Source organism: Joostella sp. (assembly GCF_048266025.1).
GTDB classification, from domain to species: Bacteria; Bacteroidota; Bacteroidia; order Flavobacteriales; family Flavobacteriaceae; genus Galbibacter; species Galbibacter atrarenae.
On record NZ_JBLXAF010000001.1, the window covers coordinates 1,297,036 to 1,349,932 of the forward strand.

Here is a 52,897-nt window from a genome sequence, read left to right on the forward strand (position 1 = left end):
ATGTTGAAAAGACTACGTCCTGCACCACAAGGTCGCGCACACAGAATAAGAAAACGTTCAAATCACGTTACAATAGTGGTTGGAGCTAAAAATAATACACAAAGTTAAGATAGAGTATGGGACAGAAAACAAATCCGATCGGAAATCGCCTTGGTATCATTAGAGGATGGGAATCCAACTGGTATGGAGGTAATGACTATGGAGATAAACTTGCTGAAGATGATAAAATCAGAAAGTATATCCATGCTCGTTTATCTAAAGCTAGTGTATCTAGAGTAATTATTGAGCGTACGCTTAAACTTGTAACCGTTACTATCACTACGGCTCGCCCAGGTATCATTATTGGTAAGGGTGGTCAAGAGGTAGACAAGTTAAAAGAAGAGCTTAAGAAAATTACAGACAAAGAGGTTCAAATTAACATCTTTGAGATTAAGAGACCTGAATTAGACGCTAACCTTGTTGCTGCAAGTGTAGCTCGTCAGATTGAGAATAGAATTTCTTACAGACGTGCTATTAAGATGGCTATTGCCGCTGCAATGAGAATGAATGCTGAAGGTATTAAAATTCAAATCTCAGGACGTTTAAACGGGGCAGAGATGGCTCGTTCAGAATCGTATAAAGATGGTAGAATTCCTTTGTCTACATTTAGAGCTGACATTGATTACGCACTACATGAAGCTCATACTACTTATGGTAGATTGGGAATAAAAGTGTGGATCATGAAAGGCGAGGTATATGGTAAAAGAGAACTTTCTCCGCTTGTTGGAATGTCTAAGAAGCAAGGGAAAGGCGGCAATAACAATGCCGGTGGTGGAGCTAGAAAATCTCGTCGTAGAAAGTAATTTTTTAAAGAAAAAGAAAAATGTTACAGCCGAAAAGAACAAAATACCGTAAGCAGCAGAAAGGCCGTATGAAAGGTCTTTCTCAAAGAGGGCATGAACTTTCAAATGGTATGTTTGGTATAAAATCAATGGATTCATCATTTATCACAGCGCGTCAAATTGAAGCTGCTCGTGTTGCTGCCACTCGTTTTATGAAAAGAGAAGGTCAGTTATGGATCAAGATATTTCCAGACAAGCCTATTACAAAGAAACCTCTTGAGGTGCGTATGGGTAAAGGAAAAGGTGCTCCAGAATATTGGGCAGCTGTGGTTAAGCCAGGTAGAATTATGTTTGAAATAGGTGGTGTACCTATGGATGTTGCTAAAGAAGCTTTAAGGCTTGCAGCACAGAAACTACCTGTTAAAACAAAGTTTATTGTAGCTAGAGATTATTCAGCTTAATTAATTAAGAAGATTATGAAACAATCAGAAATTAGAGAATTTTCTACTGCTGAGCTACAAGAACAGCTTGGTATTGTTAAGAAACAATATGCAGATTTAAAATTAGCTCATGCCATTACACCATTGGAAAATCCACTTCAGTTGAGACATACTAGAAGAACGGTGGCTAGAGTGGCGACGGAGCTTACTAAAAGAGAATTACAATAATTCGATTCTGCTAGAAATGGAAAATAGAAATTTAAGAAAAGAGAGAATAGGAGTTGTTACTAGTAACAAAATGCAGAAATCAATTGTGGTTTCTGAGGTAAAACGAGTAAAGCACCCTATGTACGGTAAGTTCGTGTTAAAAACTAAGAAATATGTTGCGCACGACGAAAAAGACGATTGCAATATTGGTGATACAGTAAAGATCATGGAAACAAGACCTTTAAGTAAAACTAAATGTTGGAGATTAGTTGAAATCATTGAAAGAGCTAAGTAATTATGGTACAACAAGAATCAAGATTAAAAGTAGCAGATAACACGGGAGCTAAAGAAGTTTTAACTATCCGTGTACTGGGAGGTACTAAACGAAGATATGCTTCAGTAGGGGACAAAATTGTTGTTACCGTTAAAGATTCTACTCCTAACGGAAACGTTAAGAAGGGTCAGGTATCTACAGCAGTTGTTGTTCGTACTAGAAAAGAAGTAAGAAGACCAGATGGTTCTTACATTCGTTTTGATGATAATGCTTGTGTGCTTCTTAACCCTGCAGGTGAAATGCGCGGAACTCGTGTATTCGGACCAGTAGCAAGAGAATTGCGTGATAAGCAGTTTATGAAAATTGTATCATTAGCTCCAGAGGTGCTTTAATACATTAAGAGATGATAAAACTAAAGATAAAATCAGGAGATACTGTAAGAGTAATAGCTGGAGAACATAAAGGTTCAGAAGGTCAAGTACTTAAAGTAAATCGTGAAAAGAACAAAGCGATAGTTGAGGGAGTTAATCTTGTGTCTAAACATGAGAAGCCAAGTGCTAAAAACCCTCAAGGTGGTATCGTTAAGAAAGAAGCGCTTATTCATATATCTAATTTGTCGTTAATTGATCCTAAATCAGGAGAAACTACAAGAGTAGGTTACGAGGAAAGAGATGGTAAGAAAGTGAGATTTTCGAAAAAATCTAATGAAGTAATTTAATTATGGCTTACATTCCAAGATTAAAACAAGAGTATAAAGAAAGAATAGTTTCTGCTCTTACAGAAGAGTTTAGTTACACTAACATTATGCAAGTGCCTAAACTGGAAAAGATTGTTATTAGCCGTGGAGTTGGTGCAGCTGTTGCAGATAAGAAGCTAATCGACTACGCAGTAGATGAGTTATCTAGAATTTCTGGACAGAAAGCAGTATCAACAATGTCTAAAAAAGATGTCGCGTCTTTTAAATTACGTAAAGGTATGCCAATTGGGGCTAAAGTTACTTTACGTGGAGAAAGAATGTACGAATTCTTAGATAGATTGATTACTTCTGCATTGCCAAGAGTAAGAGATTTTAATGGTATCAAGGCTAATGGTTTTGATGGTCGTGGAAATTATAACCTTGGAGTTACCGAGCAGATTATTTTTCCAGAGATCAATATCGATAAAGTTAACAAAGTAGCAGGTATGGATATTACCTTTGTTACTACTGCTGACACCGATAAGGAAGCAAAATCATTATTAAGCGAATTAGGATTACCTTTTAAAAAGAACTAGTATGGCTAAAGAATCAATGAAAGCCCGTGAGGTGAAAAGACAAAAAATGGTAGATAAGTATGCTGAGAAAAGAAAAGCTTTGAAAGAAGCTGGAGATTACGAAGCACTACAAAAATTACCAAAAAATGCTTCTCCAGTACGTTTACACAATCGTTGTAAATTAACTGGAAGACCTAGAGGGTACATGCGTACTTTTGGGATTTCTCGTGTAACATTCAGAGAAATGGCAAATAACGGTCTGATCCCAGGGGTTAAAAAAGCAAGTTGGTAAAAATTTAACTGGTGATAAGTTCAGTTTTACTGAAAACTATTACCGCAAATAAATATAGATGTATACAGATCCTATAGCAGATTATTTAACAAGAATTAGAAACGCTAACAGCGCTGGTCACAGAGTGGTAGAAATACCTTCTTCTAATTTGAAAAAAGACATGACTAAAATATTATTCGAACAAGGATATATTTTAAGTTATAAATTTGAAGAGAATTCAGTTCAAGGAAGTATTAAGATAGCTTTGAAATATGATAAGCTAACTAAAGAACCTGTGATTAAAAAGCTGAAGCGTGTGAGTACACCCGGATTACGTAAGTATGTCGGTAAAGATGAACTTCCTAGAGTTTTAAACGGACTTGGTATTGCTATTATCTCTACTTCTCACGGAGTTATGACGAGTAAGCAAGCTAAGCTTGAGAGTGTAGGTGGTGAAGTTTTATGTTTCGTTTACTAATTTATAAAGACAAGAAGAAATGTCAAGAATAGGTAATAGTCCAATAGCAATTCCTGAGGGAGTTACTATAGATATAAAAGAAGACGAAGTTACCGTAAAAGGTAAACTTGGAGAATTAAAACAAACTTTTACTTCTGATATAACTATCAAGATAGAAGAAGGAAATGTTATTTTAGAACGTTCTTCAGATTTAAAAAACGTTAAAGCCAAACACGGTCTATATAGATCATTAATCAACAATATGGTTGAGGGTGTTTCAAATGGTTTTACTAAAGAGTTAGAATTAGTTGGAGTTGGATATAGAGCTAGCAACCAAGGTCAGAGATTAGATTTGGCAGTTGGTTTTTCGCATAACATTGTTATCGATTTAGCTCCTGAGGTTAAAGTGGAAACTGTCTCAGAGAAAGGTAAAAATCCAATCGTTAAACTAACATCGTTCGATAAGCAATTAGTTGGTCAAGTAGCAGCTAAGATCCGTTCTTTCCGTAAGCCAGAGCCTTACAAAGGAAAAGGAATCAAGTTTGTTGGAGAGCAATTAAGAAGAAAAGCAGGTAAATCAGCTTAATAATTAGCAGTATGGCATTATCAAAGACTGAAAGAAGACAAAGGATTAAAAACAGAATCCGTAAGGTTGTTTCTGGAACAGAAGCAAGACCTAGATTGGCTGTTTTTAGAAGTAATAAAGAAATTTATGCTCAATTGATAGATGACGTAACAGGGAAAACTTTGTTGGCAGCATCATCAAGAGATAAAGAAATTAGTTCTGCAAAAGGTACTAACACTGAAATAGCTGCTCTTGTAGGGAAAGCTATTGCAGAGAAGGCAAAAAGCGCTGGATTTGAAGCTGTCTCTTTTGATAGAGGTGGTTACTTATATCACGGTAGAGTAAAATCATTAGCAGATGGTGCTAGAGAAGCAGGACTTAAATTCTAAGAAATTATGTATCAAGATTATAAAAACGTAGAATTAGTAAAACCTGGTGGACTTGATTTGAAAGATCGTCTAGTAGGAGTACAAAGAGTTACTAAAGTTACTAAGGGAGGTAGAGCTTTCGGATTTTCTGCAATTGTTGTTGTAGGAGACGAGAATGGTGTTGTAGGTCATGGATTAGGAAAATCTAAAGATGTAGCTAGCGCTATTTCTAAGGCTGTTGAAGATGCTAAGAAAAATCTAGTTCGTATCCCTCTTAACAAAGGTACATTGCCTCATGAGCAAAAAGGGAAATACGGTGGTGCAAGAGTTTACATTCAACCAGCTTCACATGGTACCGGAGTAATTGCAGGTGGTGCATTACGTGCGGTATTAGAGGCAGTTGGAGTACAAGATGTACTATCTAAATCTCAAGGTTCTTCTAACCCTCATAACGTTGTTAAAGCAACTTTCGATGCTTTATTACGTTTAAGAGATGCTAGAACAATCGCAAAGCAAAGAGGAATTTCTTTAGAAAAAGTTTTTAAAGGATAAATCAAGGATATCATGGAAAAAATAAAAGTTACACAAGTAAAGAGCAGCATAAAACGCCCTGAGAGACAAAAAAGAACTTTAACGGCTCTAGGTCTTAAAGGAATTGGTCAAGTAGTGGAACATGATGCGACGCCAAACATCCTTGGTATGGTAAAAAAAGTAGAACACTTAGTTTCTTATGAAGAAGCTTAATAACAATATCGTTATGAATTTAAGTAACTTACAACCAGCTGAAGGTTCAGTACATAGAGACGGAAAAAGAGTAGGACGTGGTCAAGGTTCTGGTAAAGGTGGTACTGCCACTAGAGGACATAAAGGAGCTAAATCCCGTTCAGGATACTCTAAGAAAATTGGTTTCGAAGGGGGGCAAATGCCACTTCAAAGACGTGTACCTAAGTTTGGTTTTACTAACATCAACAGAAAGGAATACACAGGGATCAATTTAAACAAGTTACAGGAGTTGGTTGATAAAGGTGTTATAAAAGACACTGTAGATTTAGAAGTTTTAGTTAGCAACAATGTTGTTAAACCTTCATCATTAGTTAAAATATTAGGTGGTGGAGAACTAAAAGCTAAATTAAAAATATCAGTACATAAATTTACCGCCAGTGCAAAAGCAGCTATCGAAGCAGCAGGAGGTGAAGCAGTAAGTTTATAACCAACAAGTAACCATGAAGAAATTTATTGAGACATTAAGCAATATTTGGAAAATTGAAGAACTAAAGGGTAGGATTTTAATTACCCTTGGTCTTCTATTAGTATACCGTTTCGGTGCACAAGTTGTTTTACCAGGTATTGATACACAACAATTAGCAGAATTATCGTCTAGAACAGATGGTGGAGGACTATTAGGTATCTTAAATGCATTTACTGGAGGAGCGTTTGCTAATGCTTCTTTCTTTGCTTTAGGAATTATGCCTTATATTTCTGCATCTATTGTGGTACAGTTAATGGGATTGGCTATTCCTTACCTTCAGAAATTACAAAAAGAAGGTGAGAGTGGTCGTAAGACATTAAACCAGATTACAAGATGGCTAACAATCGGGATTTGTTTGGTACAAGCACCAGCTTACCTATATTCATTAGGTTCTTTAGGTGTTCCAGACAGTGCTTTTATGTTAGGTAAAGGTCTAGACTTTATGATACCTGCAGTTTTAATCTTAGTTACAGGAACGATTTTCGCAATGTGGCTAGGAGAAAAAATTACAGATAAAGGTATTGGTAACGGTATTTCTCTACTTATTATGGTTGGGATTATCGCTAGAATGCCACAATCATTTGTACAAGAGTTTGTCTCTAGAACAGCAGGTTCGAACGGAGGATTAATGTTGATATTGATTGAATTGATTTTATGGTTTGTTGTAATTCTAGCATGTATCATGTTGGTAATGGCAACTAGACAAATTCCAGTTCAATATGCAAGAAGAACAGCTTCTGGAGGCTATGAAAAGAATGTTTTTGGGTCTAGACAGTACATTCCATTAAAATTAAATGCCTCTGGTGTTATGCCAATTATATTCGCGCAAGCAATTATGTTTGCTCCTGCATATGTAGGTAGAATAGGGGCTTTGAAGGATACTGGTGCTGGTCAATGGTTGCAAACGGAGTTTAGTAATATCTTTGGATTTTGGTACAATTTAGTTTTTGCGCTATTAATCATAATATTTACGTATTTTTACACCGCAATTACAGTACCGACAAATAAAATGGCTGATGATCTAAAGAGAAGTGGTGGATTTATTCCAGGGATTCGTCCAGGAAAAGAAACCTCAGATTATTTAGATAAGATAATGTCTCTAATTACGTTTCCAGGTTCTTTATTCTTAGCAGTAATAGCAGTATTACCAGCTATAGTTGTTAAAGTAATGGGAGTGCAACAAGGTTGGGCATTGTTTTATGGTGGTACATCATTACTAATTTTAGTAGGTGTGGCTATCGATACAATGCAACAAGTTAATTCATACTTGTTGAACAGGCATTATGATGGCTTGATGAAAACAGGTAAAAATAGAAAAGTTGTAGCTTAATTATGGCAAAACAGCCCGCAATAGAACAAGATGGAAGTATAATCGAAGCATTGTCTAATGCAATGTTTCGTGTAGAATTAGAGAATGGTCACGTCGTGACGGCTCATATTTCTGGTAAAATGCGTATGCATTATATTAAGTTGTTACCAGGAGACAAGGTTAAACTTGAGATGAGTCCTTATGACTTAACTAAAGCAAGAATTACTTATAGATATTAAATAGAGATATGAAAGTAAGAGCATCAATAAAAAAGAGAAGTCCCGAGTGCAAGATTGTACGTAGAAAGGGAAGATTGTATGTAATTAATAAAAAGAATCCTAGATTTAAACAAAGACAAGGATAAGTTATGGCTAGAATCGCAGGAGTAGATTTACCAAAGCACAAAAGAGGAGTTATAGGTTTAACTTATATCTTTGGTATTGGGAAAAGTAGAGCTAAAGAGATCTTAGAGAAAGCTCAAGTTAGTGAGGACAAAAAAGTTAACGAGTGGGTTGACGAAGATATCGCTGGAATTAGAGAGGCAATTGCTTCTTATAAAATTGAAGGTGAATTACGCTCAGAAGTTCAGTTGAACATTAAGCGTTTAATGGACATAGGTTGTCAAAGAGGTATTCGTCATAGAGCTGGTCTTCCATTAAGAGGACAACGCACTAAGAACAACTCTAGAACAAGAAAAGGTAAAAGAAAAACTGTTGCTAACAAGAAGAAAGCAACTAAATAATTCGTAGCTTAATTATGGCAAAGTCAAATACAAAAACTGCTAAGAAACGCAAGGTTATAGTAGAATCTGTAGGTGAAGCTCATATCGCTGCATCATTTAATAACGTTATTATTTCCTTGACTAATAAAAAGGGAGATGTTATTTCTTGGTCTTCAGCAGGAAAAATGGGATTCAGAGGTTCTAAGAAAAATACACCTTATGCTGCACAAATCGCAGCAGAAGATTGTGCAAAAGTAGCACAAGAAGCAGGTCTTAGAAAAGTAAAGGTTTACGTTAAAGGTCCAGGATCAGGTAGAGAATCTGCAATCCGTTCTATCCATAATTCAGGGATTGAAGTAACAGAGATTATCGATGTTACTCCATTACCTCACAATGGATGTCGTCCACCAAAAAGAAGAAGAGTTTAATTAATTTTAATGTTTAAACGAGGATTTTTACGATTATCGAAGGATTAGCCTTAATTCATAATCATCCTCAAAATTTAACAACATGGCAAGATATACAGGTCCAAAGACTAAGATAGCCCGTAAATTCGGCGAAGCAATTTTCGGAGACGATAAATCTTTTGAAAAAAGAAATTATCCTCCAGGACAACACGGTAACAACCGTAGAAGAGGTAAGAAATCTGAGTATGCAATCCAGTTAATGGAGAAGCAAAAAGCTAAATATTCTTACGGTATTCTAGAAAAACAATTTAGAAACTTATTTGAAAAAGCTAACCGTAGCAAAGGTGTTACAGGTGAGGTTCTTTTACAACTTTGTGAGTCTCGTTTAGATAACGTAGTTTACAGAATGGGAATTTCTCCTTCTAGAAGAGGAGCAAGACAATTGGTTTCACACCGTCACATTACAGTAAACGGAGAATTAGTAAACATTCCATCTTACCAGTTAAAAGCAGGTGATGTAGTAGGAGTAAGAGAGAAATCAAAATCTTTAGAAGCGATCGCTAGATCACTTTCTAACAATAGTAATGTTTACGAATGGATTACTTGGAATAACGAAACTAAACAAGGAACTTTTGTTACTGTTCCAGAACGTTTACAAATTCCAGAAAATATTAAAGAGCAATTAATCGTCGAGTTATACTCTAAATAATAATTAGACAGCAGTCGTACTATGGCAATACTAAATTTTCAGAAGCCCGATAAAGTTATAATGATCGATTCTACCGATTTCGAAGGTAAGTTTGAATTCAGACCTTTGGAACCAGGATATGGATTGACCGTTGGTAACGCACTACGAAGAGTTCTTTTATCTTCATTAGAAGGTTTTGCAATCACATCAACTAGAATTGATAAAGTAGAACATGAGTTTTCTACTATTGAAGGTGTAGTTGAGGACGTTACAGAAATCATTTTGAGTTTGAAACAAGTTCGTTTCAAAAGACAAATTGAAGACATCGATAACGAAACCGTATCTATTTCAATTTCAGGTAAAGAACAAATCACTGCTGGAGATTTCCAAAAGTTTATATCAGGTTTTCAAGTTCTAAATCCAGATTTAGTTATCTGTAATTTAGATCCTAAGATTACCATAAACATGGAAATTACAATCGAAAAAGGTAGAGGATATGTACCTGCTGAAGAGAACAAGAAAGCTAACGCACCTCTTGGGACAATTTTCACGGATGCAATCTATACACCAATCAAGAATGTTAAGTTTAGCATCGAAAACTTTCGTGTGGAACAAAAAACAGATTACGAGAAACTAGTTTTCGAAATAATCTCAGACGGTTCTATACATCCAAAAGATGCTTTAACTGAAGCTGCTAAAATTCTAATTCACCACTTCATGTTGTTCTCTGATGAGCGCATCACTTTAGAAGCTGATGAAATAGCACAAACAGAAACTTATGATGAGGAATCTCTTCATATGCGTCAATTACTTAAGACCAAATTAGTAGATATGGATCTTTCAGTAAGAGCATTAAACTGTTTGAAAGCTGCTGAAGTAGATACTTTAGGAGACTTAGTTTCTTTTAACAAGAACGATTTGATGAAATTCAGAAACTTTGGTAAAAAATCACTTACTGAGCTTGAAGAACTTGTAAATAACAAGGGATTAAACTTCGGAATGGATTTGTCAAAGTATAAATTAGATAAAGACTAATAATATAAAATCCGCATAATTTGCCCCTCGAAGGAGTAGAGCAAGATGTTGATTAAAACTAAATGTCATGAGACACGGAAAGAAATTTAACCATTTAAGTAGAAAAACAGCTCATAGAAAAGCTATGCTAGCTAATATGGCTTGTTCTTTAATAGAGCACAAGCGTATTAATACAACATTAGCTAAAGCTAAAGCTTTAAAGCAGTTTGTTGAGCCTTTAGTAACAAAATCTAAAGCAGATACTACACATAACAGACGTATTGTTTTTAGTAAACTTAGAGACAAATACGCAGTTACAGAGCTTTTCAGAGATGTAGCGGTTAAGGTTGGTGATAGACCAGGAGGTTACACTAGAATTATTAAACTAGGAAACAGACTTGGAGATAACGCTGATATGGCAATGATAGAATTGGTTGATTACAACGAAATCTACAATGCTGCAGATAAACCAGCTAAGAAGAAATCTACTAGAAGAGGTAAATCTAAGAAGTCTGCTGACGCTGCTGCTACTGAAGCACCAGCTGCAACAGCTACAAAAGAAGGATCTGATAGTGAAAAACCAGAAACTTCACAAGAATAGTGTTTAATGTTATCATAACATATCGAAAAGGATAAACGTTTTAGTTTATCCTTTTTTTTGTGTTATTTTGTAAAAATTTTGCAACGTACAATAATGAAGTATCAATCTAGAAAACAAGCAATGATCTTATTGGCAGACGGAACCATTTTTTATGGTAAAGCCGTTGCAAATAAAGAGGGTAGTGCTTTTGGCGAAGTCTGTTTCAATACTGGAATGACAGGCTATCAAGAAATCTTTACAGATCCATCTTACTTTGGACAATTAATGGTAACAACTAATGCCCATATTGGGAATTATGGTGTTAAGAATGACGAAGAGGAGTCGGATTCAGTAAAAATAGCAGGTCTTATATGTAAGAACTTTAGCTATGTTCCATCGAGAGTTGGTAAAACTGATTCTCTTGAGAATTTTTTAAATGAAAATAATATTATAGCCATCTCTGATGTCGATACAAGAGCTTTAGTTAGCTATATTCGAGATCATGGAGCTATGAATGCGGTAATTTCTACTGAAGTAGATAAGATTGATGAGCTTAAAAAGCAGCTTGCAGAAACACCAGACATGGTTGGTTTAGAGCTTGCTTCAGCTGTATCTACTAAAGAGCCTTATTTTTATGGGGACGAGAATGCTACTTATAAAATTGCAGCATTAGATTTAGGGATAAAGAAAAATATCCTTAGAAATTTAGCTAAAAGAGATTGTTACATCAAAGTATATCCATACAATGCTACCTTCAAAGAAATGGCAGCATTTAATCCAGATGGATATTTCCTATCTAACGGACCTGGAGATCCAGAGCCTTTAGAAGATGTAATAGCATTAGCTAAAGAAATAATAGATAAAGACCTTCCGTTATTTGGAATTTGTTTAGGACATCAAATTATAGCACTTTCACAAGGAGTGTCTACTTTTAAGATGTACAATGGTCATAGAGGGATTAACCATCCGGTTATAAATCATTTAACTGGAAAAGGTGAAATCACTTCTCAAAATCACGGTTTTGCTATCAATAGAAAAGAAGCAGAAAGTAACACGAATGTAGAAATTACACATTCTCATTTAAATGACAATGAAGTAATGGGAATTCGCCTTACTAATAAAAACTGTTTCTCTGTGCAGTATCACCCTGAGGCAGGCCCAGGACCAAATGATGCTACATATTTATTCGATCAATTTATAGATAATATTAAACAACAAAAACTAGAAACAGTATGAGTATAATTATAAGTGTACATGCACGTCAAATATTAGATTCAAGAGGAAACCCAACCGTAGAGGTAGATGTAGTAACAGAAAATGGTATCTTAGGGAGAGCAGCCGTTCCATCGGGAGCATCCACAGGAGAACATGAAGCTGTTGAATTACGTGATGGAGGAGATGCATACATGGGAAAAGGTGTTTCTCAAGCTGTTACTAATGTAAATACTTTAATTGCTGAAGAGCTTTTAGGTACTTCTGTTTTTGAACAAAATTTAATCGATCAAATGATGATCGAATTAGATGGTACTCCAAATAAATCTAAGTTAGGAGCAAATGCAATTTTAGGAGTTTCTCTTGCGGTTGCTAAAGCTGCTGCCAACGAATTAGGGATGCCATTATACCGTTACGTAGGTGGAGTTAGCGCTAATACGCTTCCTGTTCCTATGATGAATATTATAAATGGAGGTTCGCATTCTGATGCTCCTATTGCTTTCCAAGAATTTATGGTAATGCCTGTTAAAGCGAAAAACTTTACACATGCAATGCAAATGGGAACTGAGATTTTCCACAACTTAAAGAAAGTATTACACGATAGAGGTTTAAGTACAGCTGTTGGAGATGAAGGAGGTTTTGCGCCAACTTTAGATGGAACAGAAGATGCGTTAGATACTATTTCTAAAGCAGTCGAAAAAGCTGGATATAAGATGGGAGACGAAGTGATGATCGCTTTGGATTGTGCTGCTGCAGAATTTTATGTTGACGGTAAGTACGACTATACTAAGTTTGAAGGTGATAAAGGAGCTGTTAGAACTTCTGAAGAGCAAGCTCAATACTTGGCCGACCTTTCTGCTAAATATCCAATTATATCTATTGAAGATGGTATGGATGAAAATGACTGGGATGGATGGAAAGCTCTTACTGATAAAGTAGGAGATAAAGTTCAGTTAGTTGGAGATGATTTATTTGTAACTAATGTAGAGCGTCTTTCTAAAGGTATTGAAAATGGTATTGCAAATTCAATCCTTATTAAAGTAAACCAAATTGGTACACTTACAGAAACAATAGCAGCTGTTAATATGGCTAAAAATGCAGGATATACTTCGGTAATGTCTCACCGTTCTGGAGAGACTGAAGATAATACTATTGCAGATTTAGCTGTAGCATTAAATACAGGTCAGATAAAAACAGGTTCTGCTTCTCGTAGTGATCGTATGGCAAAATACAATCAATTACTTCGTATCGAAGAAGAATTAGGAAGTGTAGCTTATTACCCTAAGCAAAATGCTTTCAAAATAAAATAATATTTTTCATATTATATTTAAAAAGCTCCTCATTTTGAGGAGCTTTTTTTGTTTTTACATAATTGTTGCTAATTAACAATGATTTAATGATGATTATTTTCAGTATGTCATTATAATTAATTAATTTAAAGGTAATTATATGACGATAGTAATTTAACCACCAAAATTATTTTGCTTGTGAAAACTAATTTTCTTTTTGTTTGTGCCGAAAATGATGGAATTTATAACTGTAAAGCCGGGGGAATGGGCGATGTTGTTCGAGATGTGCCTAGGCAAATAGCTAGTTATGAAGATACATGCCATGTAATTACACCTTCTTATGGAAGGCTTCATCAGAGCGGTACAAAGATTACTTCATTGGTATTTAACTATCGTGGGCAAAGTGAAGAAGCTAACTTATATGAAGTTCCAGGCAAAAAAGAGAATCCATTTATAAAGCATTATGTTATAGATCATCCGGCAATTACTTCTGGTGATATAGCTCATATTTATTTTAACGATCCTGACCAGCCATTTTATACAGATGCATGCATGTTTTCTTTATTTTGTACAGCAGTAGCTCAGGCAGTAAAGCAAGACTTGTTTGGAGAGCTTCAGGTAATTCATTTGCACGATTGGCATACAAGCCTATTACTGTTTTTAAGAGAGTATCATTCTTCGTTTACGGTGCTCAAGAATAGTAGATTTGTTTATTCGATTCATAATTTGGCTATTCAAGGAATTAGACCGTTTAGAGATAACTATTCATCATTAAAAGCTTTTTATCCTGAAATTATTATAGATGAAGAGCAATTAAAAGATCCTAGATACCACGATTGTATAAATTTAATGACATTGGGAATCCGTTTGGCTGATGCTGTCCATACAGTTTCTCCATCCTATAAAGAAGATATAAAAAGTCCGAGTAGACCTCCTGCATTTATTGGAGGAGAAGGTTTGGAAAACGATTTAATAAAAGCCGATGATGAAGGTCGATTATTTGGGATATTAAATGGTTGCAACTATAAAAATATAAATAAAGCTAAAAGGAATGAGCTTTATAGAAATAGTTTGTACGCTATTTTTAAATGGCTTCAAGAGCCTAATAAAAAGTATAAGTCAGACTTTTTAGCGCATACAGGAAATAAAATATTTAAGCTTTCTGAGAATAAGCCCGATTTTATTTGTGCTAGTGTGGCTAGGCTCACGGAACAGAAGTTTTTCTTCTATAAAAATAATCCTGATATACTGAGAAATTTATTAGATATCTTGGCTGCTAGAAATGGAGTTTATATTGTTTTAGGAACTGGAGCTCCAGAGTATGAAGATGGTTTTAGACAGATTAGCTACGAAAAGGAGAATTTTATTTTTATAAATGGTCAGTCTGAAGAGATTATTGATTCTTTATATTTTGAGTCGAATTTATATTTAATGCCGAGTTTGTTTGAACCATGCGGAATCAGTCAGATGTTAGCTATGAGAAATGGACAGCCTTGTTTGGTTCATGCTACGGGTGGATTAATAGATACCGTTGATCATTTAAAATCTGGCTTTAGTTTTTCTGGAGATACTTTAGAGCAAAAAGGTCAAAACTTTTTACAGGTTTTTGAGAATACCGTAGATCTGTTTTTTGAAGATAAAGAAATATGGAAGCATATTTGTAAAACTGCAAAAGGGAAAAGATTTAGTTGGGAAAAATCTGTAAAAGAGTATTATCAAGATTTATATCTTCAAGAAATTAAGTTAGAAAGTAAGTTTAAACCAAAAAAAAAGGGCAGTAAAAGCGTGTCTGATATTTACAATTATAACAAATAGCAGCAATTTAGAAAAGAACTGATAATTTCGCATTATTTTAACTTCTGAATGCCTTAAAAAGAGCTCGGGTTAGGAGTAAATTAACAGTTTATTTCGTATTTTCGCAAGACTTGAAATAAAATAAAAAATTAAATTATATTATGTCAGATACGGCTACTATTGAGTATAAAGGTAAGAAAATAGAATTTCCAGTTGTTGAAGGTACAGAGAATGAGTTGGCGATAGATATTAAATCGCTACGAGCTTCAGCAGGTATCATTACTTTGGATCCAGGATATAAAAATACAGGTTCTTGTGAGAGTGCAATAACTTATTTAGATGGGGAAAAAGGAATTTTGAGGTACAGAGGATATGCTATTGAAGACCTGGCCGAAAAAGCTGATTTCTTAGAAGTTGCATACTTATTGATCTTTGGAGAACTTCCTAATAAAACGCAATTAGATAAGTTTCATAGCGATATAAAAGCGAACTCTGAAGTAGATGAGGACGTTAAGAAGATTGTAGATAGTTTCCCAAGAACAGCACACCCAATGGGAGTGTTATCTTCATTAACTAGTGCTTTAACAGCTTTTAATCCTTCTTGTGTTGATATAGATTCTGAAGAGGATATGTATCAAGCTATTGTTAAGATAATGGGGAAATTCCCAGTTTTAGCAGCTTGGACTTTACGTAGAAGAAATGCAAAACCTTATGATTACGGTAATGCTTCTCTTGGTTATGTAGAGAACATGTTATATATGATGTTTAAGAAACCAAATGAAGAGTATAAGTTAAATCCAATTGTAGTTGATGCTTTGGATAAGTTATTAATTCTTCATGCAGATCATGAGCAAAACTGTTCTACTTCAACAGTAAGAATTGTAGGTTCTTCTCATGCTGGTTTATTTGCATCTTTATCTGCAGGTGTTTCTGCTCTTTGGGGACCTCTTCATGGAGGAGCTAACCAAGCAGTAATTGAAATGCTTGAAAGTATTAAAGAAGATGGTGGAGACACTGCAAAATATATGGAAAAGGCGAAAGATAAAGAAGATCCTTTCCGTTTAATGGGCTTTGGACATAGAGTTTATAAAAACTTTGATCCACGTGCTAAGATCATTAAAAAATCTGCTGATGAAGTATTAAGTGATTTAGGAGTTGAAGATCCAGTTTTATCTATCGCTACAGGCTTAGAAAAACAAGCATTAGAAGATGATTATTTCGTAAAAAGAAAATTATATCCTAATGTAGATTTTTACTCAGGAATTATATACAGAGCTTTAGGAATTCCTACTGAAATGTTTACAGTAATGTTTGCTTTAGGTAGATTACCAGGTTGGATTGCACAATGGAGAGAAATGAGAATGAAGAAAGAGCCAATCGGTAGACCAAGACAGGTTTATGTTGGTGAGACATTAAGACCTTTTGTTGATGTAAGTAAAAGATAATTATTACGACATATTAAAAACGGGGAATATTATTAATAATGTTCCCCGTTTTTTTATATTTATTTTTAATAAATTGTCATTCAATTATTCAGATTCTATCGATGTTATCAGAATTTGATATTATAAAATCAAGGTATTTCTATGTTGAAATTAAATGTTAATAATGAAACTTCTAAGTTAAAAGCCGTTGTTTTAGGAACAGCAAAAAGTAATGGTCCAACACCTGCAATTGAAGATGCTTACGATCCTAAATCGGCAGAACACATAAAAGCGGGTACTTATCCGAAAGAGGAAGATATGGTGCCAGAGATGGAAGCTTTCAATAACGTTTTTAAAAAACACGGTGTTACAGTTTACAGACCAGAACTCATTGAAGATTGTAATCAGATATTTTCTAGGGATATTGCCTTTGTTATCGATAGTTTTTTAATTAAATCAAACATTCTTCCAGATAGGGAGAAAGAGTTGGATGCAATAAAGTATGTCATAGATCAAATAGCTCCTGATAAAATAATTACACCTCCAGAAGAAGTTCATATTGAGGGAGGAGATGTAATGTTATGGAACGATTATATTTTTATAGGAACCTATAAAGGGAGTGATTATGCTGATTATATTACTGCTCGAACAAATATGCATGGTGTTAATTTTATCAAGGACATGTTTCCTAATAAAATAGTAAAAGAGTTTGATCTTAATAAATCTAATACAATAGCAAGGGATAATGCTCTGCATTTGGACTGTTGCTTTCAGCCAGTTGGTCATGATAAGGCAATAATCCATAAAGAAGGATTTAGAGATGAAGCAGATTATAATTATCTAGTTGATCTTTTTGGAGCTGAAAACTTATTTCATATTTCTAAAGATGAAATGTATCATATGTTTAGTAATGTATTTTCAATTAGTCCAGAGGTTGTAGTTTCAGAAAAAAACTTTACTAGACTCAATAAGTGGTTAAGAGAAAAGAGGTTTACTGTTGAAGAAATTTCATATGGAGAAATAGCAAAACAAGAAGGACTTCTTCGATGTTCAACGATGCCACTCATTCGTGAATAAATACCTTTTAATTAAATAGCATAATAACACTTTTATAAGTGATATAGAAATTTAACAAAGTTACCTTCCTAAGGTTCTTATTATAACTTTCTTTGTAGCTTTGCGCGATAAAATTGGAACTAAATGAGTCAGATTACGAATACTATATTAATGGTTCGTCCAGTAAACTTTAGGATGAATGAACAAACAGCTGTAAATAACTATTTTCAGGAAGACATTGATATACTAAATGAAGCCGTTAATACGAAGGCCCAAAGAGAGTTCGATGCTTTTGTTGAGAAATTAAGAGCGGTTGGTGTTAACATTATTGTGGTAGAAGATACTCCGAGTCCAGACACTCCAGATTCTATTTTTCCTAACAACTGGATTTCAACGCATGATGATGGTACGCTAGCTTTATATCCTATGTTTGCTGAGAACAGAAGAAATGAACGTAGAGAGGATATTTTAGAAGTGCTTGAAGAAAATGGTTTCCGAATAGACAATGTGATGGATTATACCTCTGCGGAAGAAGAAGGTGTTTTCTTAGAAGGAACAGGGAGTGTGATCTTAGATCGAATTAACAGAAAAGCATATTGTGCACTTTCTCCAAGGGCAGATGAAGATTTGTTTATAGAGTTTTGTGAAGATTTTGAATATTTTCCAGTAATTTTTACAGCTAATCAAGATGTAGATGGGCAGAGAAAACCAATTTATCATACCAATGTGATGATGTGTGTTGGAGATGATTTTGCCGTTATTTGTTTGGATAGTATTGATGATAAAAAGGAGCGAAAAAATATTCTTACTCACCTGAAGAATGATGGTAAGGAGATTATTAGTATTTCTGAAATTCAAATGAATAACTTTGCTGGTAACATGCTTCAAGTGGAATCTAATGAAGGTAAGAAATACTTAGTGATGAGTGAAGCTGCTCATAAAAGTTTAAATGAAGGTCAAGTGAAAGCTATTGAAAAGTATGTTTCCATTTTATCTGGAAACTTAGAAACTATAGAAACTTGTGGAGGAGGTAGCGCTCGTTGTATGATGGCAGAAATATTTCTCCCAAAAAAATAGTATATTTAGATACATAGCAATATAGACTTTAAAAAGATATGCTTTCAAAGAAGACAAAATATGGTTTAAAGGCTCTTACTTACATGGCCAAAAAGGAAAGTAAGAATCCAGTGTTAATTTCTGAAATTGCCGAGCAAGAAAATATCTCTAAGAAATTCTTGGAGATAATTTTACTTCAATTGAAGAATAGTGGATTCTTAGGTTCAAAAAAAGGAAAGGGTGGAGGATACTACCTAATTCGTGATCCAGAAAAGATTACTGTTGCTTCTTTAATAAGAGTATTGGAAGGTCCAATTGCGATGTTGCCTTGTGTGAGTTTAAATTTTTATGAGAAATGTGATGATTGTAAAAATGAAGAAGAATGCTCTTTGAGTAGGCTCATGATTGAAGTTAGAGATAGCACTTTAAAAGTATTAGAAAATAAAACTTTAGCCGATTTAACAAGATCTACGCAAATTCCATAACCTTATTTATTACTACTTAGACAATTGTAAATAAAAAAGTGTGTTAAAAACCTAGTAATTAACTAGACTATTAATATCTTTGCTTTTAGTTAAGATAAAAAGAGTTATGGATTTAATAGAGGTAAATAAAAATCTAAGAGATAAATCTCCATCAGAAATTGTAAAATGGGCATTAGCGCAAGGAAGTAACCCTGTGGTTACAACAAATTTCCGTCCTTATGAAGCAGCTATTTTACATGCTACAACTTTAGAAAGCAAAGATATTCCTGTGGTTTGGTGTGATACGGGTTATAACACTAATAATACCTATTTACATGCAGAACGTTTAATAAAATCGTTGGCGCTTAATATAAAGTTGTATGTACCGCAGCAAACCGTGGCGCATAGAAATATGGTAATGGGAATTCCAAGTATTGAAGATCCTTTGCATAAGGTATTTACAGAGCAAGTAAAGTTAGAGCCTTTTAAAAGAGCGATGACAGAAAATAAGCCTGATATATGGTTTACGAACTTAAGAAAAGGGCAGACAGCATTTAGAGATAGTTTAGATATTGTAACACAAGGAAGTGATGGTGTTCTTAAAGTGAGTCCATTTTATTACTATTCTGATGAAGAGTTAGATGCTTATTTAGAGAGTCATAATTTGGAAAATGAATTTAACTATTTCGATCCTACAAAGGTTTTAGAGAATAGAGAATGTGGTTTACATATTAGCTAAGAAACTAATACCGAAAAAAATATTTAAAAAGGGATTGCCAGCGGCAATCCCTTTTTTTGATTGTAATTCATAGAAGAATGCTTAGATATTATTACTTTTAATATAAAAGAACAATAGATGAAAAAGAATGTGATTTATGTATGTGTTATTTTGACTTCATTTATATCATGTGGTCCTAAAATAATCCAAGAACCAATTGTTTTTAATGAGGAAAGAGAAGGCCTTACCTTAGAATATATGAAAGAACATTACGGACTTATTCAAGATGAGCCTACAATTGTTCCTAGAATGGTTGTGGTACATTGGACGGAAATTCCGACGTTACAAAAAACAATCGATGCATTCTATAATGAGCATTTGCCTTCCTTTAGAACGGGAATTGCAGGCGCAGGTAGTTTAAATGTTTCTTCGCAATTTGTAATAGACCAAGATGGTACTATTTATAATTTAATGCCAGAAACTACAATGGCACGTCATGTAATAGGGTTGAATTATTGTTCTATTGGAATAGAAAATGTTGGAGGTTCCGATTTACCGCTTACAAAAGCACAACTAAAAGCAAATATAAAACTCATAAAGTATCTAAAGAAAAAGTATCCTATAGAATATGTTATTGGTCATTATGAGTACCAATTATTTGAAGATACAGATTTATGGTTAGAAAAAGATGATGGTTATAGAACAGTAAAAACTGATCCAAATGAGGAGTTTGTGATAGCCATTAGGAAAGAAATTAAAGACTTAAAAGCAATACCAAAAAAATAAAGATATATGAAAATTAGTGTTTTGAAAATTGTATTAGCTATACTTTTTATTGGGAGTAATATCTCATTATCGGCGCAAGATTTTTATAGTGAATTGTTTGAGAATTATGATTCCTATAAAGAAGAAAGTATTAAGATAAGAAGGTTTACACATGATAAAATAGTGCCGCTTATTGAAGATTTAAAAGGAGATTCTTTTTTTGAAGTTAATAAGGTTGGAGCTTCTATTAAAGGGAAAAGTTTAAATCTGATAAGTTTTGGAGAAGGAAAGACGGATGTTTTTTTATGGTCGCAAATGCATGGTGATGAATCTACTGCTACAATGGCAATCTTTGATATTATCAATTTTTTTAAATCAGAAGATTTTCAGCAGGAGAAAAAAGTAATGCTTTCAGAACTTAGAATTCATTTCTTACCAATGTTAAATCCTGATGGTGCAGAATTATTTACAAGAAGGAATGCTTTGGGAGTAGATATAAATAGAGATGCTGTAAGGTTACAATCTCCAGAAAGTAAAACTTTAAAACGTGTTCGTGATAGTTTGGATGCTGACTTTGGTTTTAATTTACATGACCAGAGCACTTATTATAATGCGAGCCGAACTCCAAAGCCAGCTACAATTTCTTATTTAGCACCTGCATATAATTATGAGAAAGATGTAAATGAAGTACGCGGGAATGCCATGAAGCTTATTGGTTATATGAATGAGATTCTTCAAGAATATGCGCCTGGGCAAGTGGGAAGATATAATGACGATTTTGAACCACGTGCTTTTGGAGATAATATTCAGAAATGGGGAACTAGTACAGTGCTTATCGAATCTGGAGGATATCCTAATGATCCTGAGAAGCAATTTATAAGAAAACTTAATTTTGTAACAATTTTGTCTGCTGTTCGAGCTATTGCTACCAAAGAATACGAGAAAACTTCAAAAGATAAATACTTTAATATTCCAGAAAATGACAGAAAGTTGTTTGATCTTAAATTGGTAGGTGTTCAATATGAGCTCTTAGGGGATGTATATACTGTAGATTTAGGGATAGATAGTAGGGAAGTGTCGGCGCATACCGAGTCTGGTTATTTTTATAAAGCAGGAGTTTCAGATATGGGAGATTTATCTACTTACTATGGATATAAAGAGTTTGATGCTTCAGCATATCAAGTTGTGGAGGCAAAAATATATCCTAAGACATTAAAAACTATTGGACAGATCCATGAAAAGGGAATCTCATCTTTTCTTAAAGATGGTTATGCCTATGTAAAAGTAGAAAACCTACCGCAGGATAAAGATGCTATGAAAATACCATTGCATGTTATTTCAGGAGAAATTTCAACAAAAGTTAATTTGTATGTAGGTGCGAATCCCACTTTCTTTTTAAAGAAAAATGGGGCGTTAGAATATTTAGTGATTAATGGAAATCTAGTAAACCTTAATAACCCAGAGCAAGATTTTGGCAATGCATTAATTTATAAACCTCGTTAATCGTTTTTACTTTTGATGAGTTCTTTTAGAAATGAAAAACTCATTATTGGGATGAATAGAGCAAAAGGGAGTGATGTGATGATTAAAAGTTTCTGGAGGGCAATAAGAACATCTACGTCTTTTCTGACGTCACCTAAAATAAGCATGGCGATACTAAAGAATGCAATTACAATAGACCAAACGATACGATGTGATTTTTTAGGATTTGGATTCCCTTTATCGCTAAACATACTCAATACAAAAATAGCAGAATCAACAGAGGTTAATAAAAAACCTATTAATAATAAAACGATTACTGAATTAATGAAAAACTGAAGAGGATAGTGCTCGAAAAACTTGAATATGGAAGTAAATACATTTCCAAATTCGTTGTTATAGCTTCCCCAGCTTTCAATTAGCAGAAATGCATTTTCTCCAAAAGCTGTAAACCATAAGAAAGAACCTAGCGAAGGAATAATCATAACCCCCAAAAGCATCTCTCTTAGCGTTCTTCCTCTAGAAATTCGAGCTATAAACACACCTGTAAATGGAGCCCAAGCAAGCCAAAAAGCCCAATAATAATAGGTCCAATCGGTTAAAAATTGTTCTCCAGGATTGTACTTCCCTAATGCTAAGCTTAAAGGTATGAAGTCCTTTATGTATTGAAATAGGACAGTAAGAAAGCGCTTGAAAACAACAATCAAATCGCTCTGAAATAAAACAAAAAGTAGCAATAAAAGAGTAATAAAAATATTTACTTTGGAAATATTTTTAATGCCTTTATCAATTCCTTTCCATGCAGATAAAAATGCAAATGCACAGATTAAAAGGGTTAGTATTGCAGCGGTAATAATATCAAGTTTAATATGTAAGAGGTGAGCTAATCCTCCATTAATTTGGGTTGTTCCTAGTCCTATGGCGCCAACCAATCCGAAAACGGTAGCTATAATTACCAATACATCAATTCCGTTTAGAACCCTTTTATTGTTGAAATTATGGGCAATTGTGCTGCTTACTAGCGCTACTTTATTTTTAGCAAATAAATAATGACCAATAACTAAAGCAAACAACCCATAGAATGCCCAAGCTGTAAATCCCCATTGATAAAAAGTATATTCGAGGGCAATTGTTTTGGCGCTAGAACTTGTTTCTATTGGAGGATTTAAAAACATATACACTGGTTCTTGTACTGCACGAAGTAAAATTCCTGCTCCCATTCCTGCGCTATAAAGCATAGAAATCCATGCCCACCGGGAATGTTCTGGTCTATCTGAAATTTTACCTAGACGCAACTTTCCGAGCGGGGAGATAGCAATTGCTAATAAAAAAAGCACACAGAAGATTCCTAAATACAAATAGAAATGCCCAAACCTATCTCGAATCCATATAGAAATATTCTCTATATGTTCATAAGAAGCTGTTGGGTATATGTATATAAGGATAGCTAGTATACCTAAAATACTTACGGAAGTTACTAGAAGTTTGTTTTTTAAAATTTTCAAAAATTTATTTTTAATATGGTATTATGGGTTTTCACTAATGTTGGTTAGATAATCAATTTTATGAGCAGATAGCTTTTTAATATAGGTATGAACCTCTTTGGTTTTTGCTGCAACTCTTATAAAATGATGATCTTTATGTATTGTGTATTCTTGAACAGAACCCTTTAGTAAAGATAGTTTGTAATATGGAATTATTAAACCATATGTTTCTAATAGAGAGCGGAATCTAATTATAATTCCTTTTTTTCTAATTTCAATATTACAAGTATCCGTGTTATTGTCCAGTATGAGTAGGTTATGTATGTCGATGCTACATGCAGTAATAAAAAGTTTAGGAGATCCAATTCCTCCCATCTTAATTCTTTCTTTTAAAGTAATAACGGCTCCAACTTCTTCTATGAGTTTTTTCTTCTGAATAGGGTCGTTATAAGATAAATTGAGTAGCATCCTTTAAAGATATATTATTCTTAGTGTTCTTGAAAAGAAAATCATCATTTAGGGTTTAATATCTGTTTTTATGCAGTGCACATTGGTAATAACTTTTTCTAAATCCGTATCTTTGCACCCAAATTTTTCACAACAATGAATATTCAAGACATTATAATAACTAAAGTTAAAGAAGCAGTACATTCTATTTTTGATAAAGAATTAGAAACCGTTGAATTGCAGGCTACTCGTAAAGAGTTTGAAGGTGATACTACGGTTGTTATTTTTCCGATGTTGCGTACCATAAAAGGAAATCCGCAAGTTATTGGAGAGCAAATAGGAGCTTATTTAGTAGCTAATGTTGAAGAAATTGAAAAGTTTAATGTGGTAAAAGGGTTTTTAAACCTTGTAATTTCTGATGCTTTCTATCTTAATTTTTTCAGTGAAATAAAAGGAGATTCAAAATTTGGATTTGTAACTCCAGCTGAAGGAGAGAAAGCATTAATGGTAGAGTATTCTTCACCGAATACAAATAAACCATTGCACTTGGGCCATGTGAGAAATAATTTATTAGGATATTCTGTTGCAGAAATTATAAAAGCTTCAGGTAAGAAAGTTTATAAAACACAAATTATAAACGATCGTGGAATTCATATCTGTAAGTCAATGTTGGCATGGCAGAAATTTGGTAAGGGGGAAACTCCAGCATCAACAGGATTAAAAGGAGATAAGCTTGTAGGGAATTATTATGTTGCTTTTGATAAAGCTTACAAAGCTGAAGTTGAAGAATTGGTAGCTAAAGGAGTTGATAAAAAAACTGCAGAAAAAGAAGCTCCATTACTTTTAGAAGCGCAAGAAATGCTTAGAAAATGGGAAGCTGGAGACGAGGAAGTTGTTTCTCTTTGGCAGACTATGAACGGATGGGTTTATGATGGTTTTGAAACTACCTATCATAATTTAGGAGTTGATTTTGATCAGCTTTATTATGAGAGTAATACTTACTTATTAGGAAAAGATGTAGTTGCAGATGGATTAGAAAAAGGTGTTTTCTATAAAAAAGGGGATGGTTCTGTTTGGATAGACCTTACTGATGAAGGTTTGGATGAAAAGATTGTTTTAAGATCTGATGGAACAGCGGTTTATATGACCCAAGATATTGGAACAGCTATCCAACGTATTAAAGATTATTCTGATGTTGGAGGTTTGGTTTATACGGTAGGAAATGAACAAGATTATCATTTTCAGGTGTTGTTCTTAATTCTTAAAAAGCTCGGATACGATTGGGCACAGCATTTACATCACTTAAGTTACGGAATGGTGGATTTACCAAGTGGGAAAATGAAAAGTAGAGAAGGAACTGTTGTAGATGCAGATGATTTAATTACAGAAATGTCAACTACAGCAGAAGAGATTTCTTCTGAATTAGGGAAGCTTGATGGTTTTAGTGAGGAAGAGAAGGAAGAGTTATATAAAACAATTGGATTAGGAGCTTTAAAATATTATATCCTTAAAGTGGATCCGAAAAAGCGAATCTTATTTGATCCAAAAGAGTCTATAGATTTTCAAGGAAATACAGGTCCGTTTATTCAATACACATATGCTAGAATTCAGTCCATTTTAAGAAAGGCAGATTTTGATTATAAGAATACTCCTGTACCAACGGATTATAAATTGCATGAAAAAGAAAAATCGCTTATCAAGCAAATAGAATTATTCCCTGAAATAATTCAGAATGCATCGAACAACTTTAGTCCGGCTATCATTGCTAATTATACGTATGATTTGGTAAAAGAGTTTAATTCATTCTATCAGAATGTATCTATTCTGGGGGCTGAAGTAGCGTCTGAAAAAATATTTAGAGTTCAGCTTTCAGAAAAAGTAGCAGAAATAATTGCGAATGCATTTAGTCTTTTAGGAATTTCTGTTCCTGGACGTATGTAAATGTTATAACTTTTTTAAAAAAATATAAAACCCTCGAAAACGAAGTTTTCGAGGGTTTTTTCTGGCCTAAACCAGCATCTAACTAACAAACTCAAATTAATATATATTATTAGTTGGGGTATAAATTATATTGAATCTCACATAATTGTAGCAACTCATATTTCTTTGGACGTAACTTAATGAGGCTTGTGAGTTCTTCTACCTCTTGTTTGTTTAATAATATTAGTAGATTCGATTGAATAGTAGGAATTGGAATTCTCTTGTTATAAATAGAATATTTATATTCCTCTTCCCAGTATTCAATTTCAAGATTATACAAGTAATTATGGAAACTCTCAAATTCAACTTTTGTAAAATTAAAGTTGAGGTTGTTGTATAGTAATTGATACATTTCATTGTGTTTACAATAAATCAAAATACCATTTTTAGACCTGTTTAATATTTGAAGATTTTTGCACATAATTACTTGGTGTTTATAGGTTGTCTTATTATTTATATAAACTTATTTCACTATAAAGCTATCTATTACAGCTTCTATTTTCTTTTTACTACTATTTGGAGGCATTGAAAATAAGTGAGCAAATAAAGGTTTGTTATCAACACTTTTTTTCAGCTCGATATCTTTGTTTTCATCAAATAAATCCTGCCATTTATTTCTAACTACTTTCCAGAATTTCTTATTATCCTTCCACCAATCCTGAGCAGCCTTACATTTACTGTCGGCAACTTTTGTATAGGTGTCATATCCTTTTTCTTGCGCTAAAACAAAATCGTTTCCATTATCATCCCTTACAATTTTATCATTGTCTTGTTCATGTAACCAACCGTAATCTGTAATAGCATGTATATTTCTTCTTTTGGTAACATTATAATCGTCACGAATAGTGTGTTCCCTTCTTGGTAGTGGCGCATCGGTAGTATTTACCCAGTAATTTTTTCCATCTACATGTACCCAAGTTGCGCTCCCTTCATATCTCGGACTGTCGTCTACTTGATAAACTTTTTGTGTCCATTGCCCTTTTACTTCTTCTTTTGACAGTTGTTCAAAATTCCACTTCTTGTCTTTATTAAACATGTATAAGTCTGTGTTTTCATAAAGCCAATCTTGTCGCCAATGTTTAATGATCATTGTATCATTTGCAATAAGTAAATGTTGCATAACAATTTTATCCGACTTGTCTTCTACTAATTCTACCCATTCTAAAGCTCCTACTTGTTTCACTTTAGAAGGTTGATAAGTAGAGTCTTTTGCGTTGTTAAAGGTCTCTGCAAAGTTGAAACGCACTTCATAACATCCGCACATATCTTTAATGTTCTCTTGATCTTGTGCTTTTTTGTTTCCTTGAGCTATTGTACTCAAGCTTGTCATACTAAGGGTTAGGCCTAGTATTAATGTTAGTTTTTTCATTTGGATTTAATTAGTTATTTAAAAATTCGTTGAAACAAAAATATAAAATTTATTTAGACTGGATAAAAATAATGTATATATTTGTTCAAAATTATTAAGAATAAATCTAAATAATGAGGTTTCAACTAACTAAACTTTTTATCTTTTTCTACATATTAACTGGCTTTTCTCAGGAACAGCAAATTGTAGATTCTACTTATGTAAACGACCTTCAAGAAGTTGTAGTTACAGGGCAATACAATCCGCAGGCAGTAAAAAAATCGGTGTATGAGGTTACAGTAATCAAAAGGTCAGATATAAATCGTCAGGCAGGTAATAATTTGGCCGATGTTTTAAATCAGACATTAAATATTTCTATTCTCCCAAATGCTTCTACGGGGAAGTCTAATGTAAAGATGTTTGGTCTAGATGGACAATACGTAAAAATATTGGTAGATAATATTCCTTTGGTAAACGATGTTGGTTTTGGAAACAATACAGACTTAACGCAAATCAATTTAGATGATATAGAACAAATAGAAATTGTTGAAGGAGCAATGGGAGTTCAATATGGATCTGATGCAGTTGCCGGTGTAATTAATATAATCACTAAAAAATCTTCTCAAGATACTTGGCAAATCACACCTTATTTGCAAGAAGAAACTATAGGAAATGAATATAGTTGGTTTGATAAAGGGAGGCACATACAATCGTTAAGTATAGCAAATAATATTTCTGATAAATGGTTTGCTAATGCTGTATTTACCCGTAATGATTTTGCAGGTTTATGGGGAGATAAAGAAGGTGCAGATTACCAATATGATGACGGTAAGCGTGGTTACGAATGGCTTCCAAAAGTACAGTATAACGCTAAAGGTTTACTAAGTTATAAAACGGAAAAGTTGAGGTTGTTTTATAAGTTTGAATATTTTAATGAGACTGTTTCTCGCTATGATTCTATTGTTAGAGAGAATTACAATGCTTCTACACAGACTTATAATCCTATTTCTTCAGATGAAATATTTACTTCTGAAAGATTTCTCCATCATTTTAATGTTAATGGAAATTTTGATAGTGGTATTTTTTATGATGTATCACTTTCCTATCAGCAGCAAAAGAAAAATGCTGAAACTTATAATTACAGGATTGTTGAAGATGAAAAATTTGATGTTGAAAAATTCGAATATGAATCTCGAAAAGTTTACTATTCAAAAGGGACATTTAGTAATTTTTTAAAAGAAAGTGCCTTTGATTTCCAAACTGGATATGAATTTAATGTTATTGATGGTTATGCATCTTCAATTTCTGGAGATTATGATGGAGAAAATATAGAAAGGAAAATTGGTTCGTATGATTTTTTTACTTCAGCAGAATACATTCCAAATAGTAGATTTTCATTGAGACCTGGTGCTAGAGTATTCTTTTCAAATAAATTTGATACACAAGTAGCGCTAGAATTATCTTCAAAATATTTATTTAAAAACGATATCGAATTGCGTGCTGTAGTTGGGACAGCTCCAAGAATGCCAAACTTTTCAGAACTGTATTCTTATTTTGTAGATGCCAATCATGATGTCCAAGGGAATGAAGATTTAGAACCCGAAAATGGAGTTTCTGCATTTGTTCATGCTAAAAAAACATTTCATCTAAATGACGAGCTTATACTAAGAAGTAAGCTTTCTGCTGGGTATATAGATATAGACGATCGTATAGAGCTAGTTATTGTGAACGATTCGCCTTTGGCATATCAGTATAATAATATTGATAAATATAAAACGTGGAATATCTCATTTTCCAACGGATTTATGTATCAACAGCTCAGCGGGAATATTGGGATTTCTTATTCTGGGGTGTCTAAAGTATTAGCAATTCAAAATTACAATGACGATTATCTAAATGCATTACAAGTTAATGCTAGTTTGTCTTATAATATACCTCGATGGAGTACTACTTTTTCAACATATTTTAAGCACAACGGTCCTGAATATCAATTCTTACAAGATGAAAATGAAGACGGAGAATCAATTCTAATTAGAGGGAAACAAGAGGCTTATAGTTGGTGGGATGCTTCAGTTAGAAAATCATTTTATAATAAAAAATTACAGTTAACATTAGGAGCAAGAAACCTATTGGATGTTACCAGTGTAAATAATACTACTGTTGGTGGTGGCGTACATGCTGGTCCTTCTTCTAGCGTGCTTTTAGGCTACGGACGATCTTACTTTATAAAACTATTATATAATTTAAATTTTAACTAAACAATCATGAAAAACAAATTTTTAATCTTAAACCTATTGCTCTTATTTATACTTGGAGCTTGTAGTGATGACGATACTAAAACTACACAAGAGTTTGTTGTAGCTTTTGAGAATCCTTCCGTAAGTTTCTCTACTGAAGAAGATTCGAAAGACATTGTATTGGTGTTTTCAAGAGCAGCTACAGAAAGTGGTGAAGCAACAGTTACGTATACTACTGTGAATGCAGTTTATGACACAGACTTTGCTACTGTTCCAGTAGCTACTACGGAGACAATTACAGTGCCTATTGTTTCAGGAACAAGTAGTTCAACTTTTACTTTTAATAAGCTTCAAAACCCAGTAGAGGGAACAGAAATGTCGGTTACATTTAAATTGGGGTCTATTTCAAATCCAGAAAGTAGTGTTCAGGGAAATACTTCTTTGGTGGCTAATTTCACAGAAAGTGCTGCCTTAGGTGGTGTTATAGCTGCAGAAGTTGGAGGAGCAAATGAGCCTAACCAAGTATATGTAGATTTAAGTTCTCAGACGCAGACTGCAATAAAAAGAGATACTTGGGATTTAGGATTCTATAGTGGAGATGAGTTTAGAGTGGTATTAAATGGGGCTGTTTATATGGCAACAAAAGCTCTGGAAGGTACAGATATTGATGCAGTAAGTGAGGCAGATGTTACGGCATTACAATCTGTGGTTAGCGTAGGTACTAGAGGTCCGTCTGGAGCAGAATCTATAAATTATATTGATGCGCCATCTGGAGATTTAAGCAGAACAGCAATATCTGAAGTGTCTGAGGATGATGCAGATAATAAGGTTTATCTATTAAATCTAGGTTCAGAGATTGGAACTGATACTCCAGAAAATGGAAGTGTAGATATTACTGATGATTCTAGAGGATGGAAAAAGATAAAAATTAATAGAGATGGTGATAATTATGTGTTACAATATGCAGATTTAAATGAAACTACACACAAAGAGGTAACCATCAGTAAAACATTTGGGTATAATTACACACATTTCAGTTTTACTAATGAAAATAGTGTTTCGGTAGAACCAATGGCGACTAAATGGGATTTAAACTTTACAGTATTTACTAATGAGATTCCTGGATTTGGAGCTTATGGTTATGCAGATTTTGTAGCTACAAATTTAAAGTCGGGTGCAAAAGCGTATCAAGTATCTACAGAAGATTTTACTTATGAGAATTTTAGTGTAGAAGATATTGATGATGCTAGTTTTATAGAAGACCAAAGAGGGATTGGTAGTAATTGGAGAAATGGAGGTGGGCCAAACTCATTACCTTCTTTAAAATCGGGAGTGTTTTTTGTATTACAAGATGCAGAAGGGAATTTCTACAAAATCCGATTTACAGCTTTCTTGAGTGAAAGTGGGGAAAGAGGATATCCAGCATTTGAATATGCCTTATTATAAAATAATATTTACTGCTTTGAAATATTCAAAGCAAAAGAAATTTAGTAGACCTCTTCTAAGTTTACTAGGTAATTAGTTTTCATAAATTCAAGTGTTTGAGGGGCGTTTTTTAATTAGAACGCCTCTTTTTTATTGATATTTAATATCTTGCATCAAAAAACCAATCTATGCTTAAAAAAATTCTGAGGCTGTTTTTAGTTACAATATTTCTTTTTTTTACAGCCTGCTCTAAAGATGACGACTCTCAAAATGCAAATAATTTTATGGCAGCTAACCGGTTGAGTACTGGTGATTCTGCGAAGGATTTTTTAACAGAAGATAACTTTACAGATTTAGTGATAGAGGTCGTTTATGTAGAGGGATACCAACCTTCACAAATGGCATTAGATAACTTAGTTAGTTTTATAAATCAGCGTTGTTATAAGTCTGGCGGAGTAGAAATAAATATGCGCTCTATTGAATCGCCAGGAGAAGAGATTTATGATATAAACGAAGTAGATGATCTTGAAAAGGAGATTAGATCGCAATATACTTCTGGTAATAGATTGGCGTTGTTTGCTTTTTTTCTTGATGGTAAATATGATGCAGATACGGAAGAATCTCTGGTTTTAGGAGTCGCTTACAGAAATACATCATTTGTTATTTTCGAAGAAACAATTCAAAGTCTTAGTGATGGTATAGCAGAACCAAGTCGAGTATTATTAGAGAGTACAGTTTTTAGGCATGAATTCTCACATTTACTAGGTCTGGTAGACTTAGGGTCAGATATGCAAACGGATCATTTGGATGAAGAGAACGGTCATCATTGTGATGTGGAGTCCTGTTTGATGAATTACAAAGTAGAATCTGGTTTAAATATTAGAGGAATGGTTTCAGAAGAAAATATTGCACAGCTCGATAGTCAGTGCTTAGCAGATCTCCGCGCTAATGGAGGGAAATAATGTAACTTTGTAAGAGTTATTATATCTTGGAAGTGTATATAATGTATTTGTGATAATAAGATGAAAATAAAAAACAATAACATCGAAGGGAAGATTTTAAATACGTTATTAAAGCTAGCATTTCCAATTATTATGGCCAATGTTTTGCAAACAATGTATCAATTAATTGACACTTTCTGGTTAGGAAGATTGGGAGCAAATGCCGTAGCTAGTGTTAGTTTAAGTTTTCCAATTTTATTTTTAGTATTATCATTAGGAGGTGGATTAACATTGGCAGGAACCGTAATTGTATCGCAACATAAAGGAGCTGGAGATCAAAAAATGGTGAATTATTCTGCTTCCCAAACAGTTGCAGTTATCTTTTTAGTTTCTATAGTTTTAGCATTTATAGGTTATTATTCTGCAGATCCATTAATGCGTTTAGTAGGGGCGAGTCCAGAAATATTAGAGGAGTCGGTTACTTATTTTAAAGTATCCTCTTGGGGGTTTATTTTCTTATTTATGTTCTTTGTTTATCAATCGCTAATGCGTGGTATTGGGAACGTAATCATACCAATGTATATAGTCTTAGCAACGGTAATACTCAACCTTATTTTAGACCCTCTTTTTATATTTGGTTATGGTTCGATTCCAGGTTATGGTGTTGCTGGTGCAGCAATAGCAAGTATAATTACACAAGGAATTTCTGCTTTTATTGGAATGTGCATACTTTTTAGAGGGAAGAATGGAATCTCCATAAGTTTTTCTTGTATGAAGTTGGACTGGAAATGGATTAAAAACCTGTTTTCATTGGGAATTCCTTCAAGCTTAGATCAGTCGAGTAGAGCAATGGCGATGACAGCAATGATTATGTTGGTAACAAGTTATGATAGTGAGGTAGTAGCAGCTTATGGAATAGGAGCAAGAATATTAAGTTTAGTAATTGTTCCCGCATTAGGACTTTCCATTGCTACAACAACTTTGGTAGGGCAAAATATAGGAGCAGGAAAAGTGGATAGAGCAGAGAAAGTAGGGAATCTCAGTGCTATTATAGCGGCAATAGGACTTACTTTTTTGGGAATGGTATTATTCTTTTTTGCAGAACCTCTTACTAGATTTTTTGTTCCAGATGATGAAGAAGTAATTATTATAGGAGCAAAGTTTATAAAAATAATGGCTCCAAGTTTTGGGTTGTTAGGAGTACAACAAGTATTAAATGGAGTCTTTAATGGAGCTGGATTAACAGCAGTTTCAATGCTGGTATCTATAGCCGCACTTTGGGTTATAAGATTTCCAGTAGCTTTTATGTTGACAAATAAAACAGATTTGGGTTACGAAGGAATTTGGTGGGCATTCCCTATATCTAACGCTATGGCAGCAATTATAGCTTTTGTTTACTTTAAAAAAGGATCTTGGAAATATAAAAACTCACTAGCATAGTTTTCCTGTGCTATTTTTATTTCTGATTTATATGCCGATAAAAAGATAATTCAGAAATTAATTTTATAAAAAATATCCTTAGTTTTTTTACTTCTGAAGTGTCTAAGAAGCTATATAAAGTTACTAGTTCTAAGGTTGAAAAAGCAAAAACTTCATCAAAAGGAACTTATTAAGCAGATTACACTTAAGAAGTCTAAAATAAGCTTCCAACTTCTGATTCAAATTATTAAATTTGCACTTCCCGAATAATTAGGGTATTAAAAGAAGGAAAATAATATGTTCGATAATTTAAGCGAGAAGTTAGATAAAGCGTTTCATGTATTAAAAGGACATGGGCAGATTTCAGAAGTAAATGTAGCGGAAACATTAAAGGAAGTACGTCGTGCTTTATTGGATGCCGATGTTAACTTTAAAACAGCCAAAGAGTTTACAAATACTGTAAAAGAAAAAGCTTTAGGTCAAGATGTATTAACTACATTGAAACCAGGTCAGCTTATGGTGAAACTCGTTAAAGACGAGTTGGTAGACCTTATGGGAGGTGAAGTTGCTGATGTAGATCTTTCTGGAAATCCGTCTGTAATATTAATGGCTGGTCTTCAGGGTTCTGGTAAAACTACTTTCTCGGGGAAATTGGCGAATTTCTTAAAAACTAAAAAAACTAAGAAACCTCTTTTAGTAGCTTGTGATGTATATCGTCCTGCTGCAATCGATCAGCTTCACGTTGTTGGAGAGCAGATTGGTGTTGAGGTATATTCTGATAAAGGAAATTCTGATCCTGTTGCAATTGCAAATGCAGGTATTGCATATGCAAAAGCAAATGGACACAATGTAGTTATTGTCGATACAGCTGGGCGTTTAGCAGTAGATGAGCAGATGATGAATGAGATATCTAATATTCATGCTGCCATTACTCCAAACGAAACCCTGTTTGTTGTGGATTCAATGACGGGACAGGATGCAGTAAATACAGCAAAAGCTTTTAACGATGTATTAGATTTTAATGGGGTAATTCTTACCAAATTAGATGGTGATACTCGTGGAGGGGCTGCTTTATCAATTAAATCTGTTGTTAATAAACCAATCAAGTTTATTGGTACTGGAGAGAAAATGGATGCTATTGATGTATTCTATCCTTCACGTATGGCAGATCGTATTCTTGGAATGGGAGATGTTGTTTCTTTGGTGGAAAGAGCTCAAGAGCAATATGATGAAGAAGAAGCAAGAAAATTACATAAAAAAATCGCCAAAAATCAATTTGGTTTCGATGATTTCTTGAGTCAAATTCAGCAGATAAAGAAAATGGGAAGCATGAAGGATTTACTAGGAATGATTCCTGGTGCTGGAAAGGCTTTAAAAGGAATGGATATTGATGATGATGCCTTTAAAGGTGTGGAAGCAATTATACATTCTATGACTCCTGAAGAACGTACAAATCCTGTGATTTTAAATGGAAGTAGAAAGAAACGTATCGCAAAAGGTAGTGGAACTTCTATCCAAGAGGTAAATCAACTTCTTAAGCAGTTTAATCAGATGAGCAAGATGATGAAAATGATGCAAGGCGGCGGTGGTCGTAAGATGATGCAGATGATGCAGGGAATGAAATAATTTCTAGAATAGAATTTTAGAAGAACCAAAAAATAACATCCAAAACCCTTATAATGGAAATTTTAGACGGTAAAAAAATATCAAATCAGATAAAAGACGAAATCACTGTTGAGGTTGATAAAATGAAGAAGAAAGGGGAGAAAGTACCTCATTTAGCAGCGATTATTGTAGGTAATGATGGCGCTAGTCTTACCTATGTAGGAAGTAAAGTAAAAGCCTGCGAACGCGTTGGTTTCGAATCTACTTTAGTAAAATTACCGAGCACAACTAGTGAGCTGGAGTTATTAAAAAAGATTGAAGAGCTTAATAAAGATGAAAATATTGATGGTTTTATCGTTCAGCTTCCATTACCTGAGCAAATAAACGAGCAAAAGGTGTTAATGGCTGTAGATCCTGATAAAGATGTAGATGGTTTTCATCCTATGAATTTTGGAAAGATGGCTTTGGATATGAGTACTTTTATCCCTGCAACTCCATTTGGAATATTAGAGCTTTTAGAGCGTTATAATGTAGATACAGCAGGAAAACATACCGTTGTTATTGGTCGTTCTCATATTGTTGGACGCCCGATGAGTATTTTAATGGGGAGAAAAGGTTTCCCAGGGAATTCTACAGTAACTTTAACGCATAGTCACACCAAAAATATCACACAGATTACTTCGCAAGCAGATATTATTATTACTGCATTAGGGCAGCCTAATTATCTAAAAGCAGAAATGGTAAAAGACGATGTAGTTGTTATAGATGTTGGAATTACTCGTGTACCAAGTGAAGACGCTCCTCGTGGTTATAAAATTACTGGAGATGTAGATTTTGAAAACGTAAGTAAAAAGGCAAGTTATATAACTCCTGTTCCTGGAGGTGTAGGACCAATGACAATAGCTATGTTGCTTAAAAATACATTATTAGCTCGCGCTCGTCATAAAGAGAGAAGCTAGTAAAAATAAATATATTATGAAGAGCCTTGATTTGTTTCAGGGCTTTTTTTATGCTTAGTTTTTCCGTATTCGTTTTTATAAATCTTTACCAATAATAAGAATAGACTTACTACTAGTGGACCGAAAATTAAACCTATAAATCCAAATAATGGAACTCCTATAATCACTCCAATTAATGTAATTAGTGGGTGTAAGTTTGCGAGTCTATTTTGTATGATGACTCTAAAAACATTATCAGTAGAGCCTACTACTGCTGCACCATAAATTAATAATCCTGTTGCTTGCCAATTTTGTCCTTGAGAGAAGAGTAGTATTGCCACAGGGATAATCCCAAGAGCTGTCCCAACAAAAGGAATCATAGAACCAACTACAGTTACTACAAACCAGAATAGAGGATCTTCAACTCCAAAAATATAATATCCTATAAGAGCAACGACTCCTTGCATTAATGCAACAAGAGGAATACCAATAGCATTAGATTTCACGATATCACTGCTCTCTTTAGAAATAGAATCAATGTTATTATCGCTAAGTGGGATGTATGATAAAAATTTCTTCTGAAGAACTTCTGCGTTTGTCAGCATAAAGTAAAGTATAAAATACATAATTGTAATACCAATTACAGTATCAAAAGTGGTTCCTGCAAGTCCCTGCACTTGGTCTGACATCCATCCAGTAATATCTTTTGTGTTTATTTCAGACAAGAAGTTTATGCCAATATAGTCTTCAACTTGTCCGAGTTTAGATTTTAATATATTCGATATCTCTTCCGAATTCTTAACTACTTTTTGGACTTTAGAAGATAGTAATAGTACTATTAAAGTAATAGGAATAACAATTATAAAGATGGAAATGACAATAATAATTGTAGCTGCAAGCCAAGGTTTCATTCCTTTATTAAGGAACTTAATCATCAAACCTTTAAAAAGGACATAAATAGTAATAGCACCTAACACTCCAGAGAGGTATGGAGTCATCTCTTTCATAATAAGATATGCTAATGCCAAAATTATGGCTAGCATAAATAATTGGCGTATTAAGGAAGGGCTTAAGCGATCGTTATTCATGTGAATTTGGTTGGAGTTTGTTTTTAAAGTTAATAAAAGTAAGCTTATGTGGATGTTAATTAGTTTCTAAATTTATAGAATCTTATTTTTTTATAGTTTCAGATTCTTTAACGAGGACTCTAGTTTTAGGAAAGCTTTCTGGATAATTATTTTGAATATATTCAATTAGTTTTTCTCTTATAAATACGCGTAAATCCCATGCTTGAGGCGAATTTTTAGCACTCATTAATGCTCTTATTTCAACATAGTTTTCTTTATTGTCTGTAACCTGCAAAACATTTACCTTTTTATCCCATAAATCGGTGCTTTCGAGAAGGCGGGTGAGTTCTTCTCTTAATTTATCAAAAGGGATGTTGTAATCGGTGTAGATAAATACCGTTCCGAGGATATCGGCGCTATTTCTTGTCCAGTTCTGAAAAGGTTTTTCAATGAAATATGTTGTAGGTAATATAAGTCTACGTTTATCCCATATTCTAACCACAACAAAGGTTAAGGATATTTCTTCTACCCATCCCCATTCACCTTCTACAACCAATACATCATCTAAGCGGATAGGTTGTGAAATTGCAATTTGCAATCCAGCTAGAATGGTTCCTATAACTTTTTGCGCTGCTAAACCAAGAATGATTCCAGCAACTCCCGCAGAGGCAAATAGGCTAAGTCCTATTTTACGTACGCTTTCAAAAAGCATTAGTATAACGGCAATAGCAATCATAATTATTATAAATATGATAATGCGCTCGAGAATATTAAACTGAGTATAGAGTTTACGCGCGTTGAGGTTGTTCTCACTTTTAATATCGTAGCGTCTTAAATATCTAGACTTTGTAACTTTTAAAATAACTATCAAAGCCCAAGCAACACTTATAACTAATAAGATAGAACTTAGTTTTCCAATTACAAGTGCAGTTTCTTCATTGAAATTAAGAAAGCTATTTGCTCCAGACTTAAAAAATATAGAAAGAGCAAATAATAGAATAGGAGTTATAAATCTTTTTAATTGTTTCATATGGTTGGTTTTTAATCAAATTATAAAAACTTTATGAGAGTAAGAAGCTCATTAACAAGCTTATAACCTACAACGATATAGAGATTAATAGAGTTGGTAGAAAATGTGCGATAAATTGTTTATATTCTATATTTAATTTTTAGATTATTAATCCCTTAGCTTAAAAAAATAATATAATGAAAGAAGCAGATGAAGCTCCAAAAGATAGTCATGTTATAACTAATCCTGAGGTACAGCTAGAGGTAGATTCCATGGTGGAAGAATATGAGATTGAACTTCGGAAGGAGTTGGATTTATCGAAATCAAAAACCTATAAGGAAATTGAGAGAAGGAAAAAGACTTTTCGAGAGCGTTTGATTGAAAATGAGCTTAGTGATATTAGAAGAAGTGTTAACGATATACAAGATGAGGAGAGATATATAATTGGTAAGAATTTTTGGTTGAGCATAATAATCACCTTTTTGGTAATTATTTTTGCTGTAGTCTCTGGTGATGAGCTTAAAAATGTGGCTGAAGATATTTCTCAGTTTATTGCTCATTATCTTAGTTGGTTCTACGTATTGTTAGCCTCGTCATTTTTAATATTTTTAATTTATTTAGCTTTTAGTAGGTTTGGGAGTGTTGTTTTGGGACCTCCGGATCAACGTCCTGAGTTTTCTAATTTTTCCTGGTATTCGATGTTGTTCTCTGCAGGAATGGGCGTAGGGATATTGTATTATGGAACAGCGGAGCCAATGCATCATTTTTTAAAACCACCATTAGAAGATCCTGGAAGCATTCAAGCAGCAAAGGAAGCAATTTCTTATACTGCATTTCATTGGGGATTTCATGCATGGGGGATTTACACTATTTGTGCTTTGGGAACTGCTTATTATGGATTCAGAAAACGTAAAAAATATCTAATTTCTTCAAGCGTAGTTAATTTTACTTCTAATAAAAAAGCACAAAAAAGAATTAAATCTTTTATAGATCTCGTTTCTATTCTAGCTGTAATTTTTGGTGTAGGAGCCTCTCTTGGTCTTGGAGTGATACAAATTAGTGAAGGAATGGACTATGTATTTGATTGGGATACTTCAAATTTATTTGGCTATGCCTGTATTACTATTTTTATAACATTGGTTTTTATAATATCCTCTTCAACTGGTTTGGATAAAGGGATTAAAATACTATCAAATCTAAATATGCTTGTTGCTATCGCGTTACTTTTATTTGTTTTCTTTGCGGGGTCAACCTTGTTTGATTTAAAAGTATTTGTAGATTCTATTGGTCAATATTTGCACAAACTCCCAGAATATAGCTTTAAAGTAGATCCTTATGAACCAGAATACGAAAGCTGGATGGGAGACTGGACCCTTACTTACTTTACTTGGTGGATCTCTTGGTCGCCATTTGTTGGAATCTTTATTGCCCGTATTTCAAAAGGAAGAACTATTAGGGAACTTATTTTGGGTTGTCTACTAATTCCAGCATTGTTTAGTATTTTTTGGTTTTCAGTTTTTGGAGGAAATGCAATCCAAATGGAGCTTTTTGGAGATGTATCTATCGGCCCACAAATTCTTGATAATGTAAGCTTAGGTACTTTCCTGCTTTTTGAGCAGCTGCCATTGTCTAATGTAACTTCTTTTATAGCTTTAATCTTGTTATTTACATTCTTGGTAACATCAGCAGATTCTGCAACCTATGTTATCAGTATGATGGCTTCGGAAGGAGATTTAGATCCTAAGTTGCGTTTAAAAATTACTTGGGGAATTGTACTTTGTATGCTGTGTATCATTTTACTTGCTGGTGGTGGATTAAAAGCTTTGCAGGCATCAACGTTAATCTTTGCATTTCCGTTTTCTATTGTTTTAGTAATGATTGCAAGGTCACTTTATTTCCGATTGTCAATTCAAGTGAAAAAGAAAAGATCTTAGTTTTATAGATATAACTTTTAAAGAATAATTGAAATAAAAAACGCCGTCTAAACATGATTTAGACGGCGTTTTAATATTTATAAGAAAAGTTTACTACTGATTCATAGTCATTAAAAACTCTTCATTGTTTTTTGTCATTTTAATACGTTGCTCCATAAATTCCATAGCTTCAACAGGATTCATATCAGAAAGGTATTTACGCATAATCCAAATACGTTTTATAGCCGTTTCATCTAATAAAAGATCATCACGTCTTGTAGAAGAAGAAATAAGGTCTATTGCAGGGAAAATACGTTTGTTAGCAATACGTCTGTCTAATTGTAGTTCCATGTTACCAGTTCCTTTGAATTCTTCAAAAATAACTTCGTCCATTTTAGAACCTGTATCAGTAAGAGCAGTTGCTATAATTGTAAGCGATCCTCCGCCTTCAATATTTCTTGCAGCACCAAAGAAACGTTTTGGTTTATGTAATGCATTGGCATCTACACCTCCACTAAGTACTTTACCACTTGCAGGTTGCACAGTATTGTAAGCTCTTGCCAAACGAGTAATTGAATCTAATAGGATAACTACATCATGACCACATTCTACCAAACGTTTTGCTTTCTCTAAAACGATGTTAGCTACTTTTACGTGTCTGTCAGCAGGCTCATCAAAAGTAGAAGCAATAACTTCTCCACGTACATGGCGTTGCATATCTGTAACCTCTTCAGGACGTTCATCAATTAAAAGTATCAATTGGTAAACTTCAGGATGGTTTGCAGCGATTGCATTTGCAATGTCTTTAAGTAACATTGTTTTACCAGTTTTAGGCTGAGAAACAATCATTCCACGTTGTCCTTTTCCAATAGGAGAGAACAAATCTACAATACGTGTAGATAATGTGCTTTGTCTTTCTGCTAGTCTAAATTTTTCTGTAGGGAATAATGGAGTTAAGTGTTCAAAAGAAACACGGTCTCTTACTACCTGCGGACTTAAACCATTAATAAGGTTGACTTTTATAAGAGGGAAATATTTTTCACCTTCTTTAGGAGGTCTAACAGTTCCTTTTACAGTATCACCAGTTTTTAGTCCAAATAAACGAATTTGAGATTGCGAAACATAGATATCATCAGGAGAAGAAAGGTAGTTGTAATCACTACTTCTTAAAAATCCATATCCATCTTGCATAATATCTAAAACACCCTCACTCTCAACGATTCCGTCAAATTCAAAATCAGGATCTCTGTATCGGTTTTTCTTCTCTTTGTCAAAATTGTCTTTATCCTGAGGAGTAGAACCTTTTTTACGAGGATGAGGTTGGTTATTACGTGGTGATGTATTGTTATTAGAATCCTTACGTTGTTTAGGATTCTTGTTGTCGTTATTATTGTTGTTGTTTTTTGCAGCAACAGGTTGCTTTCTAGGAGCTTCTCTTTTTGGAGCAGCTTTCTTTTCAGCAGGGTTATTATTCTGATTCTTTGGAGTGTTTTCTGTTTTATCAGCAGCAGCTTTTGGCTCTTGTGCTTTTACAGGTTCGCTTTTAGAATCTTTATTTGTAGTGATAGGCTCCTTTTTAGGAGTTCTTGTTCTTTTTCTTGGGGAAGGTTTAGATGCAGTTTTTTTAGTTTCCTCTTTTACATTCTCGGCTTTTGCCTTCTCTATTGCTACTGCTTCTGGACTTGCTGCTTGTACATCTAAGATTTGATATACTAAATCGTTCTTTTTTAAAGATTTGTATTTAGGAATACCTGCCGTTTTGGCGATCTCATGTAATTCAGCAAGTTTTTTTGCTTTTAAATCTGAAATTTCAAACATTGATTAAATAAATAAATTATTATTGGTTTGAGGTGAAAAATGATTTTTTTCTTGAAAATAATTATAGAAGTGTTAATTGGAACGCAGTAAAGTACTCGTTTCGAATTGACTACGCAATATTACAAATTTATTTTAATAAACAAGCACATTTTTTCGAAAAGAACGTTATTTTTGTCACAACAAAACAAGAAAAACGTGTTACAACGTATACAAAGTATATATTTACTTATCGTAGTTATAATCAGTGGGGTATTACCTTTCTGGGCATATTTATGGACAGACGTAAATGGCGAAGCTGTTTATGCAGATAGCGATATTTTATATTCTGCTTTATTTGCAATATCTGCAGTTTTAGCTTTTGTAGCTATCTTCTTGTACAAGAAAAGAAAAAATCAATTTGTTTTGAACAGATTGAACATGATATTAAATCTTTTTTTACTAGGATTTTTCGTTTATCGATCTCTAGTCTTATCCGGAGAAATTAACGTTTCAGAGAAGGGTATTGGGATGCTTCTCCCTATTATTTCTATCGTTTTTTTAGTGTTAGCCAATAGGGCTATAAAAAAGGACGAAGATCTCGTAAAATCAGTTGATCGATTACGGTAAACCTAACATCTTAGTGTATTAGTGCGTAAGCCCGGGTGAAGATCCGGGCTTTTTTATGTTTACTATTTAGCATTATCCAGATGTAATTGCTGCTACTCACCACGTTAATAGGTGTCTTCACAACATTAAATTCCTACCCTATCATGAAATCAATAAATTCGCAGTGATTAAAGAAATAAACTCCCCCAAGATTTATGTTATTTGAGAAACCGTTTAATAGCTCACACTCCTTTATTAAAGAGATTGTTACAGTTTTTTTTATTACTGGTGTTTTAGCGGCTGCTTATAGTTTTATAAAAATTAATCAAGAGCGTGAAGAAACATTTATAAGTACAGCTCCTCCAGATACTGATAACGACGGAATAACAGATGATATCGATGAAGATGATGATAATGATGGAATTCCAGATTTATTAGAAGATGAATGCGAGTTTTCAGGAACTTTTGGCACTCCTTCAGCGTCTGTAAAATCTGGAAATGCTGTAAGTGCAATTTATTCTGATTACGATGGGTTTTGGAGTTCTAAAACTACATCTTTAAATCCTACAGCCTTCGATAATCATTCAACTTTATTAGCTTTTGAAGCACAAGGTATTACATATGCTACAGGTGCAGGAGTAGGAAATAGTATGATGATAGATGGTGATAATAATGGTAAGTTTGACGGAATAGATACCGATGTAGATGGAAATGCAGATGTTAATCTAGAGGAAACTACATGGTTAGCTTTACAGCCAGTAACAAGAATTACTACTGGTATCCGTTTGGAAGCACGCGCTTTAGACGGAAATGTAAATGATGCTAAAGGTCCGCTTTTAACTTCAGGGAATACACCTTTTAATCCATACTTATACGAAGGTGAAAGAGGGCTCGATATGGCATATACAATTGCTAATATTGGAAATAGTTGGTCTTTTCGTCTCGGAGGGAGTGCAGAAGACGCATATAATGATGGTATTATGGATATTCTATTAACACAAGGAGCAAAATTAACAAGTGGCTCCAATTATAACCGACTTAATTTATTGGATGCTAATGGAAATTATCTTGGGGATGGAGTGGAAGTAGTGTGGAATGACATTCCTGTTGTTGGAGAATCTATAGTAGATCAATATAATCCAAACGATAGTAAGCATGCTGCAAACGAACGTAAGGGTTTACGCTTTGCAGCTGTAGAATTGTCTGAATTCAATCTTGATTCAGAAGAGATTAGTAAGGCTGTTGCATTTAGATTGGAGATTTCAAGTGGAGCAGATCCTATCTTTTTTGCAGTGAATGAAGGTAGTTTTACTCCAGGTTGTATTTCTGTAGATACCGATGGAGATGGGATTGCTAATAGTTTAGATTTGGATAGTGATAATGATGGGATTTATGATGCTGTAGAAGCGGGTCACGGTAAGAATATTAATGCTGAAGGAAGAGTAACTGGAAATGTTGGTACAGATGGTATTCCAGATAATGTGCAAGCAGCAGGCCAGTTTAATAGTGGGAATATCAATTACAATGTAGCTGATTCTAACGGAGACAATATATTTAATTATATGACGATTGATAGTGATTCTGATGGTTGTAGTGATGTTTTAGAAGCTGGTTTTTCTGATGCTGATGCCGATGGTGTTATAGGGACTGGAGCTATTTCTATAAATTCTCACGGAGTAGTTATAGGTAGCGGAGGTTATGCAACTCCTTTAGATAAAGATGTCGATGGGAATCAAGATTATACTGTTGCTAGTGGTCCGCCTTCTATTTCTGTACAGCCAAAAAACGCAGTCTTATTTGATGGTTATGCTTCTAATATTACGATCTCTGCTGATGATGTAACGGCTTATCAATGGCAATTAAGCACAGATGGAGGTATCCATTTTATTGATTTAACTAATGATGATTCTTATGTAGGAGTAACTTCCGAAACGTTAACTATAAAAAAGGCTGATTTTTCTATGGAAGGTTATATCTATAAAGTGATTTTAGAAAATGCTGGATATGTATGTGAGCCTTATATTACTTCTTCTGAAGCAGTTGTGAAAGTGAGGGTTAAAACTGTAATTAGTAATAGGAATCAAACTTATAGGGTAAATACTAAAAAGCCTTAATTCCTATTAACTAAAAACTGTAGTCTGTTATTTTTAACTACTTATATTCTGATACGAAATGTAATTTTACATTCGGATATTTCTGTTGCGTCATTTGTATGGAGAAAGAAGAATCTGCTAAAAATACAAGTTGTCCTTGTTTATCTTTAGCTAAGAATTTCTGTTTTACACGTTTAAACTCTTTAAATTCCTCACTTTTAGGATCTGCAGGCTCCACCCAGCAAGCTTTATGTACAGGAAGGTTTTCATATGTACATTTAGCACCATATTCATGCTCAAGACGGTATTGAATAACTTCATATTGTAAAGCTCCTACAGTACCAATAACCTTTCTGTTATTTATTTCTAAGGTGAATAGCTGTGCAACACCTTCATCCATTAATTGATTCACTCCTTTATCAAGTTGCTTAGCCTTCATAGGGTCAGCATTATTAATGTAACGGAAATGTTCAGGAGAGAAACTAGGAACCCCTTTAAAGTTTAATATTTCCCCTTGTGTTAAGGTATCTCCAATTTTAAAGTTTCCGGTATCATGAAGACCTACAATATCTCCAGCATAAGAGATGTCTACAATTTCTTTCTTTTCAGCAAAAAAAGCATTTGGACTCGAGAATTTTAATTTTTTATTATTGCGAACATGTAAGTATGGAGTGTTACGCTCAAAAGTACCAGATACAATTTTTATAAAAGCGAGTCGGTCTCTGTGTTTCGGGTCCATATTGGCATGTATTTTAAATACAAAACCAGAAAATTCTTTTTCGTTTGGATCAACGAGGCGCTCTTCTGCTTTCTTTGCTAATGGAGTAGGGGCAATATCAACAAAGCAATCCAATAGTTCTCTTACACCAAAGTTGTTCAATGCAGAACCAAAAAATACAGGTTGTAAGTCTCCCTCTAGATATTCATCACGATTAAAGTCAGGATAAACTTCGTAAACTAATTCTAAATTTTCACGAAGGTCTTTTGCAGGTTTCTCACCAATTATTTTTTCAAGCTCAGTATTATTAACATCATCAAAAGCGATAGTTTCTTCAATGTTCTTTTTGCTGTCCCCACTAAAAAGGTTGATATTTTTTTCCCAAACGTTATAGATCCCTTTAAAGTCGTATCCCATTCCTATTGGAAAACTTAGAGGCGTAACACGAAGATTAAGCTTTTGTTCTACTTCATCTAAAAGATCGAAAGCATCTTTCCCTTCCCTGTCTAATTTGTTTATAAAAACAATCATAGGGATGTTTCTCATGCGGCAAACTTGAACTAATTTCTCCGTTTGCTCCTCGACACCTTTTGCAACGTCGATAACAACAATAACACTATCAACAGCGGTAAGAGTTCTAAAAGTATCCTCAGCAAAGTCCTTGTGCCCAGGAGTATCTAGTATATTTATTTTTTTATTCTGATAATTAAATGCTAATACGGATGTGGCAACAGAGATCCCTCTTTGTCTTTCAATCTCCATAAAGTCACTGGTAGCACCTTTTTTAATTTTATTACTTTTTACAGCACCCGCCTCTTGGATAGCACCTCCAAAAAGGAGTAGTTTTTCCGTTAATGTAGTTTTACCGGCATCTGGGTGGGAAATAATTCCAAAAGTCCTTCTTCTTTTAATCTCGTCTTCTAAATGCATGCTTACCTTTTTTAAGGACTGCAAAAATAAATTATTCTGTAACAAGCGACACTATGAATATAAATAATTTATAAAAAGTTAAAAATATGAGCTAAAACGTTTAATTATAAAGGGAAAATATAAGTTTTTTTAACCTTTATGCACTTTATCGATAGTTTATTGTCGTATGTCTTTTTTTTAGGTGACAAGAATTTATACTTGATACATTTGCGAAGTGTTAACTTTATTTTAACATTATTTATTAGACCAAATCTTAATGAATTGATTTTACCCTTATAAATCAATTTTAACCTATTAGATGTATTACCTATGCTAAGGATATTCACATTCCTTAATTTTTATTTTGAAAAAACATTCTTTTTTGAAAAAGGGATGTTGGTTTTTGTGTTAGTAATGTTCTTTTACAATGTTAATGCTCAAAAGGCGATTACCAATATAAATGCGTCTTATGTTAATGTTACTAACGCTGCTACAAACTATCAGATAAATGGTAATGGTTCTCATGGAAATTATTCATCAGGAACTAGTTATAATCTTGAATTCGGTAGAATAGATAATGCCCAAAATAATTACGAATTAAGTAAAACCGCTTCTTTTGTTGCGGATGGAAAAACTTATGATGCCGCTTTTTTAGTTGATAAATTTTTTGTGAGGCGTAATGGGACTGCTAACGGAACGGCAAGTGGGAATAAAAAGCGACAAATTCTGTGGTTTGAGAAAGAGTCTTCCGGAAATAGTGGTGCGAACAGAAGGTTGAGGCCTACATATGCTGGTAGTATAGAAGAGTCTTTTAGAAGTTTACGTTTAAATATTGGTTCTGATAATACATTTGTTAACTATACTGGATCCGGCAGTGCGCAGGTAAATAATATAGAGAGATTTGATTATATAAATTCAGAAGGTATTTCTACGAGTACACCTCAAAATGCTGGTTTTGCAGTCTTTGAAAGAAACGGAAATGATCCTTTTAAGATAGCAGCTGTCTTATCAATTGATGAAAATGGAAACCCATTAACTTTTGGAGCACTTAAACAGATAGCTAATAATGCGTATGGAAGTTATAGTGTTCATAATACAGAATATGTAATTTTTCAGAAACAAGATAATGATACATTTCTAAAGCCTGCAGAAGATGGAGGTCCTCAAAAAATTTCAGGAGTTTTTATAAGTTTAAGTGATTTGGGAGTTGCTGCTAATAAGGTGTTTTATGGTTATGTTATCCTTCCAAATGATGCTATTAGTACAGATTACACAAAGAATCCTACCAATACAAACTCATCCGATGGAGGGATGGATGCCTATCCTGGGGGTGGTTTTTATGATAGCGATGGAGGTTTGCAACAAGTAAATGCTAATAGTGATATTGATAACGATGGAGTTCCTAATACAAGCGACTCAGATGATGATAATGATGGGATTCCAGACATTGATGAAGGATTAAATTGTGGGACTTCTAATTTAAAGGGGAATAAAACATCCAATGTAAATTACGGAAAAGACGCACTTACGGCTATAGCTGAATATGAAAGTGTGTCGGTAGATGTTACATCTACTGTAAGTAATAGTAATGATTCAAAACCTTTTAGGTTTGAAAATAATATTGCTGGTAATGCAGAAGGTTTACTATTAAATACAACCAATACAAATTTTGATAATGCCCCAAGTACTCATACTTTTCAATTTAATCAAGCTATAACAAACTTAGAAATCGACTTAGGAGATATTGATGAGAATGATATTATAGAAGTCAAGGCCTTTAATGGTGTAAATAGATTAAAGTTGAGTGCTAGTAATTTTATTATTCCTGCTACTAATATTACTTACGATGGAGCAGCTACCGTTTATGCCAATTCTAAATCAGTTGCTAAAACAGCTAGCACAAATAATGTAACGCTCAGAATAGGAATCCCAATAGACAAATTAATATTTAGAGTAGGTAAAAATGTTACCACTAGTAATCTCGAAGTTTCATTTAGTAATATTAAATATTGTATTGCTACAGATACAGACCAAGACGGCGTTTTTGATTATTTAGATTTAGATAGTGATAATGATGGGATTTATGATGCTGTAGAAGCGGGTCATGGTGTTGCACACTATAAAGGGCGTTTGTCTGGAGCTGTAGGGAATGATGGTATTGCGGATGCTCTTCAAGATTCGGCAAATGCGGGCACTATTAATTATACTATACTAAATAGTTTTTTGTCAACAAAACAAGATTATATAAACATAGATAGTGATAACGATGGTTGCAGTGATGTATTGGAAGCTGGATTTACTCAGAATGCATATAAACCAGGAACCTTATCGGGAAATACAATAAATAAAGAAGGTACTATCGGAGGAAATATTGATGGCTATACAATCCCTCAAGATTTAAATGCTAATAATTTTTACGATTATAGAGAAAATACACCAACTCCAATAATAACTATGCAGCCCAATAGTAAAACAGCTTTTGCTGGAGATACTACTTCTTTTGAAGTAACAGGAACTGATATTGATAATTATCAATGGCAAGTTTTTAATGGAGCTGATTGGATTGATTTGGTGAATGGGTCTGTATATTCTGGTGTGCATACTAAAAAGCTGAATGTCAAAGTGAATAGTAAAATAAATAAAACATATTATAGAGTGTTAGTCACAAATACTACTAGTGTTTGTGGAGATTTAATTTCTGATGAGGTTGTATTATCAGTGAAAACGAAAACGGTAATTACTAATAGAAATCTAACATACAGAGTTAATAATTAAACAGCTGTCTTAAGATTGCATTTTATCGATTTTATAACACGAATTAACAAATTAATGAAATGAATACTATGCATGCATAGTATGTTTGTGTAAGAATAATTTATTAACAAAAAATTAAGAAAACTGAGTACACCTATCTTGCGTAGGTATTTAAAATAAAGGATTGGATTTTAATGAAGCATTTTTACTTAACAATATTATTATTAGCTTTTTTTCTACCTACTGTTTCGGTTGGTCAGACTACTAATGATTTAAGTATTACAAAGATTAATAAGAATTCTTTTAATAATGTAGGTGATATAATTACTTATGATATTGTAGTAAGTAATAGTGGATCTCAAGTACTCAATGATGTTACTGTGTTAGATCCATTAACCAGTTTGGATGAAAAAATCACTTTAAACGCTAATCAAAGTCGAACTTTTACTCAGAATTATACAGTAACTCAAAAAGACATTGATTTAGGATATGTTAAAAGTACTGCAAGTGCCGTTTATGGGAGTATAGAAGTTCAATCAGGTTCAGGTAAGAAGTTAGAGTTCTATATTTATCCAATAGAAGTAGTCGTTTCAAGTACAGGGAGTTGTGTAGATGGCTACAATTATAAATTTAAATTGGCATATGATATCAAAGGTGAAGGAGCTGCAGATTTAAATAATTTTTTTGGTACTATGGGGTGTACTACAGTTGAAGATGATTATAGAATTCAATCAGGTGATGGGTTAAAAGGGACAACACTCACTTTTGGTAAAAATTATCATAAAGGTTGTGACACCATTACCCTAGAGAGTTTAGGTTGTACTAATTTGAAGATAACCTTAAATGGTAATGATATCCCTAGTCAGACCTATGAAGTTGACTTAAGCAACAATGATAAGTTCACGGTAAAAAAATCGGATAATACGGTTTATAAAGGTCAAGTGGTAAACAATCCTTCAACTATCACAGCTAATAATGCGGATGGAAACGATGCTTATTGTCCAGGAACTACTGTTCCAATTGCAAAAGATGTAGTAATTACAGATAACGGAGGTGGAAATTTACTTTCCGCAGCATTCATTCAAGTTTCAGTTAATTATAAGCAAGGAGATATTTTAAGTTTTACAAATACTTCTAAGATTAAAGGGACCTTTAATTCTTCAGAAGGGAAAATGAGTTTAAAAGGAGAAGCTACTTTTGCAGAGTATAAAGCGGCAATAGAATCTATTAGATTTAGTTCTTCTGCATCTTTTGTTGATGGATTAGGTAGAGGTTTTTCTATTGTTTTGAATGAAGCAAATTATTTAGAATCTACAGGGCATTATTATGAATATGTTCCTAATGTAAAGATACGGTGGGATAACGCAAAAGCTGCTGCAGAGAATAGAACTTTTTATGGGTTAAAAGGGTATTTAGCAACTATTACGGGGCCAGAGGAAGCAGCGCTTTTAGGAAAACAAGCCCCAGGAGCGGGATGGATTGGAGCTAGTGATGTTGAAGAGGAAGGAGTTTGGCGTTGGGTAACAGGACCAGAGAATGGTCAACAGTTTTGGCAAGGTGGAACGCCTGCTAATGGAGGTAAAGTGATTACTGGAAAGTATGCTAATTGGAATGATAAGGAGCCCAATGACCAGAATAATGAGGATTATGCACATATAACCGCTCCAGGAGTCGGCCCAAGAGGATCTTGGAATGACTTGCCAATAGCAGGAACTTCAGGGAATTATGAGCCAAAAGGATATTTAGTAGAATATGGGGGGATGCTAGGAGATCCTGTTCCTCCTAAAGTCTCAGCAACAACTTCATTAACGTTAGAAAAAGTAAAGCCAACAGCCAGTATTCCAGCTACTATTACAGCAAAATGTAAAGCGCCAAGTCCAAATATTGATTTAGTTATTGATGAGGCAGATAATTGTACAAAAAATCCTATAGTAGCCTTTGTTTCTGATGATAATACAGATGCGAATAAAGTATTGAGAACATATAGTATTACTGATGCTTCAGGGAATATAACAAACGTAGTGCAAACAATAAATATAATAACACCTACGGTAGATGCAGGAGAGATGCAGACAATTTGTAATGGAGACTCCGTAACCTTAACATCTACGATTAGTAATGGTACAGCACCTTACATATATGAATGGAAAACTGGAGGAAATGTTGTAGGAACCACTGCTAATATTACAACGGTGCCTGTTGGAGAAAAGGACAATAACTTAAATATAGATTATACAGTTACGGTTACCGACGCAGCAGGTTGCACTTTTACTGATGATGTTAGAGTACGAGTAAAATTTGTTCCAGAGGCCACTGCTACAACTAATAGTGCTAGCTGTGGGGAAGATAACGGAAGTATTACTTTTAATTTTCCAAATAAGGACAATAGAAGTAGTATTCAATTTAGTCTCGATGGAGGAAATACATATAATACAACCCCAGATGATAGCGGATCAATTACATATACTGACTTAAAAACAGGTTCTTACAACTTATGGGCGCGATGGGGTAATGGAGAATGCGCTATTGAGTTAGGGGACTATAATATAGAAAGGAAACCAGAGGTCGCTATTACAGATCAACCTAAAGATCAGAAAATATTTGTAAATCAAGATGCAGAATTTTCCGTAAGCATAGATAATGCCGATACGTTTCAATGGCAGGTAAGTAAAGATGGAGGCATAAACTTCATTGATATTAATGATGGATCAGAATATAGTGGAGTAAATACAAAAGTATTGACAATAGTTAGTACAGATATAGATAAAAACAATTATCAATATCGGTTGGTATCAGTTGACAGTATGAACGGATGTGCTCCTATAGATTCTCATGCGGCAATATTAAATGTAGGTGTCCGAACAGTAATTACAAATAGAAATCAAACATACCGAGTCAATAAAAACTAAAGTAGTTGGTCTATGAAAATTACAGTTAATCGACCACACAACAGCATAGGCCTATTACACATCATTTTATTTTTTAAAACACTGTATAACAGTAGTTTTGTTAGGTGAAATGATGAGGTTGAAAACAAAATAAACTTAATTCAAAACTCATAAAAATGATATTAATCTACTCCTACATAAATAGGGAACACGTATTGAAAATCTAATAATTTCAATACTGACCTAGTATATACATACACCTAAGATATATCAAACAAAATTGAATGTTGTTTATACAGCAGAAGGGAACTGTTGTCTAAATTTTTAAATAATTATTGCTAAGAAATTTTTAAAAGAATGAAAAACGGAATTTTAATTATAGTGTTGCTTATTTCCGGTTTAGCGTTTTCACAAACACCAATAACTGTAAAGCTTGAAAATCAATGTAACTGTCAAGTTCTTAATGGAACAGATGTTACTGATCCTGGTGACGTCAACAATCCAGCAGACGTAGGGGATATTTATATAAATACAGACTCAGGATTATTGTTTTTCTGGGATGGAGATTCTTGGGAGTTGACTTCTGGACATACTGTTAAAAGTATGACGTTTGCTATAAATAAGGACAACAGAACTCTTGAGTTAATAGATATTAATAGCGGTGAAATTTTGGAGGTATCGTTAGATGATATTAAAGATGAGGTGAATACCGATAATCAGAATTTAGCAAATGTATTAGGAGAGGGAGCAGATGCAGGAGATGTTGAAATCACGGGGTTATTAGACCCTACGGAAGCTCAAAGTGCTGCTACAAGAAATTATGTAGATAGTGCAATAGCAACGAGTGCTGCGGATGGTACAGAGACAAAATTGATAAATGGAACAACGACGACAGTTACTGGAGATGGAAAAGATGGTTCTGCGTATAAAGTGGAAGTTGCAGATGAGTCAATTACTTCAACTGAGATTAAAAATGGAACCGTTGCTAATGAAGATTTAGCAGATAATGCTGTTCAGACAAAAAATATATTAGATGGAAATGTAACTACAACAAAGATAGCAGCAGGATCTAGTGGTCAGGTATTGGTAACGGATAATTCAGGAGCTGTTGTTTGGATAGATCAAACAGCATTTACTTCTATCGCTGACCAATCAACAATTACTGGAGTAGGAACAACTGCAGATCCATTTAAAGTAGAAGACTTATCAATTGTAACATCTAAATTAGCATCAGATGCAGTAACCAATGCACAGTTGGCAGATAATGCTGTTCAGACAGAAAATATATTAGATGGAACTATCGTAGCAGCAGATTTAGCTAATAAATCAGTAACGGCATTGAAGTTAGATGCCACAGGCGCTACTGCTGGTCAGGTTGCTATGGTTAATAGCGATGAGACAGTGAGTTATTCAAGTTTAGATGAAACAAGTATAACAAGT

Annotated in this window: 54 protein-coding genes (1 of these 54 cut by a window edge); 46 read left to right on the forward strand and 8 right to left on the reverse strand. The window is 33.9% G+C overall.

Annotated elements, in window-relative coordinates; translation table 11 throughout:
* The 33 genes from rplV to ACN0TY_RS05580 form a co-directional block, all read left to right on the forward strand.
* A protein-coding gene (gene rplV / locus ACN0TY_RS05420) for a 50S ribosomal protein L22 (RefSeq protein ID WP_417443663.1) crosses the window boundary here: on the forward strand, nt 1–108 show its final stretch. It extends 300 nt beyond the left edge of the window; 108 of the gene's 408 nt are visible here — the last part of the coding sequence; the start codon falls outside the window, past its left edge; the stop codon is at nt 106–108.
* 8 nt (nt 109–116) lie between these two features.
* Nucleotides 117–842 carry a 30S ribosomal protein S3 gene (gene rpsC, locus ACN0TY_RS05425; protein ID WP_236958000.1) on the forward strand — a complete coding sequence of 242 codons (726 nt, stop codon included), beginning with the start codon at nt 117–119 and terminating at the stop codon, nt 840–842.
* Between the two features lie 20 nt (nt 843–862).
* Nucleotides 863–1,282: a 50S ribosomal protein L16 gene (gene rplP, locus ACN0TY_RS05430; RefSeq protein ID WP_008613592.1), complete on the forward strand. Its 420-nt coding sequence runs from the start codon at nt 863–865 to the stop codon at nt 1,280–1,282.
* Between the two features lie 15 nt (nt 1,283–1,297).
* Nucleotides 1,298–1,489, forward strand: a complete 192-nt coding sequence (gene rpmC, locus ACN0TY_RS05435; RefSeq protein WP_236958001.1) for a 50S ribosomal protein L29 — start codon at nt 1,298–1,300, stop codon at nt 1,487–1,489.
* A 16-nt stretch (nt 1,490–1,505) separates the two neighbouring features.
* A complete protein-coding gene (gene rpsQ, locus ACN0TY_RS05440; RefSeq protein WP_008613590.1) occupies nt 1,506–1,763 on the forward strand; it encodes a 30S ribosomal protein S17 in 258 nt (85 codons plus the stop codon).
* A gap of 2 nt (nt 1,764–1,765) precedes the next feature.
* Nucleotides 1,766–2,134: a 50S ribosomal protein L14 gene (gene rplN, locus ACN0TY_RS05445; RefSeq protein ID WP_236958002.1), complete on the forward strand. Its 369-nt coding sequence runs from the start codon at nt 1,766–1,768 to the stop codon at nt 2,132–2,134.
* An 11-nt stretch (nt 2,135–2,145) separates the two neighbouring features.
* Nucleotides 2,146–2,460: a 50S ribosomal protein L24 gene (gene rplX / locus ACN0TY_RS05450; RefSeq protein ID WP_008613587.1), complete on the forward strand. Its 315-nt coding sequence runs from the start codon at nt 2,146–2,148 to the stop codon at nt 2,458–2,460.
* 2 nt (nt 2,461–2,462) lie between these two features.
* Entirely contained in the window at nt 2,463–3,014 is a 552-nt protein-coding gene (rplE, locus tag ACN0TY_RS05455) for a 50S ribosomal protein L5 (RefSeq protein ID WP_236958003.1), read from the forward strand.
* Between the two features lies 1 nt (nt 3,015).
* On the forward strand, nt 3,016–3,285 hold the full coding sequence (gene rpsN / locus ACN0TY_RS05460) for a 30S ribosomal protein S14 (RefSeq protein WP_236958004.1): 270 nt from the start codon (nt 3,016–3,018) through the stop codon (nt 3,283–3,285).
* Nucleotides 3,286–3,343: 58 nt separating this feature from the next.
* Nucleotides 3,344–3,742, forward strand: coding sequence for a 30S ribosomal protein S8 (rpsH, locus tag ACN0TY_RS05465; RefSeq protein WP_236958005.1), 399 nt, complete (start codon nt 3,344–3,346; stop codon nt 3,740–3,742).
* 19 nt (nt 3,743–3,761) lie between these two features.
* Nucleotides 3,762–4,307, forward strand: coding sequence for a 50S ribosomal protein L6 (rplF, locus tag ACN0TY_RS05470; RefSeq protein WP_236958006.1), 546 nt, complete (start codon nt 3,762–3,764; stop codon nt 4,305–4,307).
* 11 nt (nt 4,308–4,318) lie between these two features.
* Nucleotides 4,319–4,675: a 50S ribosomal protein L18 gene (gene rplR / locus ACN0TY_RS05475; RefSeq protein WP_236958007.1), complete on the forward strand. Its 357-nt coding sequence runs from the start codon at nt 4,319–4,321 to the stop codon at nt 4,673–4,675.
* Between the two features lie 6 nt (nt 4,676–4,681).
* Nucleotides 4,682–5,206 (forward strand): 30S ribosomal protein S5, encoded by a 525-nt coding sequence (gene rpsE, locus ACN0TY_RS05480; protein ID WP_236958008.1) that lies wholly within the window; start codon nt 4,682–4,684, stop codon nt 5,204–5,206.
* 12 nt (nt 5,207–5,218) lie between these two features.
* A complete protein-coding gene (gene rpmD, locus ACN0TY_RS05485; RefSeq protein WP_236958009.1) occupies nt 5,219–5,398 on the forward strand; it encodes a 50S ribosomal protein L30 in 180 nt (59 codons plus the stop codon).
* A gap of 13 nt (nt 5,399–5,411) precedes the next feature.
* On the forward strand, nt 5,412–5,864 hold the full coding sequence (rplO, locus tag ACN0TY_RS05490; protein WP_236958010.1) for a 50S ribosomal protein L15: 453 nt from the start codon (nt 5,412–5,414) through the stop codon (nt 5,862–5,864).
* Nucleotides 5,865–5,877: 13 nt separating this feature from the next.
* Nucleotides 5,878–7,233 carry a preprotein translocase subunit SecY gene (secY, locus tag ACN0TY_RS05495; RefSeq protein WP_236958011.1) on the forward strand — a complete coding sequence of 452 codons (1,356 nt, stop codon included), beginning with the start codon at nt 5,878–5,880 and terminating at the stop codon, nt 7,231–7,233.
* A 2-nt stretch (nt 7,234–7,235) separates the two neighbouring features.
* Nucleotides 7,236–7,451 (forward strand): translation initiation factor IF-1, encoded by a 216-nt coding sequence (gene infA, locus ACN0TY_RS05500; protein ID WP_008613577.1) that lies wholly within the window; start codon nt 7,236–7,238, stop codon nt 7,449–7,451.
* Nucleotides 7,452–7,459: 8 nt separating this feature from the next.
* Nucleotides 7,460–7,576 (forward strand): type B 50S ribosomal protein L36, encoded by a 117-nt coding sequence (gene ykgO, locus ACN0TY_RS05505; RefSeq protein WP_007094966.1) that lies wholly within the window; start codon nt 7,460–7,462, stop codon nt 7,574–7,576.
* A 3-nt stretch (nt 7,577–7,579) separates the two neighbouring features.
* Complete coding sequence (gene rpsM, locus ACN0TY_RS05510) at nt 7,580–7,954, forward strand: 30S ribosomal protein S13 (protein WP_236958012.1); 375 nt, start codon at nt 7,580–7,582, stop codon at nt 7,952–7,954.
* A 14-nt stretch (nt 7,955–7,968) separates the two neighbouring features.
* Nucleotides 7,969–8,361 (forward strand): 30S ribosomal protein S11, encoded by a 393-nt coding sequence (rpsK, locus tag ACN0TY_RS05515; RefSeq protein ID WP_236958013.1) that lies wholly within the window; start codon nt 7,969–7,971, stop codon nt 8,359–8,361.
* An 82-nt stretch (nt 8,362–8,443) separates the two neighbouring features.
* On the forward strand, nt 8,444–9,049 hold the full coding sequence (rpsD, locus tag ACN0TY_RS05520) for a 30S ribosomal protein S4 (RefSeq protein WP_236958014.1): 606 nt from the start codon (nt 8,444–8,446) through the stop codon (nt 9,047–9,049).
* A gap of 21 nt (nt 9,050–9,070) precedes the next feature.
* The gene (locus ACN0TY_RS05525; protein ID WP_236958015.1) at nt 9,071–10,063 is read left to right on the forward strand and encodes a DNA-directed RNA polymerase subunit alpha; all 993 of its coding nucleotides are present in this window, start codon (nt 9,071–9,073) and stop codon (nt 10,061–10,063) included.
* A gap of 67 nt (nt 10,064–10,130) precedes the next feature.
* The gene (rplQ, locus tag ACN0TY_RS05530; protein WP_236958016.1) at nt 10,131–10,643 is read left to right on the forward strand and encodes a 50S ribosomal protein L17; all 513 of its coding nucleotides are present in this window, start codon (nt 10,131–10,133) and stop codon (nt 10,641–10,643) included.
* Between the two features lie 93 nt (nt 10,644–10,736).
* Nucleotides 10,737–11,858 carry a glutamine-hydrolyzing carbamoyl-phosphate synthase small subunit gene (gene carA / locus ACN0TY_RS05535; RefSeq protein WP_417443701.1) on the forward strand — a complete coding sequence of 374 codons (1,122 nt, stop codon included), beginning with the start codon at nt 10,737–10,739 and terminating at the stop codon, nt 11,856–11,858.
* Nucleotides 11,855–13,144, forward strand: coding sequence for a phosphopyruvate hydratase (gene eno, locus ACN0TY_RS05540; protein ID WP_236958018.1), 1,290 nt, complete (start codon nt 11,855–11,857; stop codon nt 13,142–13,144). The genes carA and eno overlap by 4 nt, the downstream gene beginning before the upstream one ends.
* 177 nt (nt 13,145–13,321) lie before the next feature.
* Nucleotides 13,322–14,938, forward strand: coding sequence for a glycogen synthase (locus ACN0TY_RS05545; RefSeq protein WP_417443664.1), 1,617 nt, complete (start codon nt 13,322–13,324; stop codon nt 14,936–14,938).
* Nucleotides 14,939–15,078: 140 nt separating this feature from the next.
* Nucleotides 15,079–16,362: a citrate synthase gene (locus tag ACN0TY_RS05550; protein WP_417443665.1), complete on the forward strand. Its 1,284-nt coding sequence runs from the start codon at nt 15,079–15,081 to the stop codon at nt 16,360–16,362.
* 141 nt (nt 16,363–16,503) lie between these two features.
* Complete coding sequence (locus tag ACN0TY_RS05555) at nt 16,504–17,418, forward strand: dimethylarginine dimethylaminohydrolase family protein (protein ID WP_417443666.1); 915 nt, start codon at nt 16,504–16,506, stop codon at nt 17,416–17,418.
* 123 nt (nt 17,419–17,541) lie between these two features.
* A complete protein-coding gene (gene ctlX / locus ACN0TY_RS05560; RefSeq protein ID WP_417443667.1) occupies nt 17,542–18,474 on the forward strand; it encodes a citrulline utilization hydrolase CtlX in 933 nt (310 codons plus the stop codon).
* Between the two features lie 38 nt (nt 18,475–18,512).
* Nucleotides 18,513–18,938: an RrF2 family transcriptional regulator gene (locus ACN0TY_RS05565; protein WP_236958023.1), complete on the forward strand. Its 426-nt coding sequence runs from the start codon at nt 18,513–18,515 to the stop codon at nt 18,936–18,938.
* Between the two features lie 106 nt (nt 18,939–19,044).
* Nucleotides 19,045–19,656 (forward strand): phosphoadenosine phosphosulfate reductase family protein, encoded by a 612-nt coding sequence (locus tag ACN0TY_RS05570; protein ID WP_417443668.1) that lies wholly within the window; start codon nt 19,045–19,047, stop codon nt 19,654–19,656.
* A 117-nt stretch (nt 19,657–19,773) separates the two neighbouring features.
* Nucleotides 19,774–20,421 carry a peptidoglycan recognition family protein gene (locus tag ACN0TY_RS05575; protein WP_417443669.1) on the forward strand — a complete coding sequence of 216 codons (648 nt, stop codon included), beginning with the start codon at nt 19,774–19,776 and terminating at the stop codon, nt 20,419–20,421.
* 6 nt (nt 20,422–20,427) lie between these two features.
* Nucleotides 20,428–21,903, forward strand: coding sequence for a M14 metallopeptidase family protein (locus tag ACN0TY_RS05580; RefSeq protein WP_417443670.1), 1,476 nt, complete (start codon nt 20,428–20,430; stop codon nt 21,901–21,903).
* On the opposite strand, the gene ACN0TY_RS05585 is transcribed toward ACN0TY_RS05580, so the two are convergent.
* The gene (locus ACN0TY_RS05585; protein ID WP_417443671.1) at nt 21,900–23,384 is read right to left on the reverse strand and encodes a BCCT family transporter; all 1,485 of its coding nucleotides are present in this window, start codon (nt 23,382–23,384) and stop codon (nt 21,900–21,902) included. The two genes, ACN0TY_RS05580 and ACN0TY_RS05585, sit on opposite strands and share 4 nt — an antisense overlap.
* Before the next feature lie 21 nt (nt 23,385–23,405).
* Entirely contained in the window at nt 23,406–23,831 is a 426-nt protein-coding gene (locus ACN0TY_RS05590) for a hypothetical protein (RefSeq protein ID WP_417443672.1), read from the reverse strand.
* Between the two features lie 135 nt (nt 23,832–23,966).
* Here ACN0TY_RS05590 and argS point away from each other — a divergent pair, with 135 nt between their 5' ends.
* Nucleotides 23,967–25,751 carry an arginine--tRNA ligase gene (gene argS / locus ACN0TY_RS05595; RefSeq protein WP_417443673.1) on the forward strand — a complete coding sequence of 595 codons (1,785 nt, stop codon included), beginning with the start codon at nt 23,967–23,969 and terminating at the stop codon, nt 25,749–25,751.
* A gap of 109 nt (nt 25,752–25,860) precedes the next feature.
* Here the strand turns inward: argS and ACN0TY_RS05600 are convergent, their stop codons facing one another.
* Together ACN0TY_RS05600 and ACN0TY_RS05605 are read right to left on the reverse strand one after the other, a co-directional pair.
* Nucleotides 25,861–26,211, reverse strand: coding sequence for a DUF6686 family protein (locus ACN0TY_RS05600; RefSeq protein WP_317207852.1), 351 nt, complete (start codon nt 26,209–26,211; stop codon nt 25,861–25,863).
* 42 nt (nt 26,212–26,253) lie between these two features.
* Nucleotides 26,254–27,159, reverse strand: coding sequence for a DUF6607 family protein (locus tag ACN0TY_RS05605; RefSeq protein WP_417443674.1), 906 nt, complete (start codon nt 27,157–27,159; stop codon nt 26,254–26,256).
* A gap of 113 nt (nt 27,160–27,272) precedes the next feature.
* Between ACN0TY_RS05605 and ACN0TY_RS05610 the strand changes: the two genes are divergently transcribed.
* The 6 genes from ACN0TY_RS05610 (at nt 27,273) to ACN0TY_RS05635 (ending at nt 35,724) form a co-directional block, all read left to right on the forward strand.
* Complete coding sequence (locus ACN0TY_RS05610) at nt 27,273–29,396, forward strand: TonB-dependent receptor plug domain-containing protein (protein WP_417443675.1); 2,124 nt, start codon at nt 27,273–27,275, stop codon at nt 29,394–29,396.
* Nucleotides 29,397–29,402: 6 nt separating this feature from the next.
* Nucleotides 29,403–30,821, forward strand: coding sequence for an HmuY family protein (locus ACN0TY_RS05615; protein WP_417443676.1), 1,419 nt, complete (start codon nt 29,403–29,405; stop codon nt 30,819–30,821).
* A gap of 167 nt (nt 30,822–30,988) precedes the next feature.
* Nucleotides 30,989–31,762, forward strand: a complete 774-nt coding sequence (locus ACN0TY_RS05620; protein ID WP_417443677.1) for a membrane metalloprotease — start codon at nt 30,989–30,991, stop codon at nt 31,760–31,762.
* A 60-nt stretch (nt 31,763–31,822) separates the two neighbouring features.
* Nucleotides 31,823–33,181 carry an MATE family efflux transporter gene (locus ACN0TY_RS05625; RefSeq protein WP_417443678.1) on the forward strand — a complete coding sequence of 453 codons (1,359 nt, stop codon included), beginning with the start codon at nt 31,823–31,825 and terminating at the stop codon, nt 33,179–33,181.
* Nucleotides 33,182–33,457: 276 nt separating this feature from the next.
* Entirely contained in the window at nt 33,458–34,786 is a 1,329-nt protein-coding gene (gene ffh, locus ACN0TY_RS05630) for a signal recognition particle protein (RefSeq protein ID WP_417443679.1), read from the forward strand.
* A gap of 53 nt (nt 34,787–34,839) precedes the next feature.
* Nucleotides 34,840–35,724, forward strand: a complete 885-nt coding sequence (locus tag ACN0TY_RS05635; RefSeq protein ID WP_236958037.1) for a bifunctional 5,10-methylenetetrahydrofolate dehydrogenase/5,10-methenyltetrahydrofolate cyclohydrolase — start codon at nt 34,840–34,842, stop codon at nt 35,722–35,724.
* Nucleotides 35,725–35,738: 14 nt separating this feature from the next.
* On the opposite strand, the gene ACN0TY_RS05640 is transcribed toward ACN0TY_RS05635, so the two are convergent.
* Both ACN0TY_RS05640 and ACN0TY_RS05645 read right to left on the reverse strand, forming a co-directional pair.
* Nucleotides 35,739–36,746, reverse strand: a complete 1,008-nt coding sequence (locus ACN0TY_RS05640) for an AI-2E family transporter (protein WP_417443680.1) — start codon at nt 36,744–36,746, stop codon at nt 35,739–35,741.
* A gap of 127 nt (nt 36,747–36,873) precedes the next feature.
* Complete coding sequence (locus ACN0TY_RS05645) at nt 36,874–37,800, reverse strand: mechanosensitive ion channel family protein (RefSeq protein ID WP_417443681.1); 927 nt, start codon at nt 37,798–37,800, stop codon at nt 36,874–36,876.
* 176 nt (nt 37,801–37,976) lie between these two features.
* On the opposite strand from ACN0TY_RS05645, the gene ACN0TY_RS05650 reads away from it, so the two are divergent.
* Complete coding sequence (locus ACN0TY_RS05650; RefSeq protein WP_417443682.1) at nt 37,977–39,713, forward strand: BCCT family transporter; 1,737 nt, start codon at nt 37,977–37,979, stop codon at nt 39,711–39,713.
* A 93-nt stretch (nt 39,714–39,806) separates the two neighbouring features.
* Here the strand turns inward: ACN0TY_RS05650 and rho are convergent, their stop codons facing one another.
* Complete coding sequence (gene rho, locus ACN0TY_RS05655) at nt 39,807–41,510, reverse strand: transcription termination factor Rho (RefSeq protein ID WP_236958041.1); 1,704 nt, start codon at nt 41,508–41,510, stop codon at nt 39,807–39,809.
* A gap of 195 nt (nt 41,511–41,705) precedes the next feature.
* Here rho and ACN0TY_RS05660 point away from each other — a divergent pair, with 195 nt between their 5' ends.
* Nucleotides 41,706–42,116 carry a DUF4293 domain-containing protein gene (locus tag ACN0TY_RS05660; RefSeq protein ID WP_417443702.1) on the forward strand — a complete coding sequence of 137 codons (411 nt, stop codon included), beginning with the start codon at nt 41,706–41,708 and terminating at the stop codon, nt 42,114–42,116.
* Nucleotides 42,117–42,310: 194 nt separating this feature from the next.
* Nucleotides 42,311–44,209, forward strand: a complete 1,899-nt coding sequence (locus ACN0TY_RS05665) for a hypothetical protein (protein ID WP_417443683.1) — start codon at nt 42,311–42,313, stop codon at nt 44,207–44,209.
* A gap of 37 nt (nt 44,210–44,246) precedes the next feature.
* Here ACN0TY_RS05665 and ACN0TY_RS05670 read toward each other — a convergent pair whose 3' ends face one another.
* On the reverse strand, nt 44,247–45,836 hold the full coding sequence (locus ACN0TY_RS05670; RefSeq protein WP_417443684.1) for a peptide chain release factor 3: 1,590 nt from the start codon (nt 45,834–45,836) through the stop codon (nt 44,247–44,249).
* Between the two features lie 309 nt (nt 45,837–46,145).
* Here ACN0TY_RS05670 and ACN0TY_RS05675 point away from each other — a divergent pair, with 309 nt between their 5' ends.
* The 3 genes from ACN0TY_RS05675 to ACN0TY_RS05685 form a co-directional block, all read left to right on the forward strand.
* A complete protein-coding gene (locus ACN0TY_RS05675; protein WP_417443685.1) occupies nt 46,146–48,590 on the forward strand; it encodes a hypothetical protein in 2,445 nt (814 codons plus the stop codon).
* Between the two features lie 173 nt (nt 48,591–48,763).
* On the forward strand, nt 48,764–51,478 hold the full coding sequence (locus ACN0TY_RS05680) for a hypothetical protein (RefSeq protein ID WP_417443686.1): 2,715 nt from the start codon (nt 48,764–48,766) through the stop codon (nt 51,476–51,478).
* Between the two features lie 336 nt (nt 51,479–51,814).
* On the forward strand, nt 51,815–52,897 hold a 1,083-nt coding region (locus ACN0TY_RS05685), incomplete at its 3' end, for a hypothetical protein (protein ID WP_417443687.1).

Bases quoted from the DNA above. Each gene is read 5' to 3' on its own strand.
- ACN0TY_RS05600 (WP_317207852.1), bottom strand. From the start codon at position 26,211: ATGTGCAAAAATCTTCAAATATTAAACAGGTCTAAAAATGGTATTTTG.
- rpsH (WP_236958005.1), top strand. From the start codon at position 3,344: ATGTATACAGATCCTATAGCAGATTATTTAACAAGAATTAGAAACGCT.
- rpmD (WP_236958009.1), top strand. From the start codon at position 5,219: ATGGAAAAAATAAAAGTTACACAAGTAAAGAGCAGCATAAAACGCCCT.
- ACN0TY_RS05525 (WP_236958015.1), top strand. From the start codon at position 9,071: ATGGCAATACTAAATTTTCAGAAGCCCGATAAAGTTATAATGATCGAT.
- ACN0TY_RS05640 (WP_417443680.1), bottom strand. From the start codon at position 36,746: ATGCTAGCCATAATTTTGGCATTAGCATATCTTATTATGAAAGAGATG.
- rpsN (WP_236958004.1), top strand. From the start codon at position 3,016: ATGGCTAAAGAATCAATGAAAGCCCGTGAGGTGAAAAGACAAAAAATG.
- ACN0TY_RS05615 (WP_417443676.1), top strand. From the start codon at position 29,403: ATGAAAAACAAATTTTTAATCTTAAACCTATTGCTCTTATTTATACTT.
- ACN0TY_RS05635 (WP_236958037.1), top strand. From the start codon at position 34,840: ATGGAAATTTTAGACGGTAAAAAAATATCAAATCAGATAAAAGACGAA.
- rpsC (WP_236958000.1), top strand. From the start codon at position 117: ATGGGACAGAAAACAAATCCGATCGGAAATCGCCTTGGTATCATTAGA.
- argS (WP_417443673.1), top strand. From the start codon at position 23,967: ATGAATATTCAAGACATTATAATAACTAAAGTTAAAGAAGCAGTACAT.
- ACN0TY_RS05565 (WP_236958023.1), top strand. From the start codon at position 18,513: ATGCTTTCAAAGAAGACAAAATATGGTTTAAAGGCTCTTACTTACATG.
- ACN0TY_RS05645 (WP_417443681.1), bottom strand. From the start codon at position 37,800: ATGAAACAATTAAAAAGATTTATAACTCCTATTCTATTATTTGCTCTT.
- rplO (WP_236958010.1), top strand. From the start codon at position 5,412: ATGAATTTAAGTAACTTACAACCAGCTGAAGGTTCAGTACATAGAGAC.
- ACN0TY_RS05610 (WP_417443675.1), top strand. From the start codon at position 27,273: ATGAGGTTTCAACTAACTAAACTTTTTATCTTTTTCTACATATTAACT.
- ACN0TY_RS05570 (WP_417443668.1), top strand. From the start codon at position 19,045: ATGGATTTAATAGAGGTAAATAAAAATCTAAGAGATAAATCTCCATCA.
- infA (WP_008613577.1), top strand. From the start codon at position 7,236: ATGGCAAAACAGCCCGCAATAGAACAAGATGGAAGTATAATCGAAGCA.
- ACN0TY_RS05650 (WP_417443682.1), top strand. From the start codon at position 37,977: ATGAAAGAAGCAGATGAAGCTCCAAAAGATAGTCATGTTATAACTAAT.
- ACN0TY_RS05580 (WP_417443670.1), top strand. From the start codon at position 20,428: ATGAAAATTAGTGTTTTGAAAATTGTATTAGCTATACTTTTTATTGGG.
- rpsD (WP_236958014.1), top strand. From the start codon at position 8,444: ATGGCAAGATATACAGGTCCAAAGACTAAGATAGCCCGTAAATTCGGC.
- ACN0TY_RS05590 (WP_417443672.1), bottom strand. From the start codon at position 23,831: ATGCTACTCAATTTATCTTATAACGACCCTATTCAGAAGAAAAAACTC.
- ACN0TY_RS05575 (WP_417443669.1), top strand. From the start codon at position 19,774: ATGAAAAAGAATGTGATTTATGTATGTGTTATTTTGACTTCATTTATA.
- secY (WP_236958011.1), top strand. From the start codon at position 5,878: ATGAAGAAATTTATTGAGACATTAAGCAATATTTGGAAAATTGAAGAA.
- ACN0TY_RS05675 (WP_417443685.1), top strand. From the start codon at position 46,146: ATGCTAAGGATATTCACATTCCTTAATTTTTATTTTGAAAAAACATTC.
- ACN0TY_RS05605 (WP_417443674.1), bottom strand. From the start codon at position 27,159: ATGAAAAAACTAACATTAATACTAGGCCTAACCCTTAGTATGACAAGC.
- rplQ (WP_236958016.1), top strand. From the start codon at position 10,131: ATGAGACACGGAAAGAAATTTAACCATTTAAGTAGAAAAACAGCTCAT.
- ffh (WP_417443679.1), top strand. From the start codon at position 33,458: ATGTTCGATAATTTAAGCGAGAAGTTAGATAAAGCGTTTCATGTATTA.
- rpsE (WP_236958008.1), top strand. From the start codon at position 4,682: ATGTATCAAGATTATAAAAACGTAGAATTAGTAAAACCTGGTGGACTT.
- ACN0TY_RS05670 (WP_417443684.1), bottom strand. From the start codon at position 45,836: ATGCATTTAGAAGACGAGATTAAAAGAAGAAGGACTTTTGGAATTATT.
- ctlX (WP_417443667.1), top strand. From the start codon at position 17,542: ATGAGTCAGATTACGAATACTATATTAATGGTTCGTCCAGTAAACTTT.
- ACN0TY_RS05555 (WP_417443666.1), top strand. From the start codon at position 16,504: ATGTTGAAATTAAATGTTAATAATGAAACTTCTAAGTTAAAAGCCGTT.
- rpsM (WP_236958012.1), top strand. From the start codon at position 7,580: ATGGCTAGAATCGCAGGAGTAGATTTACCAAAGCACAAAAGAGGAGTT.
- ACN0TY_RS05550 (WP_417443665.1), top strand. From the start codon at position 15,079: ATGTCAGATACGGCTACTATTGAGTATAAAGGTAAGAAAATAGAATTT.
- ACN0TY_RS05620 (WP_417443677.1), top strand. From the start codon at position 30,989: ATGCTTAAAAAAATTCTGAGGCTGTTTTTAGTTACAATATTTCTTTTT.
- rplX (WP_008613587.1), top strand. From the start codon at position 2,146: ATGATAAAACTAAAGATAAAATCAGGAGATACTGTAAGAGTAATAGCT.
- rplP (WP_008613592.1), top strand. From the start codon at position 863: ATGTTACAGCCGAAAAGAACAAAATACCGTAAGCAGCAGAAAGGCCGT.
- rplN (WP_236958002.1), top strand. From the start codon at position 1,766: ATGGTACAACAAGAATCAAGATTAAAAGTAGCAGATAACACGGGAGCT.
- ACN0TY_RS05680 (WP_417443686.1), top strand. From the start codon at position 48,764: ATGAAGCATTTTTACTTAACAATATTATTATTAGCTTTTTTTCTACCT.
- rplR (WP_236958007.1), top strand. From the start codon at position 4,319: ATGGCATTATCAAAGACTGAAAGAAGACAAAGGATTAAAAACAGAATC.
- ACN0TY_RS05625 (WP_417443678.1), top strand. From the start codon at position 31,823: ATGAAAATAAAAAACAATAACATCGAAGGGAAGATTTTAAATACGTTA.
- rplF (WP_236958006.1), top strand. From the start codon at position 3,762: ATGTCAAGAATAGGTAATAGTCCAATAGCAATTCCTGAGGGAGTTACT.
- ykgO (WP_007094966.1), top strand. From the start codon at position 7,460: ATGAAAGTAAGAGCATCAATAAAAAAGAGAAGTCCCGAGTGCAAGATT.
- rpsQ (WP_008613590.1), top strand. From the start codon at position 1,506: ATGGAAAATAGAAATTTAAGAAAAGAGAGAATAGGAGTTGTTACTAGT.
- rpmC (WP_236958001.1), top strand. From the start codon at position 1,298: ATGAAACAATCAGAAATTAGAGAATTTTCTACTGCTGAGCTACAAGAA.
- ACN0TY_RS05665 (WP_417443683.1), top strand. From the start codon at position 42,311: ATGTTATTTGAGAAACCGTTTAATAGCTCACACTCCTTTATTAAAGAG.
- rpsK (WP_236958013.1), top strand. From the start codon at position 7,969: ATGGCAAAGTCAAATACAAAAACTGCTAAGAAACGCAAGGTTATAGTA.
- eno (WP_236958018.1), top strand. From the start codon at position 11,855: ATGAGTATAATTATAAGTGTACATGCACGTCAAATATTAGATTCAAGA.
- rho (WP_236958041.1), bottom strand. From the start codon at position 41,510: ATGTTTGAAATTTCAGATTTAAAAGCAAAAAAACTTGCTGAATTACAT.
- rplE (WP_236958003.1), top strand. From the start codon at position 2,463: ATGGCTTACATTCCAAGATTAAAACAAGAGTATAAAGAAAGAATAGTT.
- carA (WP_417443701.1), top strand. From the start codon at position 10,737: ATGAAGTATCAATCTAGAAAACAAGCAATGATCTTATTGGCAGACGGA.